General features: G+C 73.1%; 53 protein-coding genes, 1 tRNA gene and 1 riboswitch (2 of these 55 running past the window's edge). Of the genes, 17 read left to right on the top strand and 37 right to left on the bottom strand.

Translation table 11 applies throughout. From position 1 onward, the window contains the following. From sigK to ACZ4TG_RS16230, 3 genes are all read left to right on the top strand, one after another. Positions 1–143: the 3' end of an ECF RNA polymerase sigma factor SigK gene (gene sigK, locus ACZ4TG_RS16240; RefSeq protein WP_468163448.1), read on the top strand. Its footprint begins 385 nt before the window's first position; the window shows 143 of its 528 coding nt (coding positions 386–528); the start codon falls outside the window, past its left edge; the stop codon is at positions 141–143. Continuing rightward, a complete protein-coding gene (locus ACZ4TG_RS16235) occupies positions 140–859 on the top strand; it encodes an anti-sigma factor (RefSeq protein ID WP_468163015.1) in 720 nt (239 codons plus the stop codon). Before sigK ends, ACZ4TG_RS16235 begins: the two co-directional genes overlap by 4 nt. A 136-nt stretch (positions 860–995) precedes the next feature. Then, positions 996–2381, top strand: a complete 1386-nt coding sequence (locus tag ACZ4TG_RS16230) for a methyltransferase domain-containing protein (RefSeq protein ID WP_468163013.1) — start codon at positions 996–998, stop codon at positions 2379–2381. On the opposite strand, the gene corA is transcribed toward ACZ4TG_RS16230, so the two are convergent. From corA to ACZ4TG_RS16215, 3 genes are all read right to left on the bottom strand, one after another. Beyond that, positions 2323–3405 (bottom strand): magnesium/cobalt transporter CorA, encoded by a 1083-nt coding sequence (corA, locus tag ACZ4TG_RS16225; protein ID WP_468163011.1) that lies wholly within the window; start codon positions 3403–3405, stop codon positions 2323–2325. The genes ACZ4TG_RS16230 and corA overlap by 59 nt on opposite strands. Positions 3406–3474: 69 nt before the next feature. After that, complete coding sequence (locus ACZ4TG_RS16220) at positions 3475–3867, bottom strand: TOBE domain-containing protein (protein ID WP_468163009.1); 393 nt, start codon at positions 3865–3867, stop codon at positions 3475–3477. Positions 3868–3892: 25 nt separating this feature from the next. Next, the gene (locus tag ACZ4TG_RS16215; protein ID WP_468163007.1) at positions 3893–4855 is read right to left on the bottom strand and encodes a LysR family transcriptional regulator ArgP; all 963 of its coding nucleotides are present in this window, start codon (positions 4853–4855) and stop codon (positions 3893–3895) included. 69 nt (positions 4856–4924) lie between these two features. Between ACZ4TG_RS16215 and ACZ4TG_RS16210 the strand changes: the two genes are divergently transcribed. Then, the gene (locus ACZ4TG_RS16210; RefSeq protein ID WP_468163005.1) at positions 4925–5548 is read left to right on the top strand and encodes a LysE/ArgO family amino acid transporter; all 624 of its coding nucleotides are present in this window, start codon (positions 4925–4927) and stop codon (positions 5546–5548) included. A 97-nt stretch (positions 5549–5645) separates the two neighbouring features. Further along, the gene (locus ACZ4TG_RS16205) at positions 5646–6704 is read left to right on the top strand and encodes an NUDIX domain-containing protein (protein ID WP_468163003.1); all 1059 of its coding nucleotides are present in this window, start codon (positions 5646–5648) and stop codon (positions 6702–6704) included. Between the two features lie 4 nt (positions 6705–6708). On the opposite strand, the gene ACZ4TG_RS16200 is transcribed toward ACZ4TG_RS16205, so the two are convergent. Continuing rightward, on the bottom strand, positions 6709–10410 hold the full coding sequence (locus ACZ4TG_RS16200; RefSeq protein WP_468163001.1) for an NACHT domain-containing protein: 3702 nt from the start codon (positions 10408–10410) through the stop codon (positions 6709–6711). A 173-nt stretch (positions 10411–10583) separates the two neighbouring features. On the opposite strand from ACZ4TG_RS16200, the gene ACZ4TG_RS16195 reads away from it, so the two are divergent. Beyond that, a complete protein-coding gene (locus ACZ4TG_RS16195) occupies positions 10584–10748 on the top strand; it encodes a hypothetical protein (RefSeq protein WP_468162999.1) in 165 nt (54 codons plus the stop codon). 34 nt (positions 10749–10782) lie between these two features. After that, complete coding sequence (locus tag ACZ4TG_RS16190) at positions 10783–11427, top strand: hypothetical protein (RefSeq protein ID WP_468162997.1); 645 nt, start codon at positions 10783–10785, stop codon at positions 11425–11427. A gap of 78 nt (positions 11428–11505) precedes the next feature. Here the strand turns inward: ACZ4TG_RS16190 and ACZ4TG_RS16185 are convergent. Then, a tRNA-Pro gene (locus tag ACZ4TG_RS16185) sits at positions 11506–11579 on the bottom strand. Between the two features lie 158 nt (positions 11580–11737). Here ACZ4TG_RS16185 and ACZ4TG_RS16180 point away from each other — a divergent pair. Further along, positions 11738–12439 carry a transketolase gene (locus tag ACZ4TG_RS16180; protein WP_468162995.1) on the top strand — a complete coding sequence of 234 codons (702 nt, stop codon included), beginning with the start codon at positions 11738–11740 and terminating at the stop codon, positions 12437–12439. A gap of 60 nt (positions 12440–12499) precedes the next feature. After that, positions 12500–13405, top strand: coding sequence for a transketolase family protein (locus ACZ4TG_RS16175; RefSeq protein WP_468162993.1), 906 nt, complete (start codon positions 12500–12502; stop codon positions 13403–13405). Here ACZ4TG_RS16175 and ACZ4TG_RS16170 read toward each other — a convergent pair. From ACZ4TG_RS16170 to ACZ4TG_RS16145, 6 genes are all read right to left on the bottom strand, one after another. Beyond that, positions 13364–13765: an MmcQ/YjbR family DNA-binding protein gene (locus tag ACZ4TG_RS16170; protein WP_468162991.1), complete on the bottom strand. Its 402-nt coding sequence runs from the start codon at positions 13763–13765 to the stop codon at positions 13364–13366. The two genes, ACZ4TG_RS16175 and ACZ4TG_RS16170, sit on opposite strands and share 42 nt — an antisense overlap. A 101-nt stretch (positions 13766–13866) precedes the next feature. Then, positions 13867–14412 (bottom strand): GAF domain-containing protein, encoded by a 546-nt coding sequence (locus ACZ4TG_RS16165; RefSeq protein ID WP_468162989.1) that lies wholly within the window; start codon positions 14410–14412, stop codon positions 13867–13869. Beyond that, entirely contained in the window at positions 14409–15080 is a 672-nt protein-coding gene (locus tag ACZ4TG_RS16160) for a GTP-binding protein (RefSeq protein ID WP_468162987.1), read from the bottom strand. Before ACZ4TG_RS16160 ends, ACZ4TG_RS16165 begins: the two co-directional genes overlap by 4 nt. Then, a complete protein-coding gene (locus ACZ4TG_RS16155) occupies positions 15058–15396 on the bottom strand; it encodes a DUF742 domain-containing protein (RefSeq protein WP_468162985.1) in 339 nt (112 codons plus the stop codon). The genes ACZ4TG_RS16160 and ACZ4TG_RS16155 overlap by 23 nt, the downstream gene beginning before the upstream one ends. A 77-nt stretch (positions 15397–15473) precedes the next feature. Beyond that, the gene (locus ACZ4TG_RS16150) at positions 15474–15905 is read right to left on the bottom strand and encodes a roadblock/LC7 domain-containing protein (RefSeq protein ID WP_468163446.1); all 432 of its coding nucleotides are present in this window, start codon (positions 15903–15905) and stop codon (positions 15474–15476) included. 59 nt (positions 15906–15964) lie between these two features. Continuing rightward, complete coding sequence (locus tag ACZ4TG_RS16145; protein ID WP_468162983.1) at positions 15965–17755, bottom strand: sensor histidine kinase; 1791 nt, start codon at positions 17753–17755, stop codon at positions 15965–15967. 407 nt (positions 17756–18162) lie between these two features. Between ACZ4TG_RS16145 and ACZ4TG_RS16140 the strand changes: the two genes are divergently transcribed. Continuing rightward, positions 18163–18591 (top strand): nuclear transport factor 2 family protein, encoded by a 429-nt coding sequence (locus tag ACZ4TG_RS16140; RefSeq protein ID WP_468162981.1) that lies wholly within the window; start codon positions 18163–18165, stop codon positions 18589–18591. A gap of 105 nt (positions 18592–18696) precedes the next feature. Here the strand turns inward: ACZ4TG_RS16140 and ACZ4TG_RS16135 are convergent, their stop codons facing one another. From ACZ4TG_RS16135 to ACZ4TG_RS16125, 3 genes are all read right to left on the bottom strand, one after another. Further along, the gene (locus ACZ4TG_RS16135; RefSeq protein ID WP_468162979.1) at positions 18697–19908 is read right to left on the bottom strand and encodes an MBL fold metallo-hydrolase; all 1212 of its coding nucleotides are present in this window, start codon (positions 19906–19908) and stop codon (positions 18697–18699) included. Positions 19909–20065: 157 nt separating this feature from the next. Next, complete coding sequence (locus ACZ4TG_RS16130; RefSeq protein WP_468162977.1) at positions 20066–20851, bottom strand: SGNH/GDSL hydrolase family protein; 786 nt, start codon at positions 20849–20851, stop codon at positions 20066–20068. Positions 20852–21014: 163 nt separating this feature from the next. Beyond that, complete coding sequence (locus ACZ4TG_RS16125) at positions 21015–22034, bottom strand: M23 family metallopeptidase (protein WP_468162975.1); 1020 nt, start codon at positions 22032–22034, stop codon at positions 21015–21017. A gap of 4 nt (positions 22035–22038) precedes the next feature. Continuing rightward, a riboswitch (cyclic di-AMP (ydaO/yuaA leader) is annotated at positions 22039–22224 on the bottom strand. Between the two features lie 311 nt (positions 22225–22535). Between ACZ4TG_RS16125 and ACZ4TG_RS16120 the strand changes: the two genes are divergently transcribed. Beyond that, the gene (locus tag ACZ4TG_RS16120; protein ID WP_468162973.1) at positions 22536–23342 is read left to right on the top strand and encodes a tyrosine-protein phosphatase; all 807 of its coding nucleotides are present in this window, start codon (positions 22536–22538) and stop codon (positions 23340–23342) included. 35 nt (positions 23343–23377) lie between these two features. Here the strand turns inward: ACZ4TG_RS16120 and ACZ4TG_RS16115 are convergent, their stop codons facing one another. The 15 genes from ACZ4TG_RS16115 to ACZ4TG_RS16045 all read right to left on the bottom strand — a co-directional run bounded on the left by ACZ4TG_RS16115 (position 23378) and on the right by ACZ4TG_RS16045 (position 40709). Further along, on the bottom strand, positions 23378–24811 hold the full coding sequence (locus tag ACZ4TG_RS16115) for an aspartate aminotransferase family protein (RefSeq protein WP_468162971.1): 1434 nt from the start codon (positions 24809–24811) through the stop codon (positions 23378–23380). Further along, positions 24808–25839: an adenosyl-hopene transferase HpnH gene (gene hpnH, locus ACZ4TG_RS16110; protein WP_468162969.1), complete on the bottom strand. Its 1032-nt coding sequence runs from the start codon at positions 25837–25839 to the stop codon at positions 24808–24810. Before hpnH ends, ACZ4TG_RS16115 begins: the two co-directional genes overlap by 4 nt. 5 nt (positions 25840–25844) lie before the next feature. Beyond that, positions 25845–26513, bottom strand: a complete 669-nt coding sequence (locus tag ACZ4TG_RS16105; protein ID WP_468162967.1) for a phosphorylase family protein — start codon at positions 26511–26513, stop codon at positions 25845–25847. Beyond that, positions 26513–28669: a squalene--hopene cyclase gene (shc, locus tag ACZ4TG_RS16100; RefSeq protein WP_468162965.1), complete on the bottom strand. Its 2157-nt coding sequence runs from the start codon at positions 28667–28669 to the stop codon at positions 26513–26515. The genes ACZ4TG_RS16105 and shc overlap by 1 nt, the downstream gene beginning before the upstream one ends. Positions 28670–28799: 130 nt before the next feature. Then, the gene (locus tag ACZ4TG_RS16095; RefSeq protein ID WP_468162963.1) at positions 28800–29894 is read right to left on the bottom strand and encodes a polyprenyl synthetase family protein; all 1095 of its coding nucleotides are present in this window, start codon (positions 29892–29894) and stop codon (positions 28800–28802) included. A gap of 71 nt (positions 29895–29965) precedes the next feature. After that, positions 29966–31339, bottom strand: coding sequence for a hydroxysqualene dehydroxylase HpnE (gene hpnE / locus ACZ4TG_RS16090; RefSeq protein ID WP_468162961.1), 1374 nt, complete (start codon positions 31337–31339; stop codon positions 29966–29968). Positions 31340–31529: 190 nt separating this feature from the next. After that, positions 31530–32510 carry a presqualene diphosphate synthase HpnD gene (gene hpnD, locus ACZ4TG_RS16085; RefSeq protein WP_468162959.1) on the bottom strand — a complete coding sequence of 327 codons (981 nt, stop codon included), beginning with the start codon at positions 32508–32510 and terminating at the stop codon, positions 31530–31532. Continuing rightward, positions 32507–33472, bottom strand: a complete 966-nt coding sequence (gene hpnC / locus ACZ4TG_RS16080) for a squalene synthase HpnC (protein ID WP_468162957.1) — start codon at positions 33470–33472, stop codon at positions 32507–32509. Before hpnC ends, hpnD begins: the two co-directional genes overlap by 4 nt. A gap of 342 nt (positions 33473–33814) precedes the next feature. Beyond that, on the bottom strand, positions 33815–34597 hold the full coding sequence (locus ACZ4TG_RS16075; protein ID WP_468162955.1) for an ABC transporter ATP-binding protein: 783 nt from the start codon (positions 34595–34597) through the stop codon (positions 33815–33817). Next, positions 34590–35519 carry an ABC transporter permease gene (locus tag ACZ4TG_RS16070; protein ID WP_468162952.1) on the bottom strand — a complete coding sequence of 310 codons (930 nt, stop codon included), beginning with the start codon at positions 35517–35519 and terminating at the stop codon, positions 34590–34592. The genes ACZ4TG_RS16075 and ACZ4TG_RS16070 overlap by 8 nt, the downstream gene beginning before the upstream one ends. A 98-nt stretch (positions 35520–35617) precedes the next feature. Continuing rightward, positions 35618–36508, bottom strand: a complete 891-nt coding sequence (locus ACZ4TG_RS16065) for a glycosyltransferase family 2 protein (RefSeq protein ID WP_468163444.1) — start codon at positions 36506–36508, stop codon at positions 35618–35620. A gap of 8 nt (positions 36509–36516) precedes the next feature. Further along, positions 36517–37296, bottom strand: coding sequence for a CDP-alcohol phosphatidyltransferase family protein (locus ACZ4TG_RS16060; RefSeq protein WP_468162950.1), 780 nt, complete (start codon positions 37294–37296; stop codon positions 36517–36519). Next, the gene (locus tag ACZ4TG_RS16055; protein ID WP_468162948.1) at positions 37274–38335 is read right to left on the bottom strand and encodes an iron-containing alcohol dehydrogenase family protein; all 1062 of its coding nucleotides are present in this window, start codon (positions 38333–38335) and stop codon (positions 37274–37276) included. The genes ACZ4TG_RS16060 and ACZ4TG_RS16055 overlap by 23 nt, the downstream gene beginning before the upstream one ends. Next, the gene (locus ACZ4TG_RS16050; RefSeq protein ID WP_468162945.1) at positions 38323–39075 is read right to left on the bottom strand and encodes a phosphocholine cytidylyltransferase family protein; all 753 of its coding nucleotides are present in this window, start codon (positions 39073–39075) and stop codon (positions 38323–38325) included. The genes ACZ4TG_RS16055 and ACZ4TG_RS16050 overlap by 13 nt, the downstream gene beginning before the upstream one ends. Next, on the bottom strand, positions 39072–40709 hold the full coding sequence (locus tag ACZ4TG_RS16045; protein ID WP_468162943.1) for a DUF5941 domain-containing protein: 1638 nt from the start codon (positions 40707–40709) through the stop codon (positions 39072–39074). The genes ACZ4TG_RS16050 and ACZ4TG_RS16045 overlap by 4 nt, the downstream gene beginning before the upstream one ends. On the opposite strand from ACZ4TG_RS16045, the gene ACZ4TG_RS16040 reads away from it, so the two are divergent. The 3 genes from ACZ4TG_RS16040 (at position 40677) to idi (ending at position 43307) form a co-directional block, all read left to right on the top strand. Then, positions 40677–40814, top strand: coding sequence for a hypothetical protein (locus ACZ4TG_RS16040; protein WP_468162941.1), 138 nt, complete (start codon positions 40677–40679; stop codon positions 40812–40814). The genes ACZ4TG_RS16045 and ACZ4TG_RS16040 overlap by 33 nt on opposite strands. A 467-nt stretch (positions 40815–41281) precedes the next feature. Further along, a complete protein-coding gene (locus ACZ4TG_RS16035) occupies positions 41282–42562 on the top strand; it encodes a GNAT family N-acetyltransferase (protein WP_468163442.1) in 1281 nt (426 codons plus the stop codon). 145 nt (positions 42563–42707) lie between these two features. Continuing rightward, positions 42708–43307 carry an isopentenyl-diphosphate Delta-isomerase gene (gene idi / locus ACZ4TG_RS16030; protein WP_468162939.1) on the top strand — a complete coding sequence of 200 codons (600 nt, stop codon included), beginning with the start codon at positions 42708–42710 and terminating at the stop codon, positions 43305–43307. 42 nt (positions 43308–43349) lie between these two features. Here the strand turns inward: idi and ACZ4TG_RS16025 are convergent, their stop codons facing one another. After that, positions 43350–43865: an ATP-binding protein gene (locus ACZ4TG_RS16025; RefSeq protein WP_468163440.1), complete on the bottom strand. Its 516-nt coding sequence runs from the start codon at positions 43863–43865 to the stop codon at positions 43350–43352. Positions 43866–43995: 130 nt separating this feature from the next. Continuing rightward, positions 43996–44214, bottom strand: coding sequence for a hypothetical protein (locus ACZ4TG_RS16020; protein ID WP_468162937.1), 219 nt, complete (start codon positions 44212–44214; stop codon positions 43996–43998). A gap of 87 nt (positions 44215–44301) precedes the next feature. Here ACZ4TG_RS16020 and ACZ4TG_RS16015 point away from each other — a divergent pair, with 87 nt between their 5' ends. Beyond that, positions 44302–45051 carry an enoyl-CoA hydratase/isomerase family protein gene (locus ACZ4TG_RS16015; RefSeq protein ID WP_468162935.1) on the top strand — a complete coding sequence of 250 codons (750 nt, stop codon included), beginning with the start codon at positions 44302–44304 and terminating at the stop codon, positions 45049–45051. Here ACZ4TG_RS16015 and ACZ4TG_RS16010 read toward each other — a convergent pair. Together ACZ4TG_RS16010 and ACZ4TG_RS16005 are read right to left on the bottom strand one after the other, a co-directional pair. Beyond that, a complete protein-coding gene (locus ACZ4TG_RS16010; RefSeq protein WP_468163438.1) occupies positions 45026–45664 on the bottom strand; it encodes a DJ-1/PfpI family protein in 639 nt (212 codons plus the stop codon). The genes ACZ4TG_RS16015 and ACZ4TG_RS16010 overlap by 26 nt on opposite strands. A 70-nt stretch (positions 45665–45734) precedes the next feature. Continuing rightward, positions 45735–46700, bottom strand: a complete 966-nt coding sequence (locus ACZ4TG_RS16005; RefSeq protein ID WP_468162933.1) for a GlxA family transcriptional regulator — start codon at positions 46698–46700, stop codon at positions 45735–45737. Between the two features lie 25 nt (positions 46701–46725). Here ACZ4TG_RS16005 and ACZ4TG_RS16000 point away from each other — a divergent pair, with 25 nt between their 5' ends. Further along, positions 46726–48084: an SLC13 family permease gene (locus ACZ4TG_RS16000; RefSeq protein WP_468162931.1), complete on the top strand. Its 1359-nt coding sequence runs from the start codon at positions 46726–46728 to the stop codon at positions 48082–48084. Between the two features lie 188 nt (positions 48085–48272). Then, a complete protein-coding gene (locus ACZ4TG_RS15995; RefSeq protein ID WP_468162929.1) occupies positions 48273–49910 on the top strand; it encodes an ABC-F family ATP-binding cassette domain-containing protein in 1638 nt (545 codons plus the stop codon). 21 nt (positions 49911–49931) lie between these two features. Here the strand turns inward: ACZ4TG_RS15995 and ACZ4TG_RS15990 are convergent, their stop codons facing one another. From ACZ4TG_RS15990 to ACZ4TG_RS15975, 4 genes are all read right to left on the bottom strand, one after another. Beyond that, a complete protein-coding gene (locus tag ACZ4TG_RS15990) occupies positions 49932–50711 on the bottom strand; it encodes an SDR family NAD(P)-dependent oxidoreductase (RefSeq protein WP_468162927.1) in 780 nt (259 codons plus the stop codon). Between the two features lie 100 nt (positions 50712–50811). Then, entirely contained in the window at positions 50812–52002 is a 1191-nt protein-coding gene (locus ACZ4TG_RS15985; protein WP_468162925.1) for an MAB_1171c family putative transporter, read from the bottom strand. Then, positions 51992–52495, bottom strand: a complete 504-nt coding sequence (locus ACZ4TG_RS15980; RefSeq protein WP_468162923.1) for a M78 family metallopeptidase domain-containing protein — start codon at positions 52493–52495, stop codon at positions 51992–51994. Before ACZ4TG_RS15980 ends, ACZ4TG_RS15985 begins: the two co-directional genes overlap by 11 nt. Positions 52496–52741: 246 nt before the next feature. Beyond that, a protein-coding gene (locus ACZ4TG_RS15975) for a Tex family protein (protein WP_468162921.1) crosses the window boundary here: on the bottom strand, positions 52742–54940 show its 3' portion. Its footprint extends 258 nt past the window's final position; only the last 2199 of its 2457 coding nucleotides appear in the window; its start codon lies off the right edge, out of view — the gene reads right to left on this strand; the stop codon is at positions 52742–52744.

Genomic DNA, 54940 nt, shown 5'->3' with positions numbered 1-54940 from the left:
AGGCCGTCAGCCTCGCCTACTACGGGGGGCTGACCTACCGCGAGGTCGCCGAGACCCTCGGCGCCCCGCTGCCCACGGTCAAGACCCGGCTGCGCGACGGCCTGATCCGGCTGCGCGACTGCATGGGGGTGGTCAGCGCGTGAACACCGGAACCGACCAGTTGCACGCCCTGTCCGGCGCCTACGCGCTGAACGCGCTGGACCCCGAGGAGCGGGCCGCGTTCGAAGAGCACCTGGCCCGCTGCGTGCTGTGCCCGCAGGACGTACGGGATTTCGCGGCCACGGCGGCCCGGCTGGGCTCGGCGACCGCGCTGGCCCCGCCGCCCGGCATGCGCGAGCGGGTGCTGGGCCGCATCGACACGGTGAGACAGCTCCCGCCGGCCCGCCGGGGCATCCCCCCGCTGCGCAGGCGCACCCTGCCGCTGGCGCTCGCCGCCTGCCTGGCCGGGGCGGTCGCACTGGGCGGTACCGCGGTGTGGCAGCGGGACCAGGCCCAGCAGGCCACCCGGGCCCTGGAAGACCTCCGGAACCTGACGGACGTGATCACGGCCCCGGACGCCCGGACGGTGGCGGGCCGGTCGCCATCGGGCGCGCGGGGCACCGTGGTGGTGAGCGCGGAGCGCAACCGCGCCGCGTTCGTCGGCTCCGGACTGCCCGCCGCTCCGCCGGGCAAGACGTACCAGCTGTGGTTCGCGGACGCCGCGGGGATGCGGCCGGCCGGACTGCTGGGCGGCGACGGCAGCACCCTGATGGCCGGGCCCGTCGGCCGGGCCACGGCCGTGGGGGTGACCTTGGAGCCCGCGGGGGGCTCCGCGCGGCCCACGTCGGCGCCGTTGATGCTGATGAGCCTGGCCGGCTGACGCCGGAGGTCCCCGCGCGCCGATCGCGGGGTTCTGCGTGCGCGGTCCTGGCACATGCGTGCTCTGGCACGGCATCCTTGCGCATATGCGGCTTGAATGGGCCGCGGCAGCTGGTATGCGAGGGATGGAGGTGCGGATGGCCGGCATCGTGATCGGGCCCGCCGTGACCGGGGCCGGGACGCCCGGAACCGCCGGGGCGGCGGAACCGGAGCCCGCGCGGCCGGGAACGGCCGCGGCGGAGCCGACCGGACTCGGGCCGACGGGCCTCGCGGCGGCCGGGGTCCAGGAAGCCGGGGTCGAGGCCGGGCTCCGGGAAGCCGGGGCCGCGCTGGCCGCCGCCTTCGAAGCGGCCGGGCTGACCCTGCACCCGTGCCGACCCTGGGCCGGCGACCCCCTCCCCGCCACGCTCACCGGCGCCGAGGCGCTGATCCTGACGGCCGCCGTTCCCGAGGCCCTGCCCCTGGTCCGCGCGGCCCTGGCCGCGGAGGTGCCCGTACTGGCGCTGGGCGAGGGCTCGGCGCTGCTGGCCCGGGCCGCGGGAGGTGAGGTGCGGATGCCCTCGCCGGGCGGCCCGGCGGAGCTGCGGCTCACCCCGGCGGCCGCCGCGGACCCGCTGTTCGCGGGCGCGCGGGTGTCGGCGTACGCCCCCCGCGGGGAGAGCGGGGGCCTGCCGCCGACCACCGTGCCGCTGGCCGCCGACGAGCACGGGGTACGGGCCTTCCGCGTCGGCGGGAGCGCCTGGGGGCTGCCGTCCCCGCCGCCCGGCCGGGACGGCGCCGAGCTGCTGGACCGGTTCGCCGCGCTGGTGGCCGGGCGGGCCGAGCACACCGCCACCCGGGCCTTCTTCACCCCCCGCGCGGCGGCCTGGGAGGAGCGGTTCGCCTACCAGACCCCGGCGTACGAGGCCGCCGTGGCCCGGATGCGGCTGCGGCCCGGCCAGACCGCGCTCGACCTGGGCTGCGGCAGCGGCCGGGCCCTGTCGGCGCTGCGGGCCCTCGTGGGGGAGTCCGGGGCGGTGATCGGCGTGGACCTCACCCTCGCGATGCTCACCGCCGCCGCCCGGGTGGGCCGTGCGGGCCCGGCCGGGCTGGTGCTGGCGGACTGCGGCCGGCTGCCGTTCGCGCCCGGCACCGTGCACGGCATCTTCGCCGCCGGGCTGCTGGACCACCTGCCGGATCCGCGGACCGCGCTGCGCGAGTGGTCCCGGGTGGCGGCGCCGGGCGCCGAGCTGCTGCTGTTCCACCCCTCGGGGCGGGCCGAACGCGCCGCCCGGCACGGCCGCGCCGTCAGCCCCGACGACCCGCTGGCCGAGCCGAACCTCGGGCCGGCCCTGCGGGATACGGGCTGGCAGCTGGCCGAATACGAGGGCGCCGCCTCCCACTTCCTCGCCCGCGCGGAACGGGCGCAACGGGTGCAACGGGCGGAACCCGCGCAACCGGCGGCCGCGCTCCGAGCGGGCCCGCTCAGAGCCAGCCGTTGCGCCGGAAGCCCCGGTGGATCACGAAGCAGGCGAGCGCCATGACGCCGACCACGAGCGGGTACCCGTAGGTCCAGTGCAGCTCGGGCATGTTGTCGAAGTTCATGCCGTAGATCCCGCAGACCATCGTCGGTACGGCGACGATCGCCGCCCAGGCCGTGATCTTGCGCATGTCCTCGTTCTGGGCGACGGTCACCTGCGCGAGATGGGCCTGGAGGACGGAGTCGAGGAGTCCGTCGTAGGCGTTGATCTGCTCGGTGGCCCGGGTGAGGTGGTCGGCCACGTCGCGGAAGTACGCCCGGATCTCCGGCGGGATGACCGGTATCGGCTGCGTGGCCAGCACCTGGAGCGGCCGGTCGAGCGGCGCCACCGCCCGGCGCAGTTCGAGGAGTTCGCGCTTGAGCTGGTAGATGCGGCCCGCGTCGCCGCGGCCGCCGTGCTCGCTGAAGACGGCGGTCTCGACGGCGTCCATGTCGTTCTGCACGGCGTCGGTGACGGCGACGTAGTCGTCGACCACGTGGTCGGCCATGGCGTGCAGTACGGCCCCCGGCCCCTTGGCCAGCTGCTCCGGCTCCGCCTCCAAGGCCTCGCGGACCGGTCCGAGGGTGCCCCGGCCGCCGTGCCGGATGGTGATGACGAAGTCCTCGCCGGCGAAGGCCATCAGCTCGCCCGTCTCCACGACCTCGCTGGTCGCCGTCAGTTCCTCGTGCTCGACGTAGCGGACGGTCTTGAAGACCGCGAAGAGGGTGTCGTCGTAGCGCTCCACCTTGGGGCGCTGATGGGCGTTGACGGCGTCCTCGACGGCGAGCGGGTGCAGGCCGAACAGTGCGGCGAGCCCGGTGAGTTCCTCCTGAGTCGGCTCGTGCAGGCCGATCCAGACGAAGCTGTCGCCGCTCTTGCGGACCCGCCGCAGCGCCTCCTCGACCTCGCCGCAGCCGTCCTGGCGTACGCCTTCGCGGTAGACCACGCAGTTGACCACGGCGCTGCCGAGCGGGGAGCGGGCCGGGTGGCTGAGATCGACGGCCCGCCGGTAGCCGCGGCGAACGGCCCGGCGCAGGTTGCTGAACATGGACAACGATGTACTCCCCTTCGGCGGATCAGCGGCCAGTCTGCCACCGCGTCCCCACCGGCCTCGCCGTCAGCCCCGGTCGACGAACACGCTCGTCGACTTCACCCGCGCGACGGCCCGCGCCCCGACCTCCAGGCCCAGCTCCTCCACCGCCTCCCGCGTCAGCAGCGAGACGACCCGGTGCGGCCCGGCCTGGATCTCGACCTGCGCGTCGACCGTGCCCAGCTTCACCGCGGTGACGATGCCCGGGAAGGCGTTGCGCGCCGAGGTGTACGGGGCTTCCTCGCCCTCACCGCCCTCCTGGGCCGCCTCGACGCAGAACGCCGCCAGGTCCGGGCCGTCGACCATCCGGCGCGCCCCCTCCCGCCGGGTCGGGAACCGTTCGGCGTCCGCCCAGCGGCGTGCCGTGTCGACGCTCACTCCAAGCAGCCGCGCCGCCTGACCGATCGTGTAGGACTCCATCCGCGTAGCGTAGGGCGTCCGCGGTTCAGCCCGTCGCGGGCAGCAGGGCCTCCGCCGCGGCCTGGGCGACCGCCTCCGCGACCGCGGCCAGTGCGGGCGAGTCCAGCTTCCACTGCTGCCAGTACAGCGGCACGTCCATCGGCCGCCGCGGCGCCAGCAGCACCAGCTCCCCGGTCCGCAGCAGGGGTTCGGCCTGCGGTTCGGGCACCAGACCCCAGCCCAGCCCGGCGGCCACGGCGTCGCGGAACCCCTCCGAGGTCGGCACGTGGTGCCGGACGCGACCGGCACCGATGCGGATCCCGCCGTCCTCGCCGGCACCCGCGCCCGCTCCCGCGCCCGCACCTCCGCCCGGCGCCAGGGCCCGTACGAACCTGTCCTGGAGCTCGTCCCGGCGGTCGAAGACGATCACCGGCGCCTCGCGCAGATCCCGCTCCGGAGCCCCGCCCAGGTACCGGGCGACGAAGCCGGGGTTCGCCACCGGGAGGTACCGCGCGAGCCCCAGCGCCCGCACCGTGCACCCCGCCACCGGGTCGGGCGAGGAGGTGACCGCCGCCATCACCTGCCCCTCCCGCAGCAGCGCCGTCGTGTGCCCCTCGTCCTCGCGGTACAGCTCGAAGCAGACCGGCGGTTCCTGCGGCACCCTCGTCAGCGCCGGCAGGAACCACGTGGCGAGCGAGTCGGCGTTCACCGCCATCGGCACCCGCACCGGCCCCTGCCCGTCGCCCGCGCCCATGCCCAGCTCGGCGCGCGCGTCGCGCTCCAGCCGGGCCAGCTGCCGGGCGAACCTGATCACCACCTGCCCGGACTCCGTGGCCCGCACGGGCTTGGTCCGCATCAGCAGCACGCGGCCGGTGCGCTGCTCCAGCGCCTTGACCCGCTGGCTGACGGCCGACGGGGTCACGTGCAGGGCGGCCGCCGCCGCGTCGAAGGTGCCCTCGTCGACCACGGCGAGCAGGGTCCGTACCTGTTCCAGGGGAAGCTCATCCATCACAAGCGCTAAGGGTACGTAAAAATCTTTAGCTGTACTGAACCGACACACGTGCCTACGGTCGGACTTATGACACACGGCATCACCACAGCGGCCCTCGCGGGCTTCGGCACCGGCCTCTCCCTCATCGTCGCGATCGGCGCGCAGAACGCGTTCGTGCTGCGCCAAGGCGCGCGCCGCCAGTCCGTCCTGCCGGTGGTCGCCATCTGCGCGGTGTCCGACGCACTGCTCATCGCGCTCGGCGTGGCGGGCGTCGGCGCCTTCGTCACCGCCTGGCCGGCCGCGCTGACCGTGGTCGGGATCGCCGGCGGCACCTTCCTGATCTGCTACGGAGCCCTCGCGGCGCGCCGGGTGCTGCGCCCCGCCCCGGGCGCCGCCCTCACCACCCAGGGCGCCACGCCCGGTTCCGCCCGCCGGGCGGTGCTCACCTGCCTGGCCATGACCTGGCTCAACCCGCACGTCTACCTGGACACCGTCCTGCTGGTGGGCTCCCTGGCCGCCGACCGGGGCGACCTGCGCTGGGCCTTCGGCATCGGCGCGGGCCTGGCCAGCCTGGCCTGGTTCGGCACCCTCGGCTACGGAGCCCGGCTGCTCAGCGGCCTCCTGGCGCGCCCCGCGTCCTGGCGGGTCCTGGACGGCCTGGTCGCCGCGACCATGGTCACCATGGGCGGGCTCCTCCTGGCCCGGGCCTGACCCCGGCGGCGTTCCCGGCCGCCGCGTTCCCCCGCGAAGTGGGTACGGATACCTCCCACCGCCCCCTTTTTCCCGTCCGCGTCCGCAGGAGCCACCGGTGCCCGACCGCCCCACCCCCGCAGAGGACCGCGCCTACCGCGCCGCCCGGCCCGCCCCGCTCGTCGCCGCCACCGGGATCGTGCTGGACGGGCGCGGGCGGGTCCTCGTAGTGACCACCGCGTGCACGAGCGACCCGGAGCTGCCCGGGGGCGCCGTCCGGGACACCGAGACTCCGGAGGAGGGCCTGGCCCGCGAGCTGAGGGAGGCGCTCGGCCTCGGCGTCCCGGTCGGCCGGCTGCTGGCCGTCGACTCCTGGCCACCGGGCCCGCTCGGACGCTCCCTGGTGGCACACGTCCACCTCGTCGGGCCGCTCGCTCCCGCGCAGGTCGCCGCGATCTCCTTGGCGGCCGGCGAGGTCGTGCAGGCCCACTGGCTCACGCCCGGCGAGGCCTACGGGCGGCTCCCCGCCCGGATCGCCCCGCGGCTGCGCGCCGGCCTGGCGGCGCTGCACTCCGGCTCGTTCGCCCACCTCGTCGGCGGCGTCCCGCAGCCCGGCTCCCCCGCCGCCCTCGACCCGGCGCACCGCGCCGCCCTGGAGCACGCAGGCGCCTTCGACGCCGCCGACCACCTCGCCGCCCGCCCCAAGGCCCTCACCGCCGCGAACGTGCTCTTCACCGACCGGGCCGGCGGGGTGCTGCTGGTCCAGCCCGGGTACGGCGAACCGGGCCGCTGGCTCCTGCCCGGCGGCGGCGTCGACAGCGACACGGGGGAAACGCCCCGCGCCGCCGCCGCGCGCGAGGTCCGCGAGGAGATCGGGCTCGACCGCTCCCCCGGCCGCCTCCTGGCCGTCAACTGGGCCCACCGCCCCGGCCGTCCGGCCCGGGTCCGCTTCCTCTACGCGGGCGGAGTGCTCGACGCCCCCGACCTCGCCCGGATCCGGCTGGAGCCCACCGAACTGCTCCGCTGGCGCACCGCCCCGCGCAAGAAGCTGCGCGGCCTGGTCAAACCCCTCCTGCGCCGGCAGATCGAGGCCTGCCTGACCGCCCTCGCGGAAGGCACCGGCCCGCTGGAACTCCACGCCGGCCGCCCCTATGAGGAACCCTTGGCCGAAGGTTGATCCCTCATCCCTTGCCGGCGCCCCGCCAGATCTCCTCGATGGTCCCGAACGCGGTCAGCAACCCGGGATCTCGCACCACCGGCCGCAGCACGTCGACATCGCCGGCGCGCAGTCGCAGTAGGCCGGCCGGCTCCAGGGAGCACAGCAGCGGCTCGGCGTGCTCGGCGAGCCAGCCCGTCTGCCCCAGCTCGCGGGCCAGCCTGAGCAGGCCGATCACCGTCTGCGGTGCTCGCTCGGCGGGCGGCGTGCTCTCCAGGAGCGCGAGGCCCTCTGCCAGCACCGCGTGCCCCGGCCCCCGGCCCGCCACCTCCCAGACCTGGCTGGTTCCGGCCTCCCTGAGCATCTGCGCCAAACGGTCCTGCGGTCCGGGGAACAGCGCCGCGTACCGGCGCAGGTGACCCACCACGGCGTCGCTCTCGGGGTCGTCCAGGCCAACTCGCCCCAGCTCACCGGTCACGTACCGCTCCAGCACGGGCCACAGCGACGCCCACCGTGTGCTCCCGCCCGTACTCCCGCCTGCGGAACCGAACCGGAGCAGTTCGACCAGGAGGTCGCGGACCACACCCGCCGGAAGCCGTCCGGCGTCCTGGACGAGGTGTCGTACGAGCACGTCCGCGACGGGCGGGCGGTCCTCGTCGGGCAGATTGCGCAGCACCTCCAGGACGTCCAGGTAGCGGGCGGCGGCCTGCCCCGGCCGTCCCGTGTCAGGGCAGAGCAGCGCTATGAGCACGTGTGCCCCGGAGACGGCCCGCTGCTCCTCGTCGACGCGGTAGGTGCGCAAAGTGCCCGGCAAGGACCGCAGCAGGGGCACCAGGGCGTGCAGCAACTGTTCCACGTCGGTGTCCCAGAGCAGGGAGAGCCGCCGGGTCAGGTCGGCGGCGTCCACCTCCCTGGCATCGTGGTACGCGGCGGGGCCCAGCACCGCGTGCCGAAGGGTCCAGGCCAGATCGTGCGCGGTCTCGGCCGGGGCGGTCGCGGTCGAGGGGGCGCGCAGGGTGACCCACAGGTCCACGGCGCCGTCAGGATCCGGGCCGGATGAGCGCCGCTCGACGGACACCTTGCGGGCGAACAACTCCCACGACGCCTCGCCGAACTGGGAACGCCAGAACTGGGCGCAGCGCCACCAGCCGTCGACGGGAGCCGCACTCCCCAGGAACTCGGAGGCACGCACGCCGTCCTCGGCCAGGAGCGAAAGCAGCAGCAGGTTCGCACCGTAGGTCGCGTCCCGCTCGGTACGGCTGAGCGCGACCGGGCGGTACGGCAGCAGTTCCGGTTCTTCGCCGCCCCGGTCACGGCGCTGGAACAGGGTGCGCAGCAGCGCCTGCACGCCGTCGTCCCGGTGTGACCCGCCCGGTCCGGACAGTTCCCTGATGTTGTCGAGGACCTCGGCCCGGTCAGTCAGCGGAACGTACGACAACAGCGCATAGAGCAGGTCGTCGTCGGTGCGCGCCACCGCGGCCCGCCTCGTCCCTGCGAGGACCCATCGCACCTCGTCGCAGATCATCCGAGCCACCAGGTACTCGCCGAACGTCGCGTGCAGGAACTCGTACGAGCGCAGGCGCTCCTCCGCGACCACGGCCTGGGCCTCGTGCACGAAGAAGAACCGTCCGAAGAGCAGCGTGGAACCACTCTCGCCGAGCAGCACGTCGAGGTCCCGGTCCGCCTCCTCCGCCGTCAGGCTCTGGCTGCGGCGGTTGAACATGCCGATCGCGATCGCACCCAGCCGTCCGAGCTCCTTGTCCACGGCCTCGGCCTCCTCGGCGGGCGGCAGGAGGCCCTGGTGTTTGACGACCTGGCGGCGGACGAACTCCGTGAGCAGCCGCTCGTACAGGTCCACGCGGCGGATGTCACGGGTTCCCAGCCGGCGCAGCGGGTTCCCGACCGCGTCGTACAGGGCGAGCATCAGCAGGAGCAGGGAATGGCGCGCCAGCTCGCGGTGCGGGCGTACGGCCTCCCAGGTGAGCGGCTCGATGCCGTGTGCGGTGAAGTAGCGCCGGTTCGTGGCCTCCCAGACTTCGAGCCACGCGATGATCCGCCCGTCGTCGAACGGCTCCAGCCGCAGGACGGTGCTGGCGGTCGGGGTGAGGACCTGGTCCGCGACCACGGTGCGGCTCGTCACCACGAAGACGACGGGGCGCCCCAGTTCGCTCTCCCGCTGCTGGAGTTGTTCGATGCTCTTCAGGTACCTCCACTGCCGGCTCATGTCCAGCCGGCCCGCACCCGCCTGGATCAGCTCGTCGAACCCGTCGAGCAGAACGACCCGGACCACGTCACCGGTGCCGTGTGCGGTGTCCGGCCAGGATGTCCGGCGGCCGGTCGAGCGGAACAGCGCTTCCTCGAGCTGCTCCTGGACATCGAGCTCGGCGGGAACGTGGCGGAGTTCGACATGGAGACAGGAGAATTCCGCCTCCGGCAGTCTGGCGGCGATCAACCTGGTGAGCAGCGATTTGCCGGAGCCGGGATGGCCGAGCACGAGCAACGGCGCCTGTGTCGCCTGGTGGCTGAGCAGATGGGCGGCCAAGAACCCCGCGATGTCCTCCCTGAGGGGCTGGCGTTCCCACCAGTCGTCGGCGGAGAGCTGCCAGTCGGCCGACCGCCCGGACACCCGGAACGCCGGGTTCACGTAGCCGGCGGCCAGGGAGGGGATCGTCGGCCCCGATCCCTCGGCCGGGGCGATCGGCGCCCGCAGCCGCTCCCGCTGCTGCCGGGTGACCAGGTCGCCGTTCGCGAACTCCCTTAACAAGTCGCCCAGTTCGATGAGGCCCACCCGGTCGGGGGTGGCGCGCTGCCGCCCCTGCTCCTGGTCGGGGTCGTACGTCTCGGAGGTGAGACGAAGCTCCGGGCACTCCCAGGTGACCGGGGCGAGCAGGGCCTCGTAGCGGCGCTGCGCCAGCTTCGCGAGCTCCTCGGGCGGGGCACCGGTGAAGCCGCCCGAGCTCATGATGTCCGCCGATGCGGCGTAGGCGCTGGCTATCTCCGCACGGAGTTCCGTCGTGTCGCGGGCGCGCGCCGAGCCGAGCACGACCCTTCCGAGCTCTTCCAGGACCTGCGTGGTGCAGCCCGAGTACGGCACCCCCGTGTCGTCGGCGGCCACAGCCCGGGCGGACCCGAGCCGGGCGACCGCATCGCAGAAGGCGCTCACGAGGAGTACGACGTCCGCCGCGCAGAGCAGGGCCGTCCTCGCGGTACCCCGGCAGGACCGGACGCGGGCTCCGAACCCGTCGAACAACCCCCTTAGGTGCACGGTCACCCCGCCCGCGAGGTCCAACGGCTCCAGGACCTCCCCGTCCAGACCGTCGAAGCCCGATCGACCGCCCGCGAGGACCTCGACGGCGGAGCTGAAGTCGAACGTGACGGCTTCCACCGGCGTCGCGACGGGCAGCAGGCCCTGGGAGTACCGCGGCGGGCGGCGGCGCCGCGCCTGTGCCGTGTCCTCCAGCTCGGCCAGGCGGGTACGCCACCATGCCGGGTCCAGGACCAGGCCGGGCGGCGGGTGGGCGCCGACGCTCTCACGGCAGTGGTTCAGGATCGGCAGGATCTCGTCCAGCTGGGGAGGCCTGGCCCGCCGTCCGTTCAAGAGCGCGGAGACCGCCGCGTCGCTGCGGTGCAGCACCCGGGCGATTTCGGATTGCGAGACGCCGCACCCGCGCACGGTACGGCGCAGCGTGGCACAGAAGTCCGCCACGGCGCCCGTCGCATCCCCCACCAGGACCCCCCGCTTTCAGTTCCTTTCGGGACCACCGGCGCCAGCGTATGGCGTGGCCTGCGACGACACCCCCCGTCTTCGGATTTCTTCAGCGGCCGGGCTCCCCGCACCCGGTCGGCCACAGACTCGGACCACCGGCCGCACCGGCGGTCGCTTCTCGAAAGGAACGCCCCATGCACTGGTTTCCCATGAACCCGGTCGCGCTGCTCACCCTGGTGTTCACGGCCTTGTTCGCGGGGGTCGTCCTTCCGGCGGTGTGGTCCTCGCGCCCCGCCCGTCGTCAGGCGGCGGCATCGGTGCTGGCCCAGGTTCTGGGCAGCCTGCGGCGCCGCCCGTGACACGGGCCGGCACCGCTGCGAAGCGGCCCGGAACGTGGAGGAACGCGGGCGGTTCCTCCTGGACACGTTCGGCAGCCAGGAGTGGCTGTGGGACACCCCTGACGAGCTCCGGTTCGACCCGGCCGGCCGGGAACTGGTCGGCGCCGAGTTCCAGATGCCCGGTGAGGCCGCCGACGCCGAGGACTGCGCCCGCGTTCCCGCCACACCCCCCGTCCGCCCGGGCGGCGTTCGCGCGGACGAGGCTCGGGACTTCCGCCTGGAGGTGACCACGGAGCTGTGCCGCGCCCCCGGGGACTCCGTACTCACCTGCCTGCGCGACCTCGACGTCCTCGACGAGCCGCTGGAAGCCCGCGTCGGCATCGCCCCCGACGTGGCGCTCCTCGTCCAGCACGGCACCGTCGTCGGCTGGAGCCTCACCGATCCCGCGCGGTACCTGACGAGCGGCTTCGCCGCCCCCGACCCGGCGCCCCCCGTCCCGGCCACCCGGCGCCTGCTCACCGCGTGCCTGGACATCATCACCACGCCGCTCTTCGACGAGGTGCGCCGCCGGGACCCGGCCGCCCTGGCCCGACTCCGCACGCTCGACCACGAGCTACGGAACCAGCGCGAGGACCGCCACCGGGCCGACGCCCTGGCCGCGCTGATCACCAACCTGGTGGAGGACTACGGGAACGGGTGAGCCCCGAAAACGATCAAGGGGCCGTTTCAGATTGCTCTGAAACGGCCCCTGATCTGCGACTACGAGGCGAACCTCTAGTCGGGACGACAGGATTTGAACCTGCGACCCCTTGACCCCCAGTCAAGTGCGCTACCAAGCTGCGCCACGTCCCGATGCCCGCTGACCTGGGGGTTTCCCCTGGTTGAACTGGCACGAGAACAATACCGCACTTCGCGGGGTGGTCGCGCGCACCTTTCCCCGACGGCGCGACTTGACGGACGGCGCGACCGGCGCTTGACCTCAAGCGGGCTTGAGGTTGCACGGTTGATGCATGACACAGGCAACCGCGGACACGGGGTTCCGCTACGAGGATCTGAGCCGGCTCATCGGCCTCATGACCGGGGCCGAGAAGCACGGGCCCGCCGCCACCTCCACGCTCGACGTGCTGTGGGTGCTGTACGACCGGGTGCTGCGGGTGGGGCCCGGGAACGCCGAGGCCCCGGAGCGGGACCGGTTCCTGCTCTCCAAGGGACACGGGCCCATGGCCTACTACGCCGTGCTCGCGGCCAAGGGGTTCTTCCCCGTCGAGTGGCTGAGCGGCTTCGGTGCGTACGACTCCCCCCTCGGGCACCACCCGGACCGCACCCTCGTCCCGGGTGTGGAGATCAGCAGCGGCTCGCTCGGACACGGCCTGCCCCTGGCCGTCGGCAGCGCGCTCGGACTGCGGGCGCGGGGCCTGGCCGACCCGGCGGTGTGGGTGCTGATCGGGGACGCCGAGCTCGACGAAGGAAGCAACCACGAGGCACTCGCCCACGCGGGCTCGGCCGGGCTCGAGCGGCTCCACACCGTGGTGATCGACAACGACTCCGCGACCCACGGCTGGCCGGGCGGGATCGCCTCCCGCTTCGAGGCGGCCGGCTGGTCGGCGGTCACCGTGGACGGCCGGGACCACGCGGCCCTGCACGCCGCTTTCACCGCGCCGCACCCGGGCAGGCCGCACGCCGTCGTGGCCCGCGTCGAGAAGAAGTTCTGACGTAGTTCGAAGTGGTCCTGAAGAAGCCGGGCACCACGCACACCAAGGGGTAGGGAAGACATGGACACCATGCGGGAGCGGTTCATCTCGGTCACGTCGCGGCTGCTCGACGAGGACCCCCGGCTGGCACTCGTGCTCGCCGAGATCACCATGGACGGGTTCCGCCCCGCCCAGGAGCGCCACCCGGAGCGGATCATCAACGTCGGGATCCGCGAACAGCTGCTCATCGGTGTCGGCGGCGGCCTGGCCCTCACCGGGCTGCGTCCGATCATGCACACCTTCGCCAGCTTCCTCGTGGAGCGGCCGTTCGAGCAGATCAAGCTGGACTTCGGGCACCAGGGCACCGGCGGCGTGCTGGTCAGCGCGAACGCCAGCTACGACTGGCCGGCGGGCGGCTTCACCCACATGTCCCCCGGTGACGTGGCGCTCATGGACACCCTCGAAGGCTGGACCGTGCACGTGCCCGGCCACCCGGACGAGGCCGAGGACCTGCTGCGCGAGGCCTACGCCGCCGGCGACGACAAGGTGTACGTCCGGCTCTCCGTGCAGTCGAACACACGGCCGCACCCCTTCCGGGGCCTGGGCCTGCGGACCGTACGGGAGGGACGCGCGAGCGTGGTGCTCGCGGTGGGGCCGCTGCTGGACAACGTCCTCGCCGCGACCGAGGGCATGGACGTGACCGTGCTGTACGCGACCACCGTCCGCCCCTTCGACGACGCGGCCCTGCGCGCGGCCGTGGGCCCGGGCGCCGCCGATGTCGTCCTCGTCGAACCCTACCTGGCCGGCACCTCCACGGCCGCCGCGAACGACGCCCTCGGCGACGTCCCCCACCGCGTGCTGGGCCTCGGCGTCTCCCGGGCCGAACTCCGCCACTACGGCACCATGGAGGAACACACCGCCGCCCACGGCCTGGACCCCGCCTCCCTACGGGAGCGGATCGGCGCCTTCCTGCGCCCCCTCGCCTGAGCCGCCGAGCTCCGGATGCGCCGCGGCCAGGCGTCGGGGGGCCGCCTGGAGCCAGGCGTCGGTGAGGATCGAGCGGAGTTCGGCCGTGTCCTCGACCGCCGCCAGCCGGACCCGCAGCCAGGCGTAGTTGTCGTCGTGGCCCGGGCGGACGAAGAACTTCTCCGGCTCCGCCGCGATCAGCCCGGCCCGGTCCTCCTTGGGACACTTCACCCCGATCGAGGCGTCGTCGTCGGCCAGCGTGGCAAAGATCCTGCCGGTCTTCCCGCCCGCCCGGAAGGTCGGCATGCCCCAGGCCGGTCTCTCGCTGCTGTCCGGGAGCGACAGGGCGATCGCCCGGACGTCCTGCGCGGTCACGGCCATCTCCACGGCTCCTCTCCAGCCACCGGTGAACCCTCGCCCCCGACCGTAGACCCGGCCACTGACAACCGCCCGCGCGCCGCCTCAGCCCCGTCGGTCCCCCTCTAGCCCCGCCGGTCCTCCCTCTCCCGCAGCAGCACGGTCAGCTCCGCGGCCAGCTCCTTCAGCGTCGTCAGCCCCTCCAGTCCCCAACGCCGCGGTGCCCGGTCCACCGCGCACACCGTCCCCAGCACGACCCCCTGCCGGTCCGTCAGCGGGGCCCCCAGATAGGACCGGACGCCGCTCCCGTCCACGACCGCGTTGCCCGCGAAGCGCGCGAAGTCCCGTACGTCCTCCAGCACCAGCGCCCGGCGCCGTACGACCACGTGCGGGCAGTAGCCGTGGTCCCGCGGCAGCGCCCGCGCCGGGTAGCCGCTCGGCGGGGCGTCGGGACCGTGGTGCAGGCCGGCGAAGAACTGCCGCTCCTCGCCCACGAAGTTGACCCCCGCGTAGGGCGCGTCCAGGGTCTGCGCGACCCGGCGCGCGAACACGTCCAGTTCCGCGTCCGCCCGTTCGCCGAGACCCAGCTCGCGCAGCCGGACGGTGCGCGCGGGCGCCTCCCGGTCCACCGGGGTGAGGAGCAGGTGGCCGGTCGATTCGTAGTAGGTCATGGCGTTTCCCCCGTATCCGAAGACGTGACTGAGCCGACCGGGCGGCCGGGACTCGCCGAGCGCGCCGGTCGCACCGGTCCGAGCCGGTCGGCCGATCCGGCCGTGAAGAGCAGGTGGTGGACGAGCGCGGCCAGGGTTCCCGTCCCGGAGCTGGTCAGCCGGGCGTCGCACCGCACGACGGGCACGTCCGGCCCGAGCCCCACCGCCTCCCGGACCTCCCCGGCCGTATAGCGGTGGCCGTCGTCGAACTCGTTGACGGCGACGATGAAGCCGATCCCGCGCCGCTCGAAGAAGTCCACGGCGGGGAAGCAGTCGGCCAGCCGACGCGTGTCGGCCAGTACCACCGCGCCCAGCGCCCCCGTGCACAGCTCGTCCCACAGGAACCAGAAGCGCTGCTGCCCCGGCGTGCCGAAGAGGTACAGGACGTGCCCCTGGTCCAGGGTGATCCGCCCGAAGTCGAGCGCGACGGTCGTCGCCGTTTTCGCCTCCACCCCCTCCAGCGGGTCAGCGGGCTCGCCGACCCCGCTCAGCAGTTCCTCCGTGCACAGCGGCTCGATCTCGCTGACCGCCCCCACGAAGGTGGTCTTGCCCGCCCCGAACCCGCCCGCGACCAGGATCTTCAGCGTCGCGGGCAGGGTCCGGGCGTCACAGGCGTCGGCGTAGACCATCGAGCACCGCCCGCAGCAGGGTCAGGTCGTCGGCCGCCATGGAATCACCGCCCAGGAAACGGGGCGCCTGCACCGTGACGGCCCCGTGTTCCACCAGATCGGCCAGCAGCACCTTCACCACCACCGCCGGCAGCCGCAGCTGCCCGGCCACCTCGGCGACCGACACCGCCGCCGCGCCCGCGCACACGCGGAGCGCGAGGGTGTGCTCGGTGCCCAGCGGCGCACGCGGGCGTACGCCGGTCGCCGTCACCAGCGAAAGCAGGTCGAGTGCGACGGCCGCCCGGGTCCTCCCGCCGCTGGCGGTGTACGGGCGCATCACCCGCCCCGCGGTGTCGTCCAGCCATGGTGTGTCCCTCCCCGTTCCGGATCCGTACGCCCCCCTCGCTCGGGCCCTCATCGCTCCGCATCGGCGACGGGCCGTCGCGGCGGGGCCGCGAGGTACGGACGTACGCTCTTCACCAGCATCGCCATCTCGTAGCCGAGCACCCCGGCGTCGGCCTCCCGGTCCGCCAGCACGGCCAGACAGGTGCCGGAGCCGGCCGCCGAGACGAAGACGAGCGCCGTGTCCAGCTCGACCACCACCTGGCGGACCCCCGCGCCGTCCCCGAACCGGGAACCGGCGCTGCGCCCGAGGGAGTAGAGCCCGCAGGCCAGCGCCGCCATGTGGTCGGCGCTGTCGGCGTCCATGCCGTGCATGCACGTCACGAGCCCGTCCGCCGTGAGCAGCACCGCGCTGCGCGTGTACGGCACTCGCTGGACGAGGCCGCTGAGCAGCCAGTCGAGATCGGAGAGCCGGCCTGTCTTCGTCGCCACTTCGCCGCCCATGAGGGTGCGCTCCTTGCTGGGATGAGGGGTGGGGAGGGGGATGGGGGTCGGGGTCGGCGTCATGCCTGGTGCTCCGACTGGGCGAGGCCGAAGCCCCGTTGGAAGGCCGCCATCAGGCCGGGGTCGTGCACGGGCTGGTCGGCTTCCGACGCGTGCCGCGGGGCAGGGGCCTCGCGCAGTTCGTCGGCGAGGTGCTGCTGCGCCCGGCGCCGGGGCAGCGGCGGCCGGTCCGCGTCCTCCCGGGCGGCGGGGACGAACACCGGGCCGGGCCCGGGCTCGGACACCGGGCCGTACACCCCGGGCTCGACCACCGGGCCGTACACCGGCGCGGGCTCGGGAACATCCACCGGTTCGGGGACATGTACCGGCTCGGAGACGACCACCGGCTCGGAGACGACCACCGGCTCCGGCACCGGTGCGGGCCCCGCCGGCCGCGCCGCCGCTTCCGTACGAGCGTCCGTGCCCGGCACGGAATCCGCCCAGGCGGGCACGGTCGGACTCCCGCCCGCCGGCTCCGGCCGCCACGACGGCGACGGCGACGGCGACGGCGACGGCACGAACCGCACGGGCTCCAGCGGCGGCATCGCGCCCGCCTCACCGGGCCCCCACGAGGCGGTCCGCGAACCCGTCGGCACGTCGGCCGCGTTCGGCGCCTCCGCGCCCAGCAGCTCCTGCGGCAGGACGAGCACGGCGAGCACCCCGCCGTAGATGTTGGACTTGAGCTCGACGGCGATCCCGTGCCGCCGGGCCAGCGCCGAGACCACGAACAGGCCGATCCGGCCGTCCTCCAGCAGATGCCGGACGCTGATCTGGTCGGGATCGCCGAGCAGGGCGTTCATCCGGTGCTGTTCCCCGGGCGGCATGCCGAGCCCCCGGTCCTCCACCTCGACCGCGATGCCGGCCGTGACCCGCTCGGCGCGCACCACTACGTCGGTGTCGGGGGCGGAGAAGACGGTGGCGTTCTCGATGAGTTCGGCCAGCAGGTGCACGACGTCGGCGACGGCGTGGCCGCGTACGGTGCCGCCCGCCGGGGGCACCACCTTGACCCGCGTGTACTGCTCGACCTCCGCGACCGAGGACCGCAGGACCTCGCTCAGGTCGATGGGCCGGGTCCACTGGCGCCGGGAGGCGGCTCCGCCGAGCACGGCGAGGTTCTCGGCGTGCCGGCGGATCCGGGTGGCGAGGTGGTCGACGTGGAAGAGCTCCCTGAGCAGGTCGGGGTCCTCGACGGTGTCTTCCAGCTCGTCGAGCAGCGAGATCTCGCGGTGCACCAGGGACTGGAGCCGGCGCGCCAGGTTGACGAACACCTCGACCTTGCGCTCGCTGTCGGACGGGGGGAGCGGTCCGGCCAGCCGGACGAGGGTGGTGTACGCCTGTTCCCGGGCGCCGCGCAGCTCCTGGGACAGCAGCCAGAACTCGTCCACCCCGGCCGGGTCGGTTCCGGGCGGCGGCCCGCTCGGGCCGCCGCGCACGGGCCGGCCCGGGGCCTCGCCCCGCTCCAGCCGGTCGGCGGCGGTGCGCAGCTCCTGGCGGCCCCGCACACTGGACCGGCGCAGGGCCTCGCAGCGGTCGCGGACGGACTTCGCCGCGCGCTGGGCGCCGAGCAGGGCGGCGGCCAGCGCGCCGATCACGAGCAGGGCGCAGCCGGTGAGCACCGGCCAGAGCCGGGCGTCCCGCTCGCCGGCGCCTCCGCCGAGCTGGAGGGTGAAGATCACCGCGGCGGCGCCGCTCAGTGCGGCGGCGAGCGTGGGCAGCAGGGCGGCGCGGACCAGCTGGGGGCGTATCTGCCGGACGGGACCGGTGACGGCGTGTCTCGACGGGGAGTGGCGGGCGGCGCGGAGTCCGGACATCGGCGTCCTCGGTACGTGGGGCCCGGGCCCCCGGCACTGCCAAGGCCCGGTGTTGATCACCGGATACCCACGCTAGACCGCACGCTCCCGCCCCGGACGGGCAGTTGGGGAACTTCGCCGGGGTGCTTCCCGCTTCCGATGGAGCGCTCGTACGGGAGCCCGAATGCGCGGGGAGCGCGTACGCCAGGGCAGCACGCGGCGTACGCCGTCCGGGCGCGCGCCCGCGCCCCCGCCACACCCCGGAGCCGCCCCCGCCACACCCCGGAGCCGCCTCCGCCACACCCCGGAGCCGCCCCGCCGGACGGCGGGCCCGGGCCGAGGGCGCCGGGCCGGACGACGGCCGGTTGTCAGTCCCCCTTGCTAGCGTCACGCACGCCTTGAGTCCGAAGAGGGAGAGGGAGACGCTGATGAGCGGAAACGACGTGCGGAGGTTAGGGGTCCGCATCTACGACCGGTGGACGGCGATGTGGAACGGCGATGTGCACCTCGCCGAAGAGATCATGGCTCCGGAATTCACCCTGCGCTATGCCCAGGCGGGTACGGAGGCGTTCGACGATGCCCGTACTCCGCAGCAGCTCGCCGACATCATCGCGGCCTGGCACAAGAGCCACCGCGGCCTCCGTTTCGCGGCGGAGGGTACGGCGGTGGTGGACCTGATACCGGCCGGCGGCGTACCGACCGGCTTGGTGGCCCGTCCCTATGCAGCGAGCTTCACGGCCGAGGACGGCCGGACCGTCGCCAGGAGCGGGACCGACACCCTCAGGGTCTCCGGCGGCCTGATCAGCGAGGTCTGGTCGGTTTCCTCCGGTGTCGGCGGTCGGACCTTCTACCGGTAGACCCCTCCCGCGACTTCGGATGGCGCGCAGGAGTACGCGCGATCCGCGGTCACGGTCGAGGTCACGGTCGCAGTCGCGGTCACGGTCGCAGTCGCAGTCGCAGTCCTACGAGCCGACCGCCGCCTCCGGCTCCTCCTGTCCGGCCGGGGCCCGGGCGGGCCGCGGGGACGCCGCCGGCGCGGCTGCGCTGCGCGGGGCGGAAGCCGGTTCGGCGGCGACGAAGGGCCGCCACCACGGCTGGGCCGGGGTGTCGGCGGCGCCCGGCTCGAACGGCTGGCCCGGTACCGGCAGGGCGACGGCGGCCCCGGCTCCCTCGGCCGCGGCCACGGTGCCCTCGCCCGGCTCGTCCCACGGATGCAGGGCCAGGTTGAAGGTGCCCCAGTGGATCGGCAGCATCGTGCCGTGCGGAATGCCGCCCTGGAGGTCGAGGTGGGCGCGCATGCCCTCCTCCGGGGTCATGTGGATGTCGCTCCAGTATTCGGAGTAGGCGCCGATCTGGATCATCGTGGCGTCGAAGGGACCGTGCGCGGCGCCGATCTCCTTGAAGCCGGGGAAGTAGCCGGTGTCCCCGCTGTGGTAGATCCGGTGCGCCTCGCCCTCGACGACCCAGGAGGCCCACAGGGTGAACTGCTGGTTGCGCAGGCCCCGGCCGCAGAAGTGGCGGGCGGGGGTGGCCGTCAGCGACAGCCCGGCGACCTCGGTGCTCTCGTTCCAGTCCAGCTCGCGGATCCGGCCGGCCGGCACGCCCCAGCGCTCCAGGTGCGCGCCGACTCCCAGCGGGACGGCGAAGACGGTGTCCGTACCGGCCAGGGCCTTGATGGTCGGGAGGTCGAGGTGGTCGTAGTGGTCGTGGGAGATCACCACGACGTCCACATCACCCAGCGAGGCCAGCGGTACGGGCACGGGGTGCAGCCGCTTGGGGCCGGCGAAGGGGAAGGGAGAGCAGCGCTCTCCCCACACCGGATCGAAGAGCACCCGGCGGCCGTCGATCTCCGCGAGCACGCTGGAGTGGCCCATCCAGGTCAGGCGCAGACCGCTGACCGGCGGCTTGGCCAGCTCGGCGAGGGTGGTCGGGTACACCGGGATCGGGCCGGCCGGGCTGCGCCGGACCCGCTGCTCCTTGTGGAAGTAGATCTTGGCGAACTCCACCATCGACCCGGAGGGCCTGGTGCGGGCGCCGACCGGGTTCTGGAAGACGCCGTCGGCGAAGTTCGGCGAGCGGCGGATCCGCTCCATCCGGGCGCCGGACGGGTCCGCGCCGAAGGCTTCGGGCCGCAGGGCGCGCAGCCGGGGACGCAGGGGACGGGAGCCGGTCAAGGCGCCTCCTGGGAGGATGGGGGCAGGACGGTCGTACGTCTACGACCATCCCAACGCACACCACCCCCGAAGGATTCCGCTTCCGGCCACCGATCCGCCCGGCGTGTCGCCCCCGACGTGTCGCCGCCCGGCCCCCCGGCCCGGCGCGCCGTGCGGCCTACAGCGGCATCAGGTCGGGCCGCTTCGCCTCGACGTGGTCCCCGGAGGACTCCCCGCGCAGCCGCCGCCCGATCCACGGGACCAGGTGTTCGCGGGCCCACTGGATGTTGTCCCGGGTCACGTCCACGGATCCGCGCGGACGCTCCGGCGGCCACGGCTGGTCCGGGTCGGTCGGCACGTCCAGGCCGAGCACCTGCGCGGCGCGCAGCGCGACCCGGGTGTGCCCCTCGGGCGAGAGGTGCAGCCGGTCGCCGTCCCAGGCGCGGCGGTCCTGTACGGACTTCAGCGACCAGAGGTCGAGCACCGGGCAGCCGTACCGGTCGGCGATGGCGCGCACGTGTGCGCTGTACGTGGCCACCTTGCCCCGGAGGTGCTTGAGGACCGGCACGCCCCGGGTGTCGAACCCCGTGGTGATCATGACCAGGCCGACGGCGCCGGCGAGGTCGGCCACGGCCGCCTCGAACCGCTCCGCCACGTCGTCCGGGTCGCTGCCGGGCCGGATGATGTCGTTGCCACCCGCGCAGAAGGTGACCAGGTCAGGTGCGAGGGCCTTGGCCCTGGGTACCTGCTCGGCCACGATCTGGTCGAGGAGCTTCCCCCGCACCGCCAGGTTCGCGTACCGGAAATCGTGTTCCGCCCGCTGATCGGCCAGGAGTACGGCCAGCCGGTCCGCCCAGCCGAGGTACGAATCCCCGGGTCCCGGGTCCCCTACGCCCTCGGTGAAGCTGTCCCCGATCGCCGCGTACGAGCCGATGGTCTTGAGTGTCGTCGTCGTCGCTGCCACAGCACCACATCCTTCACCCCCGTACGCAACCTACGCCAACGTAATGAGGGGTTGACGGACCGTGATCTATCCCACCATGCACATGCGGAATAAGGAACGCGTGAGGCCGGGACCCCCCTCGGGTCCCGGCCTCACGCGTGTCCCCGCTCCTGCGGGCGGTGCGTCAGATGCTGACGCCCTTCGAGCGCAGGTAGCTCAGCGGGCTGATGTCCGAGCCGTACGACGGGCCCGTGCGGATCTCGAAGTGGAGGTGCGGGCCGGTCACGTTGCCGGTGGCGCCGGAGAGCCCGATGCGCTGTCCGCCGGTGACGCTCTGGCCGACCGAGACGGAGAGCTGGGACAGGTGGCCGTACTGCGAGTACTTGCCGTCCGCGTGCCGGATCACGACCTCGTTGCCGTACGCGCCGCCCCAGCCGGCGGAGACCACGGTGCCCGCGCCGACGGCCTTGACGGTGGTGCCGGTGCTCGCGATGAAGTCGACACCGGTGTGGTAACCGGAAGACCACATGGCGCCGGCGGTCTTGTACTGGGTGGAGATCCCGCCGCTGACCGGGGCCACGAATCCGGTGCCCGTGGAGGCGCCCCCGGAGGTCTTGCCGCTCTGCTGCTGCGAGCCGCCGGACGTCCCCGCGGCGGAGTCGCCACCGGAGCCCGCCTCGGAGGAACCCTGATCGGCGCTGGAGGAACGCTCGGCCGGCTTCGGGGCGGTACGGGCCTTCTTGGCGGGAGCGGGAGCGGGGGCGGGAGCCGGGGCGGACTCGGCGGGCGCGGGCCGCGTCGGCGCGGCCTCGCCCGGCGCGCCCAGGGTCAGCTTCAGGCCCGGGTGGATCAGGGAGGGGTCGGTGCCGACGGCGTCGCGGTTGTCGGCGTACAGCTGCTCCCAGCCGCCGGACAGGTGGCGCTCGGCGGCGATCTTCGAGAGGTAGTCGCCCGGCACGACCGTGTAGAGGGTCGGGGCGGCCTGCGCGGCGGCGGGCGCCGCCTGGAGGGAAGCCGGAGGCTGCGCCGCCTGCGGGACCGAAGCGGCGGGGGCGACGGCCGGGGCCGCGGCCGGAGCGGCGGCGTGGGCTCCCGCGGCACCCATCAGCGGCAGGGCGAGCGCCGCGCCTCCGGTGCCCGCGACGGCGAACCCGCGGGATATCGAACGGGACTTCGGACGGCGGTGCTTACCCTTTGCAGGCATGGCGAATTCCTCTCCGTCGCCTGCGAGGTGAGCTGTCGGGTTCGGACTGGAGATGTCCGGCCGTACCTCGGCGTCGGCCTCGACGACGGGTGTACGGCTTCACCCCGAGCCGTCCGGAGACATGATCCGGAACGGCGGCTTACCTGGTTCCCCCGCTCCTGCCGCGCGCGTGAATAGTCGGGTGCGGTTCCCGGGCGGCGGCAGGATTAGGCGGTCCACCCGGATCGATCGCGAAGGTAATCCAGTACGGCCGCACACAACAAGCCGCGAATTCCCTGACGGAATCGCAGGCATGAGGGATCGACGGAATTCCCGTCACCCTCCGTCCATTCCGGACCAGCAACAACCGCCGCCACAGGGCAATTCGTCTTTCGCGATCAGGCACGCACGGTCACCGTATGATCTGGCTCACGGGGCCTGGCGCGATCTCGCCTCCCTTTATGGCAAGTTGTTCCCAAGCAGTGCAATTCGGACACGCCACGACGACACGGAGGAGCCCCCTTGACCCAGCAGATACCCCAGACCCCGTCAGCGGCGCCCGAACTGTCCGGTGTGCGCAACTTCCGTGACGTGGGCGGGCTGCCGACCGCCGACGGACGGAGGGTCAGGTCAGGACGACTCTTCCGAAGCGGACATCTGGCACATGCCACCGAAACCGATGCAGAGTTCCTCGGATCGCTCGGCCTCCACACCGTCTTCGACTTCCGCAACGATGCCGATCACGCACTGGAGGGCCCGGATGTGGAACTGCCCGGTGTCCGGAACCTGAACATTCCGCTCTCGGATCCGGCCGACGGCCGGGAGTTCTGGAAAATGGTCCGCGACGGCGATCTCGGCCAACTGCGCACCCTCCTGGGCGACGGGAAGGCCGCCACCCGGATGGCGAACTCGTACCGCGTGATCATCCGGGAGCGGACCTCCGAGCACAGCCGGGTCGTGCACGCCCTCGCCGAGGACAGCGTCCCGGCCCTGATGCACTGCGCGGCCGGCAAGGACCGGGCCGGCCTGTCGGTCGCCGTGACCCTCCTCGCCCTGGGCGTGGAGCGCGAGGCGATCGTCGCCGACTACCTGGAGTCCAACGCCCCGCACAACCGGTACCGGGTACGCCGCGGCAGCGACGCGCCCGAGGCCCGCTCCCCCGAGGTGATGGAACTGCTCGCCCCGCTCTTCGACGCCCGCGCCGACTACCTCGTCGCGGCCTTCGAAACGATCGACGAGACCTGGGGCGGGGTGGAGCCCTACCTGGCGGAGGGCCTCGGGCTGACGCCCGAGACCCTCGACCGGCTGCGGAACCGGCTCCTCGCCTAGGGCCGTCTCCTTCGGATCCTGCCCGGAGCAGGCCGTCAGCGGTTGCCGACGGCCTGCTTCACGAGGGTCCTGCCGAAGTCCCACATCAGCGCGCCCCCGCCGTGCGCCTCGTCCATGACCTCGCGGAAGGCGCCCACGAACCGGTCGACGTCCCGCTCGTCCACGATCAGCGGCGGAATGAGCTTGATGACCTCCAGGTGGTCACCGGAGACCTGCGTGAGGATCCGGTGCTTCTGGAGCAGCGGCACCACGACCATCTGCGCGAAGAGCCCCTTGCGGGCGGCCTGGAGCATGGTCCACCGGCTGCGGAGCCCGAGCGAGGACGGCCGGCCGAACTCGATGCCGATCATCAGCCCGCGGCCCCGCACCTCGTGCAGCAGCTCGTACTCGTCGACCAGGGCGGCGAGCCGCCCGCGCAGCAGGTCGCCCATCGCGCGGGCGTTGGCCACCACCCCTTCGTCGTCCATCACCGAGAGGACCGCGAGGCCGGCCGCCATGGCCTGCGCGTTGGAACCGAAGCTCGCGGAGTGCACCAGCACCCGGTCCATCGACGAGTAGACCTTCTTGAAGATCCAGTCCTTGCCCAGGGTGGCGCCGACGGGCACGTAGCCCCCGGAGAGTGCCTTGGCCACGCACACCAGGTCCGGCTCCACGCCGGGTTCGTTCTGGTACGCGTAGAAGTCGCCGGTACGTCCGAGGCCGGTCTGCACCTCGTCCGCGATCAGCAGCGCCTTGTGCCGGCGCAGCAGCTCCTGCGCTGCGAGCAGGAACCCCGGCGGGGCGGCGAGGACGCCCTTGCCCTGGATCGGCTCGACCACGAAGGCGGCCACGTCACCGCGCCGCAGCTCCCGCTCCAGGGCGGCCAGGTCGCCGAGCGCGATCTTCGTGTCGGGCAGCAGCGGGGCGAAGCCGTCCCGGAAGCCGCCTTCCCCGTTGACCGAGAGGGAGCCGGTGGTGAGCCCGTGGAAGGCGTGGTCGCAGTAGAGGACCCTGGGGCGCCCGGTGGCGTACCGGGCGAACTTCAGGGCCGTCTCCACTGCCTCGGTGCCGCTGTTGCCGAAGAAGACCCGGTCCAGGTGGGGGCTGTACGACAGCAGCTTCTCGGCCAGCAGCCCGGGCAGCGGCTGGCAGTCGAAGCGGGTGAGGTCGGCGAGCTGGGCGTCGAGGACGTCGTGCAGGGCGCGCCGGACCACCGGGTGGTGCCGGCCCAGGCCCATCACTCCGAACCCGGCGAGCATGTCGAGGTAGTCGTTGCCCTCGGCGTCCCAGAAGTGGGCCCCTTCGGCCCGCTCGTAGACCTTGTCGAAGCCGATGGTGTGCAGCATCCGCGGCAGCTGGTGGTTGAGGTGGCGGGCGTGCAGCTCGTACCGCTCCCCGCCGCGTTCGGCCAGCAGGGCGCCGAGGTCGAAGCCCTTGCCGCGGCCGCGCCCGTCCGCCTCCCCCGCCCGGCCCTCGTGGCCGGCGCTCACGCCGACGCGTCCCGGTTGCCGCCGATCGTCTCCCGGGCCGCGCGCAGGGACTCCTTGAGCGAGCCCATGGTGGCGAGGACGGCGGTGGGCTCGTAGCCGCAGTGCGCCATGCAGTTCGCGCAGCGCGGGTCCTTCCCGCGGCCGTACTTGCTCCAGTCGGTGTCGTTGATCAGTTCCCGGTACGTGGGCACGTACCCGTCGCTCATCAGATAGCAGGGGCGCTGCCAGCCGAAGAGGGAGTAATTCGGAATGGCCCAGGCGGTGCAGGGGAAATCCGCCTTGCCCTCCAGGAAGTCCAGGAAGAGCGGGGAGTGGTTGAGCCGCCAGCGCCGCCGGTTGCCGCCCGCGAAGGCCTTCTTGAAGAGTTCGCGAGTCTGTTCGACACCGAGGAAGTGTTCCTGGTCAGGTGCCTTTTCGTAGGCGTAGGCGGGCGAGATCATCATCTCGTCGACCTGGAGGTCGTCATTGAGGTAGTTCAGCACCTCGATGATCGTCTGGGGGGTGTCGGTGTTGAAGAAGGTGGAGTTCGTGGTGACCCGGAAACCGCGCCTCTTCGCCTCCTTGATGGCGGCCACGGCCTCGTCGAAGACGCCTTCCTTGGCCACGGACTCGTCGTGCCGTTCGCGCAGGCCGTCGATGTGCACGGCGAAGGCGAAGTACGGGGACGGGGTGAACTTCTCGATCTTCTTGCGGAGCAGCATCGCGTTGGTGCAGAGGAAGACGTATTTCCGCTTCGCCACCAGCTGGCGCACGATCTCGTCGATCTGCGGGTGCATCAAGGGCTCGCCACCCGCGATGGAGACCATGGGCGCCCCGGACTCCAGCACGGCCCCGACCGCCTGGGCGACCGGCATGCGCTGCTTGAGGACTCCGGCCGGGTGCTGGATCTTCCCGCACCCCTCGCAGGCCAGATTGCAGGCGTAGAGCGGCTCCAGCTCGACGATCAGCGGGAACTTCTCACGCTTGCGGAGCTTCTGTTCGAGAAGATAGGTCCCGACCCTGATGGACTGTCGCAACGGCATGGCCATCTGGCTCACCTCCTGGGGAGCAGCAAAGAACGGTGCCAGTCATAAAACGCGGGCTGTAGGGCACGCAACACGCGGAAGGCCGATATTCCTCCGCGCACCGTGCCGATACGGACGAGCTCATGCTCCGGAGCGTCCACGATCACCCGGACGGCCGCAACAGGGCGTCCCGCCCCGGGTTCGGCGCCCCCGCCGCGGCTCGCGGTCCACAAGGTGGCCGCCGATTCCATGTCGACGGCGATCGCGCCGGTGGCGCGCAGCTGCGCGCGCTCCTGGCCGCGCACGACGTGGTCGGACCCGGTCAGTGCGCCGAGGTGCACGGTCCGGCCGGGTGCGGCCCTGGCCAGTGCCTCGGCGAGCAGGGCGGTCCCCTCGCAGGCGACGGTGCCGCGGGGGTCGCGGGTCTCCTCGGCGACGACGAGGTCGCCCGGGTTCATACCGGGGAGGAGCCCGGCGCAGAAGCCGGTGGCCAGCACGGCGGCCCCTTCCATCCCGGGCTCGGCGAGCGCGCCGCCCACGGCCGCGTCGGCGGCGCGCGGGCCCATCCCGGTGCGCAGGACGGTGTACGCCTCGGGCGAGCCGCGCTCGCCCCCGCTGCGCAGGGCGGCCTGTTCGATGCGCAGGGCGCAGGCGACCAGCAGCGGGGGCGCGGCCCCGGCGGGCCGGCCGGCCGCCATCAGGTCTCCTCCGCCGGGGCGGCCGCCTGGTCGCGGGGCCTGCCGTCGGGGCCGAACGGTTCTCCGTACAGGTAGCGGCCGAGAGCGGTGATCGGGAACACCTGCCGGTACAGGTGGTAGTTGATGGAGAAGTCCCAGGGGAAGCCGGTCCCGGTGAAGTAGGGCTCGTCCCAGGAGCCGTCCGCCTCCTGTGTCCGGACCAGGTACGCGATGCCCCGTTCGACGGCCTTGGCCTCGCGCTCGCCGGCCGACAGCAGCGCCATCAGGGCCCAGGCGGTCTGCGAGGGGGTGGAGGTGCCTTTGCCGGCCCAGGACGGGTCGTGGTAGGAGCGCTGGTCCTCGCCCCAGCCGCCGTCCTCGTTCTGTACGGATTCCAGCCAGCCCACGGCCCGCCGGACCGAGGGGTGCGCGGGAGCGATGCCGGCGGCCGTCAGGGCGGGGATCACCGACCCGGTGCCGTAGACGTAGTTGGTGCCCCAGCGGCCGAACCAGGCGCCCTCCGGCTCCTGTTCGGCGAGCAGCCATTCGATGCCGCGCCGGGTCCGCGGGTCGGCCGCTCTGCCCTCGACGGCGAGCATCTCCACCACGTGCGCGGTGACGTCCGCCGACGGCGGGTCGATGACCTCCCCGAAGTCGCAGAAGGGGAGCCTGTTCGGGAAGGGGCTGGTGTTGTCGGCGTCGAAGGCGCCCCAGGCGCCGTTCTTCGACTGCATGCCCAGGGTCCAGGAGACGCCGCGGGCGATGGCCGCCTCGACCTTCGCGGGCTCCGGGTGGCGGATCCGGCGCAGGGCCAGGACCACCTCGGCGGTGTCGTCGATATCGGGGTAGTTGTCGTTGTGGAACTCGAACGCCCAGCCTCCGGGGGCGAGTTGGGGGCGCCGTACGGCCCAGTCCCCGCTCCGGGTGATCTCCTCGCCGAGCATCCAGTCGGCCGCCTTGACCAGGGCGGGATGGTCGGGCCGGACGCCCGCGTCGGCCAGTGCGATGGCGGCGAGGCAGGTGTCCCAGACCGGGGACTGGCAGGCCTCGATCATCCGGGCGCCGTCCTCGCGCCAGACGGCGAACCGGTCGAGGGATTCCAGGCCGGCCCGCATCACGGGGTGCCGGAGGTCGTAACCGAGCAGGTGCAGGGCGATGACGGAGTAGACGGCGGGTGGCTGGATGCCGCCCCAGCAGCCGTCGTTCTCCTGGCGCTCGACGATCCAGCGGCCGGCGGCGGCCATGGCGGCCTTGCGCAAGCGGTGCGGGGCGAACCGCCGGTAGACGTGCAGGGCCCTGTCCATCCGCTGGAAGGCTCCGTCCCAACTGGCCAGCGGGGCGAGCTTCCTGACGGGATGGGGGACCCGCGCGTCCGCATGCAGCTCGTCCAGCGCGAAGGGCCCGGGGCGGACCGGCCGCAACGCGGAGACCACGGTCAGCGGGACGATGGTCTGGCGCGCCCAGCAGCCGAAGTCGTAGATGTTGAGCGGCACCCAGGGCGGCAGGAAGACCAGCTCGGGCGGGAGTTCGGGGAGGTGGTCCCAGCTCCACCAGCCGAAGAGGGCGAGCCAGATGCGGGTGAAGACCCGCGCGGCGGCGATCCCTCCGTGGCCCCGGATCCAGGCGGAGGCGCGGGCCATGTGCGGGGCGTCCGGGGCGTCTCCGGCCAGGCGCAGGGCCACGTACGCCTCGATGGTGGCGGAGAGGTCGGCCGGTCCCCCGTGGAAGGTGGCCCAGGTCCCGTCGCTCTCCTGCTCGCCCCGGATGAACCGGGCGGCGGCCTCGGTGGTGGCCTCGTCCCGGATGCCGAGGAACTGCCGCAGCAGCAGGTCCTCGGCGTCCATGGTGACGTTGGTCTCCAGGTCGCCCTTCCACCAGCCCTCCGGGTCCTGGCGGTCCAGCAGGTGGCGGACGGCGCGCTCCGCCGCCTCCCGGGCGTCGCGGGGTCCGTCCGGGGTCCTGGGCCCGGACGGGGCCGGGCCGGGGTGCGTCCCGGGGCTTGTCCCGGGGTGTGTCCCGGGGCTTGTCCCGGGGTGTGTCCCGGGGCCCGGCCTGTCCCGGACCCCGGCCGCGGCAAGGCCAGGCGGCCCCACGGTGGCGGCCGCCGAGTGCGCCGCGGCGCCCTGGTCCGGTTCGGCACCGCGGGAACCCGCACCGCCGTCGGTCGTCGCTGTCATGGCTTCCCCTTACGTTGCAGTGTCCTCTGCTGTGCTGGGGTCTGCCGTCGGCCGGTGCGCGCCAGGTGCTGCCTAGCAGGTGGCGGCGCCGGCCGGCGACTCGCGATTCATATCCGCGTCCGGGTGGCGGTCACCGCTTGCGCACGACGACGAAGTCGGCCAGGGCGACGAGCTGCTCCCGGACCTTGCGGGGCATGTCGACGTCGTCGAGCGCGCGGATCGCGACCGCGTGCTGGCGGCGGGCCTCCTCGGCAGTCCACTCGCGGCCGCCGGCGGCTTCGATGAGGGCGGCGCGGGCCGCGAACTCCTCTTCCGAGAAGTTCTCGAAGTCGTTGCTCTTCGCGTCGGCGGCGAGCAGCTCCGCCAGTTCCTCGCACGCCGGTCCGCCGGCCGCGAGGGCGGCGACGACGGGCAGGGACTTCTTGCGCTGGCGCAGGTCGCTCCAGGTCTGCTTGCCGGTGGCCTCGGGGTCGCCCCAGATGCCGAGCAGGTCGTCGACCGCCTGGAAGGCGAGGCCGAGGTGGTAGCCGTACTCCTCCAGCTTGTCGGCCGTACGGTCGTCCGCGCCGCCGAGGACGGCGCCGATGGAGACCGCGCAGGCGAGCAGGGCGCCGGTCTTGTTGCCCTCCATCTCCAGGCACTCCTCGACGCTGACGCGCTCGCGGTGCTCGTACGAGATGTCCTGCGCCTGGCCGTCGATCAGCTTGCGGCTGGCGGTGGTCAGCCGGCGCGCGGCGCGGCCGGCCTCGGCGGTGCCCAGCTCCAGCAGCACCTCGTTGGCGAGGGCGAACAGGGCGTCACCGACGAGGATCGCGAGGGCCGGGCCGTGGACCTTCCAGACCGTGTCGCGGTGCCGGCGCTGTTCGTCGCCGTCCATCAGGTCGTCGTGCAGCAGCGAGAAGTTGTGGACGAGCTCGACGGCGACGGCGCCCGGGATGCCGACCTCGGCCACGGCGCCCGCGGCCTCGGCGGAGAGCAGGGCGAGGGCCGGGCGGATGGCCTTGCCGCCGTCACCGTCCGCCGGGTTGCCCTGGGCGTCGATCCAGCCGAAGTGGTAGGCGGCGACGGTGTCCATGGGCGCGGCGAGCCGGTCTACGGCGGCGCGGAGCACGGGCGTCGACAGTGCGCGGCCACGCTCCAGGAGGGCGAGCGTGTCCGCTTTCTCCCCACCGGCCGTGCCCGCACTGGCATCCGTGTTCTCGACAGCCGGATTCCCCGGGTTCACTGGCTCTCCTCTGGTTCCTGTACGTGCTGTACGTGCTGCGCGCGCTGTGGCGGTGGTGGTGTCGCTGGTCGTCATACCGCCTCCTGCAAGGGGTGTTCGCGGTGGCGGCCGAGCCCGGCGAGTGCGGCGTGCGCCGCGCTCAGTCCGCTGCGCACGGCGCCCTCCATGGTCGCGGGCCAACCCGTGGCCGTCCACGCACCGGCGAGAAACAGCCCCGGCGTGTCGGTCCGGGCGCCCGGCCGGAGCCGGCCGACTCCGGGGGTGGGGGCGAAGGTGGCGGTCCGTTCTCGGGTGACGAAGAAGTCCCGTACCTTCGCGCCGCGTGCCGCGGGCAGCAGCCGTTCCAGTTCGGGCAGGTACTTGGTCCGCAGGACCGAGACGGGCTCGTCGATGTCGGCCTGGGCCACCGACTGGGACAGGGCCAGGTACTGGCCGCCGTCGGTGAGCCCGGAGGCGTCGGTGCGGTCGAAGACCCACTGGACGGGGGTGCCGAGCGCGGCGAAGAAGGGCTGCTTGAGCACCTTGCGGTCGTAGACCACGTGGACGTTGAGGATGGGGGCCGTGCCGATGTCGAGGAGTTTGTCCGGGTCGGCGAGGGCTCCGGGCGGCAGCAGGCCGTGGGCCTCGCGCTGCGGGACGGCCAGTACGACGGTGTCGGCGTCGAGCGATTCGCTCTCGGTGTCCACACGCCAGTCGCCCCCGGACGTACGGGAGATGCAGGTGACCCGGGTGCGCAGCTCGGTGCGCACTCCGGCCGCGTCGAGGGCCTTGCGGGCGAGGGTGTCGTGGAGGTCGCCCAGCGGGACCCTGGCCCAGCCGATGTCGGCGGCGCCGTTCTCGGAGAGGAGGCCGGTCTTGAAGACCATCGCGGCCAGGCCCAGCGAGGAGTGTTCGGCGGTGGCGTTGAGGGTGGCGATGCCGACGAGGTCCCACAGCGCCTCGATGGTGCGCGGGGACTGGCCGTAGCGGCCCAGCCAGGTCGCGAAGTCCAGGCCGTCGAGGGCCGGGTCGGCGGGGTCGAGGCGGCGCAGCGCGAGGGCGGCGCGCCCGACGCTCGCCCGCTCGGCGAGGGAGAGGTGCGGGTAGGTGGCCAGGGACGAGGCCAGGTGCAGGGGTACCGGCAGGGCGCTGCGGCGCAGCCGTCCCAGCCGCGGGCCGCGGGGGTGGGCCACGTCGAGCACCGGTACGTCGAGCCGGTCCTGGAGGGGCGCGAGGGCGGCTCCGTCGACGCGGTCGAGGAACCACCGGTAGGCGGTGCAGCAGCGCAGGTAGACGTGCTGGCCGTTGTCCACGGTCAGTTCGCCGCGCTTGAAGGAGAAGGCGAGGCCGCCGAGCCGGGGGCGGCTCTCCAGCAAGGTCACCCGCAGGCCCGCGTCGGCGAGTTCCAGGGCGGTGGTGACACCGGCCAGGCCGCCTCCGACGACCACCGCGCGCTGGGCGGTCATACGTCCTCCCCGGTGGCCTTCGGGTCCCGGCTGGTCCGGGCCTTTCCCTGGTCAGACGCGACGGCGCGCGCGGGGGTTGCTCCCCGCGCGGTCGGCGCGCCGGCCCGGGCGCACTCGCGCGTGCCGCTGCCGCTCGTGTCCGTGTCCCTGGCGCCGCTGTACCGCGGGGCCGGAGAAGGGGTCGCCGCCATCAGAACCGCCTCCTGGTGCTCTGGCGCGAGATGGTCCGGGCGTCGAGGCCCGACAGGCCGCGCACGGCGACGTACGCCTTCTCGTGCGGGGGGAGCGAGACGCGGCCGCGCAGGACGGCCTCGGGCTCGCGCTCGATGCGGTCGAGGAGGCGGCGGTAGATGCCGGCCATGGCGGCGACGCAGGCTCCGCTGCGCCGGTCGAGCATGGGCAGCAGCCGGTATCCCTCGACGAACAGGGCCCGGGCGCGCCGGACTTCGTGGTGGACGAGTCCGGCGAAGTCGGCGCCGGCCTGGGCCCGGTCGCCGTGGAAGCCCTCGGAGCAGCCGAACTTGGCGAGGTCCTCGGCGGGCAGGTAGGTGCGCCCGTTGCCGGCGTCCTCGCGAACGTCCCTGAGGATGTTGGTGAGTTGGAGGGCGAGGCCCAGGGTGTCGGCGTACTCGGCGGCGCGTTCGGCGCCGGGCGCGCCGAGACCGCCGGTGTTGACCGTGCCGAACACGCCGAGGGAGAGCCGTCCGATGGCGCCGGCCACGCAGCGGCAGTAGGCCTTGAGGTCGTCCCAGGTCTCGTAGGTCTCGCCGCGGACGTCCATCAGGACCCCGTCGATGAGTTCGTCGAGTCCGCCGAGGGGGATCGGGAAGCGGCGCGCGGCGTGGGCGAGCGCGACGGCGACCGGGTCGGTGTCGTCCTCGTCGATCTCCTCCGCCCGGATCCTGCCGAGGAGGGCCCGGGTCTCTTCCAGCCGGGCCAGCTTGGCCTCGGGCGGCAGGGCGCCGTCGCCGATGTCGTCGACGCGGCGCGAGAACGCGTACAGCGCGGACATCGCCTGCCGCTTGTCGGTGGGCAGCAGCCGGATGCCGTACGCGAAGTTGCGCGCCTGCGTTCCGGTGACGGCCTCGCAGTAGCTGTAGGCCGCGGACACCGGTGCGGACAGCGCGGACGGTGCGGACGCGTGTGTGGGGCCCTCCACGTTCGGGCTCACCCCTTTCTCGGCGCTGTGCGCAAAACGGCGGCCACCTCGCGGAGCAGGCCGCTCCTGGTGGGCTTGGGCGGGCCGGGAAGCACGTCGAAACCGGCGGCGGTGACGGCTCGCAGGGCGGCACGCCCCCCTCCTGTGAAGCCCGCGAGCAGCAGCCGGAGCCTGCCGTGCACGCTACCCACGAGCGGGGTGCCTTCATTCAGCAGGTTCCTGGCGCGCTCGGTTTCGAAGGCGATCAGGGAACGTACCGATGCTCCGGCGGACGGGGCCTTCAGGTCGGTCTCGGACACGTGGAAACGGCGCATGTCCTCGGCCGGGAGGTAGATCCGGTCGCGGCCGAGGTCCTCGGCGACGTCCTGGAGGTGCTCGGCGATCTGCAGGGCGGTGCACACGGCGTCGGAGAGGCGGATCCGCTCGGGGGTGCTGGTCCCGGTGAGGGAGAGCACGAGCCGGCCCACGGGGTTCGCGGACAGCTCGCAGTAGCCGAGCAGGTCCCCGTACGTCTCGTAGCGCGCGACCCGCTGGTCCTGGCGGTTGGCCTCGATGAGGCCGAGGAAGGGTTCGGGGGTGAGGCCGTGCTCGCGTACGACGGGCCGCAGGGCCAGCAGCAGGGGGTGCCGCGGGGGTCCGTCCGCGGAGCCGAACACGCGCCCCAGGTCGGCCTCGAAGGCGTCGAGCATCGCGAGCCGGTCGTCGACGGCCTCGGGGTCGAGCCCGAGGAGCACGGCGTCCCGGCCGCCGGGGGCGAGATCGCCGTCGCCGATGTCGTCGACGAGGCGGGCGTAGCCGTAGACCGCCATCAGGCCTTCGCGCCAGGCGCGCGGCAGGAAGGAGGGGGCGACGGGGAAGTTCTCCGTACGGGCCTTGCCGAGGGTCGCGCCGGTGTGGGCGTCGGGGGCTGTGCGGGCCTCGGGGGCTGTGCGGGCCTCGGGCCGCCGGGGCCGGGTGCCGTGCCCGGGGGTCACCGCCCGCCGCCCGCGGCGGGGACGGCCAGAGTACCTGGGGGCCGGAGAATTCCCGTAGCCATTGCCGTCACATCTCCCGTTCTACACTGCCGACCCAAGTCATCCTATTTCGGACACGCCGCCGGACTTTACCCGGGGTACCCCCGGCCTTTTCGGCTGTGGGGAATCGTCCCCTCTTGGCGCGATTGAGAACTGGTCCAGCTTACGCTGTACAACGTCGCGAAGGCCTATCGGGTATTCGCTCCGCCACGGAATGTCGGACGGCGGAAATACCGCCGTCATGCCGAGGCCCCCGCCGCGCGGAGCGGCAGGGGCCTGCGGGAATCACCGTGAACGCGTCGCTCAGTGGCTGGTGGCCTTCTCGTACGCCGAGACCACTTCCTCGGTGGGCCCGTCCATCAGCAGCTCACCCTTCTCCAGCCACAGCACCCGGCTGCAGGTGTCGCGGATGGAGTTGTTGTTGTGGCTCACCAGGAAGACCGTTCCGGCCTTCTCGCGCAGTTCGCGGATGCGGGCCTCGGAGCGCACCTGGAACTTCCGGTCACCGGTGGCCAGCGCCTCGTCGATCATCAGCACGTCGTGGTCCTTGGCCGCGGCGATGGAGAAGCGCAGGCGCGCCGCCATGCCGGAGGAGTACGTGCGCATCGGCAGGGAGATGAAGTCGCCCTTGTCGTTGATGCCCGAGAAGTCGACGATGCCCTCGTAGCGCTCGCGGATCTGCTCCCGGCTCATGCCCATCGCCAGACCGCCGAGCACCACGTTGCGCTCGCCCGTCAGGTCGTTCATCAGGGCGGCGTTGACGCCCAGCAGCGAGGGCTGGCCGTCGGTGTACACCCGGCCCGACTCGCAGGGCAGCAGGCCCGCGATGGCGCGCAGCAGGGTCGACTTGCCCGAGCCGTTGGAGCCGATGACGCCGATGGCCTCGCCGCGGTACGCCGTGAAGGAGACACCGCGGACGGCGTGGACCCGGCGCACGCCCGGGGCGTCGCCCTTGCCGCGGCGGATTATCTTGCTCAGCGCCGCGGTGGCGCTGCCCTTGCCGGAGCTGCCGGTGTTGACCCGGTAGACGATGTGGACGTCGTCGGCGATGACGGTGGGGACGTGCCCCTTGTTGTTCTCAGCCACGGCCGTAACGCTCCTCAGCCTTCCAGAAGTACACGAAACCGCCGAGGCCGATCAGCACGGCCCAGCCGACCGCGAAGGCCCAGACGTGCGGCGGGAGGTTCTCGCGGCCGTAGTCGTCGATCAGCGCGAAGCGGACCAGGTCCATGTAGATCGCCGCGGGGTTCCACTGGAGCACGTCCGCGATCCACTGGGGCTTGTCCTTGAGCATCTCGCTGATCGAGAACATGACGCCCGAGGCGTACATCCACGTACGCGTGAGGAAGGGCATCAGCTGCGCGAGGTCGGGGGTCTTGGACCCCATGCGCGCGAAGACCAGGGCGAGGCCGGTGTTGAAGACGAACTGCAGCGCCAGCGTGGGGATCACCAGCAGCCACGACGGCCGCGGGTAGTTCCCGAAGGCCACCGCGACGACGACCACCACGATCATCGAGTACAGCAGCTGCTGGAGCTGCTGCATCGAGAAGGAGATCGGCAGCGAGGCGCGCGGGAAGTGCAGCGCGCGGACCAGTCCGAGGTTGGTCGGGATCGCGCGGACACCCGCCATGAGCGAGTTCTGGGTGAAGGTGAAGACGAAGATGCCCATCACCAGGAAGGGGATGTACACCCCCTTCTCCATGCCGCGGCCGGCGTTGAGGATCAGGCCGAAGATCAGGTAGTAGACCAGGGCGTTCAGCAGGGGGGTCGCCACCTGCCAGATCTGCCCGAGCTTGGCCTGGCTGTACTGCGCCACCAGCTTGGCCCGGGAGAAGGCCATGATGAAGTGGCGCCGTCCCCAGAGCTGCCGCACGTACCCGCCCAGGCTGGGCCGGGCGCCGCTGACGGACAGGCCGTACTTCCTGGCGAGCTCCGCGGGGCTGAGCCCCGCGTCATCGGACGGCGGCTTGCTCGTGGCGAGGGCGCCGTCGTGGGTTGTGTCACTCACAAGTTGAAACTTTCCGTCTTCAAGATGCGGCAGAAGGGGACAGGGGGACCGGGGCACGGGACCCCTGATCGGGCCCCATGCTCCCAGACGCGAGCTTGTCAGATGACAGGTGGTCGGCCCAGCCGCGTCAGCCGCCAGACCGTACGCCACTTCATGGGGTGCCTGGGACCGCACGGAGTGGTCCAGCCCTCCTTGAACCCGCCGAACCAGGCCTTGAGGGCCGGCCGCGACGGCTTGCGCAGGAGGGTCAGCGCCATCCAGACGCCCAGGTACAGCGGTACCAGGGGGGCCGGCAGGTTACGGCGGGCCAGCCACACCCGGTTACGGGCCACCATACGGTGATACACCGCGTGGCGGGACGGGGCGGTCGTCGGATGCAGCAGCACCATGTCCGCCCGGTAGTCGATCTGCCACCCCGCGTCGAGCGCCCGCCAGGCCAGATCCGTCTCCTCGTGAGCGTAGAAGAACTCCCCGGGCAGCGTCCCGACCTGCTCGAAGACCTTCGTGCGGACGGCGTTGGCGCCGCCCAGGAAGGTCGTCACGCGGGAGGAGCGCATCGGGTCCGAGGCGCGCAGCCGGGGCACGTGCCTGCGCTGGGTCTCGCCGGTCTCCGGATCGGCGATCCGGAAGCTGACGATCCCGAGCTTGGGGTCCTCGGTGAAGGCCTGCCGGCACAGCTCGGCGGTGTCGGTGCGCTCCAGCAGCCCGTCGTCGTCCAGGAAGAGCAGCACGTCCACGTCGAAGCCGTCGAGACCCTCGGGGCCCTGGGCGCCGAAGGCCTCGATGCCGACGTTGCGGCCGCCCGGGATGCCGAGGTTCTCGGGCAGGCCGACGGTGCGTACGCCCTCGGGCAGCCCGGTGACCTCGACGCCCTGGCCCACGACGACGACCTCGATCGGGTCGCCCTCCTGGCGGGCCACCGAGTCGAGCAGCGCCTTCAGCTCGTCGGGCCGGTTGCCCATGGTGATGATCACGGCGCCCAGCCGCATCGGCGTCGTCACTTGAGCCTGCTGGAGGCCAGGATCGACACCAGGTGCAGCACCGTCTGGAGCAGGGCGATGCCCGCCAGTACGGCGACACCGAGCCGGGAGAAGAACAGGTCGCCCCGGACCTGGTCGACGACGGCCAGCAGCAGGATGAGCAGCGACGCCTCGATGCCGAGGACGAGGCGGTGGAACTTCAGCGCGGCCGCGGCCCGGCGGGCGAGCGCCATGCCGGAGGAGCGCGGCTCGGACGCCGCCTCCTTGACCGGCTCCTTGCCGGTCTGGTGCCGGGCGACGCCGACCAGGTCGGTCTCGGCCTTGATCAGGATCGCGCCGAGCGCCGCGAGGGTGCCCAGGAAGGCCCACAGCCAGTCGATCCGCCCGCCGCCCCACAGGTCGGCGGCGCGCAGGCCGAAGCCGACCAGGACGGCCGCGTCGCACAGGTAGGCGCCGACCCGGTCCAGGTAGACCCCGGAGAGCGAGAACTGCTTCTTCCAGCGGGCGACCTCGCCGTCGACGCAGTCGAGCAGCAGGTAGAGCTGGACCATCACCACGCCGAGGACGGCGCCCCAGACGCCCGGCACCAGCAGGGCCGGGGCGGCCAGGACACCGGCGAGGGTCATCAGGTAGGTCAGCTGGTTCGGCGTGACCTTGGTGTTCACCAGGACGCGGGTGATGCGCAGGGAGATCTCGCGCATGTACAGGCGCCCGCCCCAGTGCTCACCGCTGCGCCGGTCCTTGACGCCCGGCGGGTGGACGACGGGCCGGAGTTCAGCTACGGATGGTCTGGACATAGTCGGCGTAAGCGTCCCTGATCTCGGCTGCGGACAGGTTGAGGTGCTCCAGGATGGTGAAGCGTCCCGGGCGGGTCTGGGGGGCGTACTCGACGGCCGCGACGAACTCGTCCACGCTGAACCCGATCTCCTCGGGCACGGTCGGCAGGCCGTGGCGGCGCAGCACCTCGACGAAGAGGCCGGACTGCTCGCCGGCGCCCCGCAGGTGCATCGCGAAGGCGGCGCCGATGCCGACCTGCTCGCCGTGGAGCGCGGAGCGCCCCGGGTAGAGCAGGTCGAAGGCGTGGCTGATCTCGTGGCAGGCGCCGGACGACGGGCGGCTGTCGCCGCTGATCGACATGGCGATGCCGGAGAGCACGAGCGCCTCGGAGAGCACGGTGAGGAACTCGTCGTCACCGCATCCGCCGGGGTGGCGCAGGACCGACTCGCCGGCGGTACGGGCCATGGCGGCGGCCAGGCCGTCCACGGGCTCGCCGGTCAGCCGGTGCGAGAGCTCCCAGTCGGCGATCGCGGAGATGTTGGAGATCGCGTCGCCGATGCCGGCCCGGATGAACCGTACGGGCGCGTCCTTGATCACGTCGAGGTCGATGACCATCGCGATCGGGGTGGGCACGCCGTAGGACCCGCGGCCGTTGTCGTTGTCCAGGATGGACACCGGCGAGCAGATGCCGTCGTGGGAGAGATTGGTGGCGACGGCCACCATGGGCAGGCCGACCCGCGCCGCGGCGTACTTCGCCACGTCGATGATCTTGCCGCCGCCCAGGCCCACGACGGCGTCGTAGCGGCGGCCCTTTATGTCGTCGGCCAGCTTGACCGCGGAGTCGATGGTGCCGTCCACGACCGGGTACCAGTCGGCATGCGGCAGCACGGGCTCCAGCTTGGTGCGCAGCACCTGGCCGGAACCCCCGCTGATCGCGATGGCGAGCTTGCCGGACGCGGAGATGCGCTGGTCGGCCAGGAGGCCGGCCAGATCGTCCATCGCCCCTCGGCTGATGTCGACGACAACAGGCGAGGGGATCAGCCGCGTCAGTACTGGCATGCGATCGTCCGGCCCTTGGCGAGGTCGTCGTGGTTGTCGATCTCGACCCACTTGACGTCGCCGATGGGGGCCACGTCGATGGTGAAGCCATCGTCGACGAGCTGCTGGTAGCCGTCCTCGTAGTAGAGGTCGGGGTCGCGCTCGAAGGTGGTCTTCAGCGCCTCGGCCAGCTGCTCGGCGGCCTCCGGCTCGATCAGGGTGACGCCGATGTACTCGCCGGTCGCGGTGGCGGGGTCCATCAGCTTGGTGATCTTGCGCACGCCCCGCCCGTCGGCGGTGATGACCTTCATCTCCTCGTCGGCCAGGTGCTTGACCGTGTCGAGGGCGAGGATGATCTTCTGGCCGTTGCCGCGGGCGGCGAGCAGGGTCTTCTCGACCGAGACCGGGTGGACGGTGTCGCCGTTGGCGAGGATCACGCCCTGCTTGAGGACGTCACGGGCGCACCACAGGGAGTAGGCGTTGTTCCACTCCTCGGCCTTGTCGTTGTCGATCAGAGTGATCTTGACGCCGTACTTGGCCTCCAGGGCCTCGCGGCGCTCGTAGACGGCCTCCTTGCGGTAGCCGACGACGATCGCGACCTCGGTCAGGCCGACCTCGGCGAAGTTGCCGAGGGTCAGGTCGAGGACGGTGAGGCTCTCCTCGTCGCCCTGCGGTCCGACGGGCACGAGGGCCTTGGGCAGGGTGTCGGTGTAGGGACGCAGGCGGCGTCCGGCACCGGCAGCGAGTACAAGGCCGATCATGCTGGTTCTCCTTCGTCGTGTACGGCGGGTGCTCCGGAGGAGACCCAGAAGCGGATGCTCTCCGAGAGCACCACGAGTGCCACGAACACGGCCATGGCCGTGAGCGCGACGGGGAAGTCCGTGGGGCGCGAGGCCAGGGCGGCCGCCAGGGCCGCGGTCAGCAGCACCCGGCCCTCGTGGCCGCCGATCGTCCGCACCAGCCAGTGCGGGGGCGCTCCGGTGCCACCGCGGATGCGGTACACCGTGTCGTAGTGATGGTAGGCGACCGCCGCGACCAGTCCGAATGCCGCCGGAAGGGCTCCGGGGACGTCGGCCTTGGCGGCGAGGATCAGCACGGTGGTGTATTCGGCGGCCCGGAAGACGGGCGGGACGAGCCAGTCGAGGGCGCCCTTGAGGGGGCGGGCGACGGCCGCACCGGCGAGCACCGCGTAGAAGACGGCGGCGATGACGACCTGCCGGTCACCGAACCCGTACGCCCAGGCCGCCCACAGCAGGGCGCCCGAGCCGACGACGGCGGCGACGATCCCCGCGCCGGGGGCCATCCGGCCGAGGATCCTGCCCGCGAGGTCGGCGAGCGGGCCCGAGTCGGCGAGGTCCGCGAGGGCCTGGGCGGCCCGGTCGGTCCGCTTCGCCTTGCGGGTCAGCGAGCGCAGGACCCGGCCCGCAGTGGTGTAGAGCGCCCCGAAGGCGCAGCCGACGAGCAGCGCGTAGAAGACGATCCGGGGTGTGGTGACGGCCGTCAGCACGGCGATCATGGCCCAGCGCTCGCCGATCGGCAGGATGATCATCCGCCGCACCCAGACCGTCCAGCCGACGCTGTCGAGCTTGTCGGAGAGGGCGGCGGTCGGGCTGGTGTTGGCGGTGGCGTCGTGGTTGGCCTCGTTGAAGGAGAAGTCCACGACGTGCCGGCAGGTCATCAGGATCATGGCGCCGAGCGCCAGGGCCCAGACGTCGTCGCCGCCCCGGGCCGCTCCGAGCGCGAGGCCCGCGTAGAAGGAGTACTCCTTCGCACGGTCGAAGGTCGCGTCGAGCCAGGCGCCCATCGTCGAGTACTGCAGCGAGTAGCGGGCGAGCTGCCCGTCGGTGCAGTCCAGGACGAAGGAGACGAGGAGCAGCACACCGGCCGCGACGTAGCCCCAGCGGTCGCCGGTGGCGGCGCAGCCGGCCGCTATCAGCGCGGTGATCAGGGAGGCCGTGGTGACCTGGTTGGGGGTCAGGCCGCGCCGGGCGCACCAGCGGGCGATGTAGCGCGAGTACGGGCTGATGAAGAAGGTGGTGAAGAAGCCGTCGCGGGACTTCACCGCGGTGCGCAGCCGGACCGCCTCGTCGTCCACGGCGCCGACGGCGGCGACGGCCGCCTCGCGCTCCCCTTCGGTGGCGGGAACGGCGGCGACCAGGGTGCCGAGCTCGGGCCGCTGGACGGGGATGCCCGCGGCCTCGACGGCGGCGGCCAGCCGGTCGGGGTAGGGACCGGCGCCTTCCGGTGCGAGGGCCGCGGCCCGGTCCAGGGCGGCGCGGGCGCCGGCCTGGACGGCGAGGGCGCCGGTCACGGCGCAGGCGTCGAAGCGCGGGTCGGTCAGCGCGAGCCGCAGGGCGTGCGCGTGCCCGACGAAGGCGCTGTCGACGACGGCCACCCGCTGCTCGGCCGGTACGTCGGCCAGGGCGGTGGCGGTGTCCTCGGGCCCGGCGACGGGGCGGACCTCGAAGCCGAGCGCGCGCAGCTCGTCCGCGAGCGGTGATCCGGGGACCGGCAGGCCGGTGAGGATGACGGTCGGCAGACGAACCCACTCCTTGCAGCGAACACGGGACGGCCGCCACGTGGGGCGGCGGCACGTCGGCAGAGGCTATCGGATGAACGGAAGCGGGGGTTCACCACCCGTTTACGCCCCGACAAGCCGAATATTCCCGGGCCTGGGGTCCGGTCGCGATCATCATCGACGAGAACGCCGAGGGACCACAAACCGCCTGGATGTTAGGGTGGCCGCAGACCTGTACGAACCCGGTGAAGAAGGAGGTGGGTTGATGACCGTCGCAGAGGTCGCCGCCATGGGCAGCGACGAACTCCGGTACGTCCCCACCCGTTTCCGGGCATCCGGCCAGGTCTGATCACACCGATCCACCTCGTCGGCCGGAGCCCCCTTTCCAAGGGTTCACGTTGACCGACAACACCGGTTCCACCTCTTCGGATTCCACGTCTTCGGATTCCATCCCCACCACCCCCGACTTCGGTGACCCCGCTTTCCGCGAGGCGTTCTTCGCCCTGCACCGCGAGCTGCCCCGCCAGTCCCCCGGTTCCGACGCCACCACCCGGCACCTGCTGTCCCTGTGCGGTCCGCTGCCCCGGCGGCCGCGGATCCTGGACCTGGGCTGCGGTCCGGGCCGCAGCGCCCTGCTGCTCGCCGCCGAGGCGGGCGAGGGCGCCGAGGTCACGGCCGTCGACCTGTACGAGGGCTTCCTCGACGAGCTCCGCCGCGCCGCCCGGGCCCGCGGGCTCGCCGACCGCGTCCGCACCGTCCGCGCGGACATGGGCGCGCTCCCCTACGAGGACGGTTCCTTCGACCTCGTGTGGGCCGAGGGGTCGGCCTACTGCATCGGCTTCGACCACGCGCTCGCGTCGTGGAAGCGGCTGCTCGCCCCCGGCGGCACCCTCGTGGTGACCGAGTGCGAGTGGACCACCGGGGAGCCGTCCGCCGGAGCACGCGCCTTCTGGGACCCCCAGTACCCGCTGCGCTCCACCGCCCGCAACCTGGCGGCCGCCCAGGCCGCCGGGTACCGGGTGCTGGGCGTCCACCACCAGCCCGACTCCGACTGGGCCGAGTACTACGGTCCGCTCGGCGAGCGGGTACGCGCCGCCGGGGCTCCGTCCGGCGCGGCGCGGGCCGCGCTGGCCTGCGTGCGCGAGGAGCTCGACGTACGGGAGCGGCACGGGCACGAGTACGGCTACACGGGCTACGTCCTGCGCCCGGTCACCGCCGGGGACGGCGGCGCCTGGCCGGCCCGGCCGGAGACCGCCGCCGATGTGGCGGCGGTGCGCGACGTCAACCTGGCCGCCTTCGAGACCCCACTGGAGGCGGATCTTGTGGACGCCCTCCGCGCGGACGGCTCCTGGCTGCCGGGGCTCTCGTACGTCGCCGAGCGCCCGGACGGGTCGGTGGCGGCGCACGCCCTGCTGACCCGGTGCGAGGTGGACGGCGCACCGGCCCTCGCCCTGGCCCCGGTGGCGGCCGATCCCGCGCTCCAGCGCTCGGGCGCGGGCAGTGCGGTCGTACGGGCGCTGCTCGCGGCCGCCAAGGAGCGCGGGGAGGCGCTGGTCCTGGTCCTGGGGCATCCGGCGTACTACCCGCGCTTCGGATTCGTACCGGCCTCGCGGTTCGGGATCCGGGCTCCCTTCGAGGTGCCCGACGAGGCGGTGATGGCGCTCGTACTGGACGATTCCGTGCCGGTTCCGGCGGGCACGATCAGCTATCCGGCGCCGTTCGGCATCTGACGCGGCCCGGTAGGACGCGGCTGAACCGTCTGCCCTCCGTCGCCTATCACGGCACGGGGGGCAGACATGCGCGGATGGCCGAAGTGGGGACAAGCCTCTTTTGTACGGCAGACTTGAAGGCCGAAGTCCGAAGCGAAGGATGGGTATGCCGACCACACCAGCCACCGCCGCGAACAGCGCGTCCGCCGGCACCGGGACTCAAGAACCGATCATGCTCGAACTGGTCGACGAGTCCGGCAACACCATCGGCACGGCGGAGAAGCTCTCCGCCCATCAGGCGCCCGGGCGGCTGCACCGGGCGTTCTCGGTGTTCCTCTTCGACGAGCAGGGCCGGCTGCTGCTCCAGCAGCGCGCCCTGGGGAAGTACCACTCCCCCGGCGTCTGGTCGAACACCTGTTGCGGTCACCCGTACCCCGGGGAGTCGCCGTTCGCGGCCGCGGCCCGGCGCACCCACGAGGAGCTGGGCCTGTCGCCGTCGCTGCTCGCCGAGGCCGGGACGGTGCGCTACAACCACCCGGACCCCGCGTCGGGCCTGGTGGAGCAGGAGTACAACCACCTGTTCGTGGGACTCGCGCAGGCGGCGCTGCGGCCGGATCCGGAGGAGGTCGGGGAGACCGCCTTCGTGACGGCCGAGGAGCTCGTGAAGCGGCATGCGGAGGCGCCGTTCTCGGCCTGGTTCATGACCGTGCTGGACGCGGCCCGGCCCGCGATCCGCGAGCTGACCGGGGACGCGGCGGGCTGGTAGCCCGTACGCCGTCCCGTGCCCGGTCCCCGATCCGTACGCGGATCACCCGCGCGGGGCGGGCGTCGGCTCCTGGGCGGCGGGGACGCCGAGCGGCAGGGCCGCCCAGATGACCTTGCCGCCCGTCGAGGTGTGCTCGACGTCGCAGACCCCGCCGGCCTCCAGGGTGATCTCGCGTACCAGGAGCAGGCCCCGGCCCCCGGTCTGGCCGAAATCCGCCTCCAGCGCCTTGGGGCGGTACGGGTGGTTGTCCTCGACGGCCACCCGGACCCACTCGCGGCCCACCGCGACCTCGACGGCGACCTCCGGCGAGAGCAGGGCCGCGTGCCGGACCGAGTTCGTCACCAGTTCGGAGACGATCAGCAGGAGCGAGTACACCAGGTCCTGGTGGGCCGGCACCCCCTGTCGGCCCAGCAGGTCGCGTACCGCCCGGCGGGCCTGCGGAACGGATTCTTCTACCGCGGGAGCGGTGAACCGCCACACCCCCTCGTACGCGAGGGGGTCGGCCGGAGCCTCCGGCTCACCCCCCTTGGCCGGCGGGACACTCCCGCTGTTTTCCATCTTCAGGCCCCCGTCTTCGCGCTCGATCGTCTCCACGCGTCAAGAGTGGGGAACAGCCTGGTCCGGACCGGACTGCTGACCAGAAGTCAGCGTCAATCGGACACTTTCTGACCACTGGCGTATGACAGAGTCAGTTGTTCGACTGTTCCTGATCTCCTCGTGCACTCTTCTCGGCCGCCCCGCGCACCCCGCCCGGCTCCACCGCCACCTCGTCCTCCCTGACCAAGCCGAGGATCCGGCGGGCGCCGAAGCCGGGAGCGATCAGACTCGGACCGTCGAACAGCAGGGCGAGCGAGAAGAACGTTCCGATCACGTACAGGCTCGAACCGGGCCGGCTGGAGAGGATCAAGGCGCCCCACGGTCAAGGGGCTCGGCGCTCGCCCCCGGGCGGACTCCCTTGATCACAGGAGCGAGTGCCCGGGATAGCATCCGGCGCATGGACGCAGCCCTCCTTCACACCGTGGCCGACGGGGTCGCCACCATCGTCATCTCGCACCCCGCGAAGCGGAACGCCATGACGGCGCAGATGTGGCGGACCCTGCCGATGCTGCTGTCCGGCCTGGCCGCCGACACCGCCGTACGGGCCCTCGTACTGACCGGGGACGGAGCGACCTTCTGCGCCGGGGCCGACATCTCCTCGCTGACCGGGGACGACGACCCGCAGGCCCTGGCCGTCGCGGCGGAGGAGGCCCTCGCCGCCTTCCCTAAGCCCACGCTCGCCGCCATCCGGGGCTTCTGCGTGGGCGGCGGCAGCCAGCTCGCGGCGGCGTGCGACCTGCGCTTCGCGGAGGCGGGGTCCTCGTACGGGGTGACCCCGGCGAAGCTGGGCATCGTCTACCCCGCCTCCTCGACGCGGCGGCTCGCGGCACTGGTGGGCCCGGCCGCCGCCAAGTACCTGTTGTTCTCGGCGGAGTTGATCGACGCCGAACGGGCCCTGCGCACCGGCTTCCTCGACGAACTGCTGCCGGCCGGCGAGCTCGACCGGCGGGTGGCGCAGTTCACCCGGATCCTGGCCTCCCGCTCCCAGCTCACCCAGGCGGCGGCGAAGGAGTTTGCGGACGGCCGCACCGACCGGGACGGGCACTGGACGGCGCAGGCGGCCGCGAGCGGCGACACCGCGGAGGGTGTCGCCGCGTTCCTGGAGCGGCGTACGCCCGCCTTTACCTGGACCCCGCCGTCGGATTGAGGGCGCGCAGCCTCTCCACGATCGCGGCCGGGGCCTTCTCGGGGGAACCGGCGTCGTAGGGCGGCTGGGGGTCGTACTCGGTCATCAGCTGCACGGCCTGCGCGTACTCGTCCCCGGCGATGCGCCCCAGCAGCGTGAGGCCCATGTCGATGCCCGCCGACACCCCGGCGGCGGTCACGTACTTCCCGTCGAACACCACCCGTTCCCCGGTGGGCTCCGCCCCGAACCTCGGCAGCTGGTCGAGGAACAGCCAGTGGCTGGTGGCCCGCCGCCCGTCGAGCAGCCCGGCGGCGGCGAGCAGCAGGGAGCCGGAGCAGACGGAGGTGGTCCAGGTGGTGGTCGCGTCGACGGTCCGCAGCCAGTCGAGGACGACGGGGTTCTTCATCTCCACGTCGGTGTGCGGCCCGCCGGGCACGATGAGGATGTCCGGCCGGGTCACCTCGTCGAGCCCCTTGTCGGCGACGAGCGCGAGCGTGCCGTTGTCGGTGCGCACGGGCCCGGGCCGCTCGGACACGAAGACGATCTCGGCCCCTTCGAGCCGGCCCAGGGTGTCGAACGGTCCGACCGCGTCGAGGGCGGTGAAACGGTCGTAGAGCAGTACGGCGATCTGCATGGCTCCTCCGGAGCGGTAGTGGTTCATTCGGTAGTGGTTCATTTCATATGCGTGGACGTTCCCGGCGGTGTCAGGCCACGGGCCTGCCGAAGCGCCGGCGGTACTCGGCCGGGGACTGGCCCAGCGTCCTCACGAAGGCCCGGCGCAGCGCCTCGGGCGTGCCGTAGCCGCACTCCCGCGAGATCTGCGCCACCCCCTCGCCGCCCTCCTCCAGCAGCCGCCGCGCGTGCTCCACCCGCACCCGCTCGACGTAGCGACCCGGAGTCACCCCCGTCTCCGCCTGGAAGGCCCGCGCGAAGTGGCGCGGCGAGAGCGCGGCCCGGGCCGCCAGCGCCTCGACGCTGAGGTCCCCGCCCGGGTGCTCCGTGATCCACTGCTGCACGTCCCGGAGCGGCTCGCGCCGCGCGGTCTGCGCCGCCAGTTGCGCGCTGAACTGCGCCTGGTTCCCCGGGCGGCGCAGGAACACCACCAGATGCCGGGCGATCACCAGCGCGGTGTCGCGCCCGTGGTCCTCCTCCACCAGTGCCAGCGCGAGGTCGATCCCGGCCGTGACCCCGGCGGAGGTGGCGACCGGCCCGTCCCGGACGTAGATCGGGTCCGGGTCGACGGTGACGGCCGGATAGTCCCGGGCCATCCGCTCGCACGCGTCCCAGTGGGTCGTGACCCGGCGTCCGTCGAGCAGCCCGGCCTCGGCCAGCAGCAGTCCGCCGGTGCACACCGACACCAGCCGCTCCGCGCGCCCCCCGTACGCGCGGAGCCACTCGGTGATCCGCGGCTCGAAGTCCCCGCTGTACCGGCCCCCGGGCACCAGCAGCGTGGTCCCCGCCCCGGGCCGGGCGCTCTCCAGGTCGCCGTCCGGCACGAGCGTGAGACCGCTGCTCGTCCTGACGGGCGCCCCGCCGGGGGACACGGTCCGGATCGCGTACCCGAGGTGCCCCGGGAAGCGGGCCGCGGCCGCGAAGACCTCCACGGGGCCGGTCACGTCGAGGCTCTGGACACCGTCGTAGAGGACGACGAGCACGTTTCGCAGCGTCATGGCTCCATGGTGTGACCCCGGCCTGATGGCCGCAATGCCGTGCATCCCACCTATCCGGACACCGCCTCGCCGGCCGGATGCGATCCTGTCCGGGCCGCCGCACGTCCCCACCGACCGGAGCCCTCCCCTGAACACCGTCCTCGCCGAGTCCCTGTCGGCCGCCCTGCTCCTCGCCGTCCTGGCCTTCGCCGTACTCCGCCCGCGGGGACTGCCGGAAGCGGCGGCCGCGGTGCCGGCGGCCGGGCTGCTCGTGGCCCTCGGTGTGGTGCCGGTCGCCGACGCGTGGACGCAGGTGCGGGAGCTGCTGCCCGTGGTCGGCTTCCTGGCGGTCATCCTGGCCTTCGCCCAGCTGTGCGCCGACGAGGGGCTCTTCCGGGCCGCCGGCGCCGCCGTGGCCCGGCGATCGGCCGGGCGGGGGCCGGTCACCCTGCTCGGCGGGGTGTTCGCCGTCGCGTCGGTGGTCACCGCCTCGCTGAGCCTGGACGCCACGGTGGTCCTGCTGACCCCGGTGGTCCTGGCGACGGCGGCCCGCCTCGGCGCACGGCCCCGGCCGCACGTCTTCGCCACCGCGCACCTCGCGAACTCGGCCTCGCTGCTGCTGCCGGTGTCCAACCTGACCAACCTGCTCGCCTTCGCGGCGAGCGGGCTCAGCTTCACCCGGTTCGCGGCGCTGATGGCCGGGCCGTGGGTGGTGGCCGTGGGGGTGGAGTACGCGGTGTTCCGCCGCTACTTCCGGGCCGACCTGGCGGCGCCGCCGGAACACGTGCCGGAGGCCGCGCAGGAGGCGCCGATGCCCCGCTTCGCGCTGGCGGTGCTCGCGCTGACCCTGGGCGGCTTCGCCCTCGCCTCCTTCGCGGGCGCCAGCCCGGCCTGGGCGGCGCTGGCCGGCACGGTGGTGCTGGCCGTACGGGCCCTGCGGCGGCGGGAGACCACCCTGCGGCGGGTCGGGGCGTCGGCGGCGCCCGCGTTCTGCCTGTTCGTGCTGGCGCTGGGGGTGGTGGTACGGGCGGTGGTGGACCACGGGCTCGGCGACGGCCTGGCCCGGATCCTCCCGGCCGGGGACTCCCTGCCGGCGCTGCTGGCGGTGGCGGCGGTGGCCGCGGTGCTGGCGAACCTGATCAACAACCTGCCCGCGGTACTGGCCCTGCTGCCGCTGGCCGCACCGGGCGGGGCGGGGCCGGTGCTGGCGGTGCTGATCGGCGTCAACATCGGCCCGAACCTGACGTACGCCGGGTCGCTGGCCACGCTGCTGTGGCGACGCCTGCTGCCGACCGCGGCCCGGGTCACCCTGGGCGACTTCACCCGCCTGGGCCTCCTCACGACCCCACCGGCAGTGGCGGCCGCGGTAACCGCCCTCTGGGCAGCCCTCCACGTCCTCCCCTGACCCGCCGAAGCGCCGCCGCTCGGCCGGAGGCCAGCCCCGGACCCCGCGCCTCAATCGCCGGCGGGACTGGAGTTGCCCGACAGGCCGAGCCCCGACCACCGCCCGGCCAGGGCACCGGCCGACGGCGACCCCCCACCCCAGCGGCCAGCGCCAGGGCACCGACCCCACCCCGATAGGATCGGCAGATCATGACTGCAACCCTCGTCGCCAAGGACCTCACCGCCGCGCACGGTGAGCGCACGCTCTTCGCCGGGCTCGACCTCGTCGTCGCCCCCGGCGACGTCATCGGCCTCGTCGGCGTCAACGGCGCCGGGAAGTCCACCCTGCTCCGCCTCCTCGCCGGCCTGGACGCCCCCGAGTCCGGTGAGCTGCGGCTCTCCCCGCCCGGCGCGGCCGTCGGGCACCTGCCCCAGGAGCCCGAGCGGCGCCCCGGCGAGTCCGTCCGGGAGTTCCTCGCCCGCCGTACCGGCGTCGCCGCCGCGCAGGCCGCGCTCGACGCGGCCACGCAGGGCCTCGTCGACGGCACCCCCGGCGCGGACGACGCGTACGCGGAGGCCCTCGACCGCTGGCTGGACCTCGGCGGCGCCGACCTCGACGAGCGGGCCCAGGAGGTCGCCGACGACCTCGGTCTCTCCGTCGGGCTGGACCTCCCCATGGCGGCGCTGTCCGGCGGCCAGGCGGCCCGCGCCGGTCTCGCCTCCCTGCTCCTCTCCCGGTACGACGTCTTCCTGCTCGACGAGCCCACCAACGACCTCGACCTCGACGGTCTGGAGCGGCTGGAGCAGTTCGTGAAGGGCCTGCGCGCGGGCACCGTCGTCATCAGCCACGACCGCGAGTTCCTCGCCCGCACCGTGACCAAGGTGCTCGAACTCGATCTGGCCCAGCAGCAGATCAACCTCTACGGCGGCGGCTACGACGCCTACCTGGAGGAGCGCGAGCGCGCCCGCAGCCACGCCCGCGAGGAGTACGACGAGTACGCCGACAAGCGCTCCGCGCTCGAGGGCCGGGCCGCGATGCAGCGCGGCTGGATGGACAAGGGCGTCAAGAACGCCCGCCGCAAGGCCACCGACAACGACAAGATCGGCAAGAAGTTCCGCAGCGAGGCCAGCGAGAAGCAGGCTTCCAAGGCCCGCCAGACGCAGCGCGCCATCGAGCGCCTGGAGGTGGTCGACGAGCCCCGCAAGGAGTGGGAGCTGCGCATGGAGATCGCGGCGGCGCCGCGCTCCGGCTCGGTGGTCGCCACGCTGCGCGAAGCGGCCGTCCAGCGCGGGGACTTCGCCTTCGGCCCGGCCAGCCTGCAGATCGACTGGGCGGACCGTGTCGCGATCACCGGGGCCAACGGCGCCGGGAAGTCGACCCTGCTGGCCGTGCTGCTGGGCCGTCTCGCCCCGGACTCCGGCTCGGCCACCCTCGGCTCGGGCGTACTGATCGGCGAGGTCGACCAGGCGCGCGGGCTGTTCCTCGGCGACGAGCCGCTCCTGGAGGCCTTCTGCGCGGCCGTCCCGGACACCGAGCCCGCCGAAGTCCGCACCCTGCTCGCGAAGTTCGGCCTGAAGGCGGCGCACGTGCTGCGCCCGGCGGCGACCCTCTCCCCCGGGGAGCGCACCCGGGCGGCCCTGGCGCTGCTCCAGGGCCGCGGGGTGAACCTGCTGGTGCTGGACGAGCCCACCAACCACCTCGACCTCCCGGCGATCGAGCAGCTGGAGGCCGCGCTGGAGGCGTACGAGGGAACCCTGCTGCTGGTCACCCACGACCGCCGGATGCTGGACGCGGTCCAGGTGACCCGCCGCCTGGAGGTCTCGGGCGGCAAGGTCACCGAGCTGTAGAAGGGCCGCGGGGCGGGTCCGCTACTCCCCCGCCCCCGCCGGGGCCCGCCGCGTGCGGGCCATCTTGCGCGCGACGAACCCGCGCGGGAGGTGTCGTACGGCGAGGGCGTACGCCTGGTAGCGCCGGCCGGTGATGCTGACCGGGCGGCGCCGGGCCAGGTCCCGCAGGGCCTTGGCCACCACGGCTTCCGGCTCCAGCCACACCGCTTCGCGCAGGGCGCTGACGTCCATCCCGGCGCGCTGCTGGAACTCCGTGCGCGTGAAGCCGGGGACCACGGCCAGCACGCGGACCCCGTACGGCTCCATGTCGACGCGTACGGACTCGCTGAACGCGGTGATCCAGGCCTTGGCGGCCCCGTACGTCCCGGTCGGCAGCAGTCCGGCGACGGAGGAGACGTTGAGGACCGCGCCCCGGCGGCGTTCGCGCAGGCCGGGCAGGACCGCGTGGGTGAGCCGCAGCGGGACCTTGACCAGCAGGTCCAGCATCCGCTCCTCGTCCTCGACCGGGCTGTACGGGAAGGGGGCGGGCAGCCCGAAGCCCGCGTTGTTGACCAGGATGTCCACCGGCCGCTCCCGGTCCGCGAGCCGGGCGGCGACCGCCGCGCAGTCCCCGGCGTCGAGCAGGTCGGCGGGCAGTACCTCGGCGGCCGTGCCGAACTCCCGGCCGAGTTCCCCGGCCACGGCTTCGAGCCGGGTCTTGTCGCGGGCCACGAGTACCAGGTCGCAGCCCTTGGCGGCGAAGCCGCGCGCGAAGGCGGCGCCGAGGCCGGCGCTGGCCCCGGTGATCAGAACGGTGGTCAAGAGAGCGTCACTTCCGTGTGGTTCACATGAACGGGTGGGCCGGGTGGGCCGGGTGGGCAGGGTGGGCCGGTGAGCCGGTCGGGCCGGTCGGGTGGCCCGGTCAGCTCGCCCCGGGGGCGAAGGCCGTCGTCCCGGGCGAGGCGTAGGCCTCCGCGACGTGCACGAGGAAGCGGGCCTCCTCGTCCAGGTCCCCGCCCTCCGCGGAGGTCTGGATCGCGGGCGGCAGTTCCAGGGCGTCGGCCTCGCCGGGCCGGCCCGGCAGTCCGGCGAGCTTCGCCTGCCGGGCCTCCTTCAGTACGCAGGCCAGCGCGGCCGCGCTGCGCCGCTGTTCGGGGACACCCGTCCCGGCGACATGGCTGCGGGCCAGCTCCGGGACGCCCGGAGCCACGTACTCCCCGAGGATCAGGATCGCGTCGCGCGTCTCGATGACCTTGCGGTACACCAGCAGGTTGCGCGGCACCGGCGGCCACAGCAGCTCCACGACCCGTCCGGGGCGCGGCTTCGACAGCGCCACGTGCGGGACGGCCTGGACCAGGTCCCGCCAGAGCGGCCAGAGCCGCCAGGCGGTGGCGATGTCCTCGGTGGTGCGGCGCAGCGTGAACAGGGTCGGCACCAGGATCGCGGCGGCGCGCAGCAGTCCGTGCAGGTTCATCATCAGCGGCAGGGCGGGCATGGCCCAGGTGCTGGCGAACAGGGCCTTGAGGAGGTACGCGAACCAGAACAGGCCGGCGAGTGCGGTGCCGAGGCCGAAGAGCCGCAGTCCCAGGGCGAGTCCGCGGCTCTCGGTGCGCAGGCTGTAGCGCCAGCACACGTACACGCAGACGGTGTTGGCGACGAGGTGGGCGGAGATCAGCACCAGCCAGTACGCGAGGGAGGGCACGGGGTCCCCGACGGGCGGCATCGTGTGCGTGCCGTGGTCGGGTGCGGCCGTGTCCAGGACGACCAGTGCGGTCAGCCAGGCCACCGTGCCCGCGCAGGCGGCGAGTTGGAGCCCCCGGCCCCGGGTGGCGGCGGCCACGAAGTAGAGCACGGCGCCCGCGGAGAGGACGCCGATGATGTTGCGGACCAGTCCGATGCCGTGCGCGTAGGACGCCTCGCGGCTCAGCGCGTACGTGACGACGGCGGGCAGGTTCAGGGTCATCGCGGCGGCCGCGGTGGCGACGGCGAGCCAGAGGCCGCGCTGCTGGGGGGAGCGCAGGGCGCCGGGGGCGCGGAGCAGGACGGCGATCCACAGGCAGAGCACGCTGGGGACGGCGAGCCAGTCGCCGAAGGCGGTCAGGTCAGCTGCCATCGCGCGGCCCCCGGTCGTACCCCATGGCGGACTCCAGGCGGGCGAGGGTGCCGTGGCGGGGGGTGCCGGGCTGCGGGCCGGGACCGGAGGTGCGCATGCGGATCATGCTGGCGAGCATCTCCGCCTCCTGCTCCTGGCGGGTGGTGTAGTTGGTGCGGCCGAGGACGACGGGGGCCCGCCCGTCGGTCTCCTCGCCCTCCAGCGAGTGGTGGCCGAAGAGGATGTGGCCCAGTTCGTGGAGCACGATGTGTTCCTGGTGCAGCGGTGTGGTCTGGGCCTCGTAGAAGACGTAGTCCACGCTCGCGGTGCCCACCCACAGTCCGCAGATGCCGGATTCGGCGGCCTCCTTGGGCAGCGGGTGCAGCCGGATCGGGCGGCCGCGCTGCTCGGCGATGCCCGTACAGAGGCTTTCCAGGGAGAACGGGTGTGTCAGGTCCAGATGGCCGAGAATGATCTCGCATCGTTTGCGCAGGCTGAGATTCCGATAGGGCATGTGTTCCCTCTTCGGACCCTTTCTCGGGCAGCGTCTGTAGGCGTGCGTGGGCATGGGCATTACATCCTGTGCCTTGAGGCGGCCTCGAGGAGTGCGGTCCCTGAGGAGAAAATGCGGAAGCCCGTCCGCGCGTCACGAACGGGCGTTCCACCATGCCTACAGATCACTTACGGGGGTTGCAAGGCATGTCCCCCTGTGGGGAACCTATTCGGCCAACCCTGCCGAAGCCTCGCCCGCAGCCGGTGACTACCGCTTGCGCCGCTCCTCCTGGCCGGTGAGACCGGCCCGGCGCAGGGCGTCGGCCATGGCGCTGTTGGCGGGAACCGGGGCGTTGCCGCCCTGCCGCTGACCGCCCTGGGCGGCCCTGCCCTGGCCGCCGCCGCCCTGCCGCTGGCCGCCCTGACCGCCCTGGCCGCGCCGGCCCTGGCCCTGGCCCTCCCGATCCGCCGTGCCCCGCTGCTGCGGCGGACGGCCGCCGCCCCGCCGCTCGTCGCGCTGCTTCGGCGCGCCGGCGGGACGGTCCGCGCCGGCCTCGTCCTCCAGCCGCAGCGTCAGCGAGATCCGCTTGCGCGGGATGTCGACCTCCATGACCTTCACCCGGACGATGTCGCCCGGCTTCACCACGTCCCGCGGGTCCTTGACGAAGGTCTTCGAGAGCGCCGAGACGTGCGCCAGCCCGTCCTGGTGGACGCCGATGTCGATGAAGGCGCCGAAGGCGGCGACATTGGTGACCACGCCCTCCAGGATCATCCCGGGGGCCAGGTCGCCGATCTTCTCGACGCCCTCCTTGAACGTGGCGGTCTTGAAGGCGGGGCGCGGGTCGCGGCCCGGCTTCTCCAGCTCGCGCAGGATGTCCGTGACGGTCGGCAGCCCGAAGGAGTCGGTGACGAACTGCTCGGGCCGCAGCGAGCGCAGCACCGCGCCGTTGCCGATCAGGGCCGCCACCTCGCTGCCGGCCGTCTTGCCCATCGCCCGGACCACCGGGTAGGCCTCGGGGTGCACGCTGGAGAAGTCCAGCGGGTCGTCCCCGCCGCGGATCCGGAGGAAGCCCGCGCACTGCTCGTACGCCTTCGGACCCAGGCGGGCCACGTCCTTGAGGCCCTTGCGGCTGCGGAAGGGGCCGTTGGCGTCGCGGTGGGACACGATGTTCTCGGCGAGGCCGCCGCTGATGCCCGACACCCGGGAGAGCAGCGGCGCGGAGGCGGTGTTGACGTCGACGCCGACGCCGTTCACACAGTCCTCGACCACCGCGTCGAGGGAGCGGGACAGCTTCACCTCGGACAGGTCGTGCTGGTACTGGCCGACGCCGATCGACTTCGGGTCGATCTTGACCAGCTCGGCCAGCGGGTCCTGGAGGCGGCGGGCGATGGAGACCGCGCCGCGCAAGGACACGTCCATGTCCGGGAGTTCCTGCGAGGCGAAGGCGGAGGCGGAGTACACGGACGCGCCCGCCTCCGACACCATCACCTTGGTCAGGCCCAGCTCGGGGTGGCGGGCGATGAGGTCGCCGGCCAGCTTGTCGGTCTCGCGGGAGGCCGTGCCGTTGCCGATGGCGATGAGCTCGACCGCGTGCTCCCCGGCCAGGCGGGCGAGCTTGGCGAGGGACTCGTCCCACTTGTTGGCGGGAACGTGCGGGTAGATCACATCGGTGGCCACGACCTTGCCGGTGGCGTCGACGACGGCCACCTTCACGCCGGTACGGAAACCCGGGTCGAGGCCGAGCGTGGCACGGGTCCCGGCGGGCGCGGCGAGCAGCAGGTCGCGCAGGTTGGCCGCGAAGACCCGTACGGCCTCGTCCTCGGCGGCGGCGCGCAGCCTGGTGCGCAGGTCGATGCCCAGGTGGACCTGGATCTTCGTGCGCCAGGCCCAGCGGACCGTGTCGGCGAGCCACTTGTCGCCCGGGCGGCCCCGGTCGCCGATGCCGAAGCGGCGGGCGACCATGCCCTCGTACGTGGACGGTCCGGGCGTGTCGCCCGGCTCCTCCGGTTCCAGGTCGAGGACCAGGACGTCCTCCTTCTCGCCGCGCAGCATCGCGAGGACGCGGTGGGAGGGGAGGGCGGTGAAGGGCTCCGCGAAGTCGAAGTAGTCCGCGAACTTGGCGCCCGCCTCCTCCTTGCCCTCACGGACCTTCGCGGCGAGCCGGCCGCGGGCCCACATGCGCTCGCGCAGTTCCCCGATCAGGTCGGCGTCCTCCGCGAACTTCTCGGTGAGGATGGCGCGGGCCCCCTCCAGGGCGCCTGCCGCGTCCGCGACTCCCTTGCCGGGGTCGACGAACGCGGCCGCGGCGGCGGCCGGTTCGACGGAGGGGTCGGCCAGCAGGCCCTCGGCGAGCGGCTCCAGGCCGGCCTCCCGGGCGATCTGCGCCTTGGTGCGCCGCTTGGGCTTGAAGGGCAGGTAGATGTCCTCCAGCCGGGCCTTGGTGTCGGCCGCGGCGATCCGGGCCTC

It is taken from the genome of Streptomyces sp. NPDC028314, assembly GCF_055565795.1.
This window is presented reverse-complemented; position numbering and strand designations above follow the sequence as displayed.

Excerpts from the sequence above, each read along its gene's own strand:
- ACZ4TG_RS16145 (WP_468162983.1), bottom strand. The coding sequence starts at position 17,755 with ATGTCCGGACTCCGCGCCGCCCGCCACTCCCCGTCGAGACACGCCGTC.
- ACZ4TG_RS16215 (WP_468163007.1), bottom strand. The coding sequence starts at position 4,855 with ATGGATGAGCTTCCCCTGGAACAGGTACGGACCCTGCTCGCCGTGGTC.
- ACZ4TG_RS16125 (WP_468162975.1), bottom strand. The coding sequence starts at position 22,034 with ATGCCTGCAAAGGGTAAGCACCGCCGTCCGAAGTCCCGTTCGATATCC.
- ACZ4TG_RS16140 (WP_468162981.1), top strand. The coding sequence starts at position 18,163 with ATGAGCGGAAACGACGTGCGGAGGTTAGGGGTCCGCATCTACGACCGG.
- ACZ4TG_RS16005 (WP_468162933.1), bottom strand. The coding sequence starts at position 46,700 with ATGACGCTGCGAAACGTGCTCGTCGTCCTCTACGACGGTGTCCAGAGC.
- hpnH (WP_468162969.1), bottom strand. The coding sequence starts at position 25,839 with ATGGCCATGCCGTTGCGACAGTCCATCAGGGTCGGGACCTATCTTCTC.
- ACZ4TG_RS16025 (WP_468163440.1), bottom strand. The coding sequence starts at position 43,865 with ATGGAAAACAGCGGGAGTGTCCCGCCGGCCAAGGGGGGTGAGCCGGAG.
- corA (WP_468163011.1), bottom strand. The coding sequence starts at position 3,405 with ATGTTCAGCAACCTGCGCCGGGCCGTTCGCCGCGGCTACCGGCGGGCC.
- ACZ4TG_RS16000 (WP_468162931.1), top strand. The coding sequence starts at position 46,726 with ATGGCCGCAATGCCGTGCATCCCACCTATCCGGACACCGCCTCGCCGG.
- ACZ4TG_RS16180 (WP_468162995.1), top strand. The coding sequence starts at position 11,738 with ATGACACAGGCAACCGCGGACACGGGGTTCCGCTACGAGGATCTGAGC.
- ACZ4TG_RS16155 (WP_468162985.1), bottom strand. The coding sequence starts at position 15,396 with ATGCGCCCGTACACCGCCAGCGGCGGGAGGACCCGGGCGGCCGTCGCA.
- ACZ4TG_RS15980 (WP_468162923.1), bottom strand. The coding sequence starts at position 52,495 with ATGCCCTATCGGAATCTCAGCCTGCGCAAACGATGCGAGATCATTCTC.
- ACZ4TG_RS16105 (WP_468162967.1), bottom strand. The coding sequence starts at position 26,513 with ATGGCGGCCGGCCGGCCCGCCGGGGCCGCGCCCCCGCTGCTGGTCGCC.
- ACZ4TG_RS15985 (WP_468162925.1), bottom strand. The coding sequence starts at position 52,002 with ATGGCAGCTGACCTGACCGCCTTCGGCGACTGGCTCGCCGTCCCCAGC.
- ACZ4TG_RS16055 (WP_468162948.1), bottom strand. The coding sequence starts at position 38,335 with ATGCCAGTACTGACGCGGCTGATCCCCTCGCCTGTTGTCGTCGACATC.
- ACZ4TG_RS16060 (WP_468162950.1), bottom strand. The coding sequence starts at position 37,296 with ATGTCCAGACCATCCGTAGCTGAACTCCGGCCCGTCGTCCACCCGCCG.
- ACZ4TG_RS16210 (WP_468163005.1), top strand. The coding sequence starts at position 4,925 with ATGACACACGGCATCACCACAGCGGCCCTCGCGGGCTTCGGCACCGGC.
- ACZ4TG_RS16150 (WP_468163446.1), bottom strand. The coding sequence starts at position 15,905 with ATGGGCGGCGAAGTGGCGACGAAGACAGGCCGGCTCTCCGATCTCGAC.
- ACZ4TG_RS16165 (WP_468162989.1), bottom strand. The coding sequence starts at position 14,412 with ATGACCTACTACGAATCGACCGGCCACCTGCTCCTCACCCCGGTGGAC.
- ACZ4TG_RS16195 (WP_468162999.1), top strand. The coding sequence starts at position 10,584 with ATGCACTGGTTTCCCATGAACCCGGTCGCGCTGCTCACCCTGGTGTTC.
- ACZ4TG_RS15995 (WP_468162929.1), top strand. The coding sequence starts at position 48,273 with ATGACTGCAACCCTCGTCGCCAAGGACCTCACCGCCGCGCACGGTGAG.
- ACZ4TG_RS16050 (WP_468162945.1), bottom strand. The coding sequence starts at position 39,075 with ATGATCGGCCTTGTACTCGCTGCCGGTGCCGGACGCCGCCTGCGTCCC.
- ACZ4TG_RS16010 (WP_468163438.1), bottom strand. The coding sequence starts at position 45,664 with ATGCAGATCGCCGTACTGCTCTACGACCGTTTCACCGCCCTCGACGCG.
- ACZ4TG_RS16175 (WP_468162993.1), top strand. The coding sequence starts at position 12,500 with ATGGACACCATGCGGGAGCGGTTCATCTCGGTCACGTCGCGGCTGCTC.
- ACZ4TG_RS16160 (WP_468162987.1), bottom strand. The coding sequence starts at position 15,080 with ATGGTCTACGCCGACGCCTGTGACGCCCGGACCCTGCCCGCGACGCTG.
- ACZ4TG_RS16065 (WP_468163444.1), bottom strand. The coding sequence starts at position 36,508 with ATGCGGCTGGGCGCCGTGATCATCACCATGGGCAACCGGCCCGACGAG.
- ACZ4TG_RS16220 (WP_468163009.1), bottom strand. The coding sequence starts at position 3,867 with ATGGAGTCCTACACGATCGGTCAGGCGGCGCGGCTGCTTGGAGTGAGC.
- hpnE (WP_468162961.1), bottom strand. The coding sequence starts at position 31,339 with ATGACCGCCCAGCGCGCGGTGGTCGTCGGAGGCGGCCTGGCCGGTGTC.
- shc (WP_468162965.1), bottom strand. The coding sequence starts at position 28,669 with ATGACAGCGACGACCGACGGCGGTGCGGGTTCCCGCGGTGCCGAACCG.
- ACZ4TG_RS16015 (WP_468162935.1), top strand. The coding sequence starts at position 44,302 with ATGGACGCAGCCCTCCTTCACACCGTGGCCGACGGGGTCGCCACCATC.
- ACZ4TG_RS16170 (WP_468162991.1), bottom strand. The coding sequence starts at position 13,765 with ATGGCCGTGACCGCGCAGGACGTCCGGGCGATCGCCCTGTCGCTCCCG.
- idi (WP_468162939.1), top strand. The coding sequence starts at position 42,708 with ATGCCGACCACACCAGCCACCGCCGCGAACAGCGCGTCCGCCGGCACC.
- ACZ4TG_RS16230 (WP_468163013.1), top strand. The coding sequence starts at position 996 with ATGGCCGGCATCGTGATCGGGCCCGCCGTGACCGGGGCCGGGACGCCC.